General features: G+C 48.1%; 62 protein-coding genes, 1 other RNA gene and 1 pseudogene. 32 read left to right on the top strand and 32 right to left on the bottom strand.

Going from position 1 to position 45,873, the window contains the following annotated elements; all coding sequences use genetic code 11:
- Positions 1–64: 64 nt before the first annotated feature.
- The 3 genes from FQZ95_RS03160 to pnuC all read left to right on the top strand — a co-directional run bounded on the left by FQZ95_RS03160 (position 65) and on the right by pnuC (position 2,265).
- Positions 65–187: non-coding RNA, RtT sRNA (locus FQZ95_RS03160), on the top strand.
- A gap of 277 nt (positions 188–464) precedes the next feature.
- Positions 465–1,508 carry a quinolinate synthase NadA gene (nadA, locus tag FQZ95_RS03155; RefSeq protein WP_160529874.1) on the top strand — a complete coding sequence of 348 codons (1,044 nt, stop codon included), beginning with the start codon at positions 465–467 and terminating at the stop codon, positions 1,506–1,508.
- 37 nt (positions 1,509–1,545) lie between these two features.
- Positions 1,546–2,265 (top strand): nicotinamide riboside transporter PnuC, encoded by a 720-nt coding sequence (pnuC, locus tag FQZ95_RS03150; protein ID WP_160529873.1) that lies wholly within the window; start codon positions 1,546–1,548, stop codon positions 2,263–2,265.
- Here the strand turns inward: pnuC and zitB are convergent.
- Both zitB and FQZ95_RS03140 read right to left on the bottom strand, forming a co-directional pair.
- Entirely contained in the window at positions 2,262–3,203 is a 942-nt protein-coding gene (gene zitB / locus FQZ95_RS03145) for a CDF family zinc transporter ZitB (RefSeq protein WP_160529872.1), read from the bottom strand. The two genes, pnuC and zitB, sit on opposite strands and share 4 nt — an antisense overlap.
- A gap of 113 nt (positions 3,204–3,316) precedes the next feature.
- Complete coding sequence (locus tag FQZ95_RS03140; protein WP_000784342.1) at positions 3,317–3,697, bottom strand: YbgS-like family protein; 381 nt, start codon at positions 3,695–3,697, stop codon at positions 3,317–3,319.
- Between the two features lie 315 nt (positions 3,698–4,012).
- Here FQZ95_RS03140 and aroG point away from each other — a divergent pair, with 315 nt between their 5' ends.
- Positions 4,013–5,065 carry a 3-deoxy-7-phosphoheptulonate synthase AroG gene (gene aroG / locus FQZ95_RS03135; protein WP_089575663.1) on the top strand — a complete coding sequence of 351 codons (1,053 nt, stop codon included), beginning with the start codon at positions 4,013–4,015 and terminating at the stop codon, positions 5,063–5,065.
- 157 nt (positions 5,066–5,222) lie between these two features.
- Here aroG and gpmA read toward each other — a convergent pair whose 3' ends face one another.
- The 7 genes from gpmA to modE all read right to left on the bottom strand — a co-directional run bounded on the left by gpmA (position 5,223) and on the right by modE (position 13,027).
- Positions 5,223–5,975, bottom strand: coding sequence for a 2,3-diphosphoglycerate-dependent phosphoglycerate mutase (gpmA, locus tag FQZ95_RS03130; RefSeq protein WP_001295305.1), 753 nt, complete (start codon positions 5,973–5,975; stop codon positions 5,223–5,225).
- A gap of 202 nt (positions 5,976–6,177) precedes the next feature.
- On the bottom strand, positions 6,178–7,218 hold the full coding sequence (gene galM, locus FQZ95_RS03125) for a galactose-1-epimerase (RefSeq protein ID WP_088541601.1): 1,041 nt from the start codon (positions 7,216–7,218) through the stop codon (positions 6,178–6,180).
- A complete protein-coding gene (gene galK / locus FQZ95_RS03120) occupies positions 7,212–8,360 on the bottom strand; it encodes a galactokinase (RefSeq protein WP_032183726.1) in 1,149 nt (382 codons plus the stop codon). Before galK ends, galM begins: the two co-directional genes overlap by 7 nt.
- A 3-nt stretch (positions 8,361–8,363) precedes the next feature.
- The gene (gene galT / locus FQZ95_RS03115) at positions 8,364–9,410 is read right to left on the bottom strand and encodes a galactose-1-phosphate uridylyltransferase (RefSeq protein WP_032183727.1); all 1,047 of its coding nucleotides are present in this window, start codon (positions 9,408–9,410) and stop codon (positions 8,364–8,366) included.
- Positions 9,411–9,419: 9 nt separating this feature from the next.
- Entirely contained in the window at positions 9,420–10,436 is a 1,017-nt protein-coding gene (gene galE, locus FQZ95_RS03110; protein WP_001265443.1) for a UDP-glucose 4-epimerase GalE, read from the bottom strand.
- Positions 10,437–10,698: 262 nt separating this feature from the next.
- Entirely contained in the window at positions 10,699–12,171 is a 1,473-nt protein-coding gene (modF, locus tag FQZ95_RS03105) for a molybdate ABC transporter ATP-binding protein ModF (protein WP_160529871.1), read from the bottom strand.
- 67 nt (positions 12,172–12,238) lie between these two features.
- Positions 12,239–13,027 carry a molybdenum-dependent transcriptional regulator gene (gene modE / locus FQZ95_RS03100; protein WP_032302721.1) on the bottom strand — a complete coding sequence of 263 codons (789 nt, stop codon included), beginning with the start codon at positions 13,025–13,027 and terminating at the stop codon, positions 12,239–12,241.
- Positions 13,028–13,155: 128 nt separating this feature from the next.
- Between modE and acrZ the strand changes: the two genes are divergently transcribed.
- The 4 genes from acrZ (at position 13,156) to modC (ending at position 15,994) form a co-directional block, all read left to right on the top strand.
- A complete protein-coding gene (gene acrZ, locus FQZ95_RS03095; protein WP_000891515.1) occupies positions 13,156–13,305 on the top strand; it encodes a multidrug efflux pump accessory protein AcrZ in 150 nt (49 codons plus the stop codon).
- Positions 13,306–13,470: 165 nt separating this feature from the next.
- Positions 13,471–14,244 (top strand): molybdate ABC transporter substrate-binding protein, encoded by a 774-nt coding sequence (modA, locus tag FQZ95_RS03090; RefSeq protein WP_000101978.1) that lies wholly within the window; start codon positions 13,471–13,473, stop codon positions 14,242–14,244.
- Positions 14,244–14,933: a molybdate ABC transporter permease subunit gene (gene modB / locus FQZ95_RS03085; RefSeq protein WP_000604034.1), complete on the top strand. Its 690-nt coding sequence runs from the start codon at positions 14,244–14,246 to the stop codon at positions 14,931–14,933. The genes modA and modB overlap by 1 nt, the downstream gene beginning before the upstream one ends.
- A 2-nt stretch (positions 14,934–14,935) precedes the next feature.
- Entirely contained in the window at positions 14,936–15,994 is a 1,059-nt protein-coding gene (modC, locus tag FQZ95_RS03080; protein ID WP_000891654.1) for a molybdenum ABC transporter ATP-binding protein ModC, read from the top strand.
- Here the strand turns inward: modC and ybhA are convergent, their stop codons facing one another.
- On the bottom strand, positions 15,995–16,813 hold the full coding sequence (ybhA, locus tag FQZ95_RS03075; RefSeq protein WP_032302725.1) for a bifunctional pyridoxal phosphate/fructose-1,6-bisphosphate phosphatase: 819 nt from the start codon (positions 16,811–16,813) through the stop codon (positions 15,995–15,997). It lies immediately after the preceding gene.
- A gap of 154 nt (positions 16,814–16,967) precedes the next feature.
- On the opposite strand from ybhA, the gene pgl reads away from it, so the two are divergent.
- Entirely contained in the window at positions 16,968–17,963 is a 996-nt protein-coding gene (gene pgl, locus FQZ95_RS03070; RefSeq protein WP_000815435.1) for a 6-phosphogluconolactonase, read from the top strand.
- Between the two features lie 40 nt (positions 17,964–18,003).
- Here pgl and FQZ95_RS03065 read toward each other — a convergent pair whose 3' ends face one another.
- Positions 18,004–18,957, bottom strand: a complete 954-nt coding sequence (locus FQZ95_RS03065; RefSeq protein WP_010361054.1) for a LysR family transcriptional regulator — start codon at positions 18,955–18,957, stop codon at positions 18,004–18,006.
- A gap of 183 nt (positions 18,958–19,140) precedes the next feature.
- Here FQZ95_RS03065 and FQZ95_RS03060 point away from each other — a divergent pair, with 183 nt between their 5' ends.
- The 3 genes from FQZ95_RS03060 (at position 19,141) to FQZ95_RS03050 (ending at position 24,146) form a co-directional block, all read left to right on the top strand.
- Complete coding sequence (locus FQZ95_RS03060) at positions 19,141–20,193, top strand: 4-oxalomesaconate tautomerase (RefSeq protein WP_160529870.1); 1,053 nt, start codon at positions 19,141–19,143, stop codon at positions 20,191–20,193.
- Positions 20,194–20,268: 75 nt separating this feature from the next.
- Positions 20,269–21,702 carry an anion permease gene (locus FQZ95_RS03055; RefSeq protein WP_001036488.1) on the top strand — a complete coding sequence of 478 codons (1,434 nt, stop codon included), beginning with the start codon at positions 20,269–20,271 and terminating at the stop codon, positions 21,700–21,702.
- Positions 21,703–21,884: 182 nt separating this feature from the next.
- A complete protein-coding gene (locus FQZ95_RS03050) occupies positions 21,885–24,146 on the top strand; it encodes a hydratase (protein ID WP_160529869.1) in 2,262 nt (753 codons plus the stop codon).
- A gap of 232 nt (positions 24,147–24,378) precedes the next feature.
- On the opposite strand, the gene FQZ95_RS03045 is transcribed toward FQZ95_RS03050, so the two are convergent.
- The 4 genes from FQZ95_RS03045 to FQZ95_RS03030 all read right to left on the bottom strand — a co-directional run bounded on the left by FQZ95_RS03045 (position 24,379) and on the right by FQZ95_RS03030 (position 27,270).
- Positions 24,379–25,662 (bottom strand): putative acyl-CoA thioester hydrolase, encoded by a 1,284-nt coding sequence (locus FQZ95_RS03045; RefSeq protein ID WP_160529868.1) that lies wholly within the window; start codon positions 25,660–25,662, stop codon positions 24,379–24,381.
- A 134-nt stretch (positions 25,663–25,796) separates the two neighbouring features.
- Positions 25,797–26,867: a tyrosine-type recombinase/integrase gene (locus FQZ95_RS03040; protein ID WP_000533646.1), complete on the bottom strand. Its 1,071-nt coding sequence runs from the start codon at positions 26,865–26,867 to the stop codon at positions 25,797–25,799.
- The gene (locus tag FQZ95_RS03035) at positions 26,845–27,063 is read right to left on the bottom strand and encodes an excisionase (RefSeq protein WP_001303849.1); all 219 of its coding nucleotides are present in this window, start codon (positions 27,061–27,063) and stop codon (positions 26,845–26,847) included. Before FQZ95_RS03035 ends, FQZ95_RS03040 begins: the two co-directional genes overlap by 23 nt.
- Positions 27,064–27,102: 39 nt before the next feature.
- Complete coding sequence (locus FQZ95_RS03030; protein ID WP_000545745.1) at positions 27,103–27,270, bottom strand: hypothetical protein; 168 nt, start codon at positions 27,268–27,270, stop codon at positions 27,103–27,105.
- A 242-nt stretch (positions 27,271–27,512) separates the two neighbouring features.
- On the opposite strand from FQZ95_RS03030, the gene FQZ95_RS03025 reads away from it, so the two are divergent.
- Positions 27,513–28,115, top strand: coding sequence for a hypothetical protein (locus tag FQZ95_RS03025; RefSeq protein WP_001348592.1), 603 nt, complete (start codon positions 27,513–27,515; stop codon positions 28,113–28,115).
- Between the two features lie 210 nt (positions 28,116–28,325).
- On the opposite strand, the gene FQZ95_RS03020 is transcribed toward FQZ95_RS03025, so the two are convergent.
- The 14 genes from FQZ95_RS03020 to FQZ95_RS02955 all read right to left on the bottom strand — a co-directional run bounded on the left by FQZ95_RS03020 (position 28,326) and on the right by FQZ95_RS02955 (position 34,615).
- The gene (locus FQZ95_RS03020; protein ID WP_000763367.1) at positions 28,326–28,547 is read right to left on the bottom strand and encodes a TraR/DksA family transcriptional regulator; all 222 of its coding nucleotides are present in this window, start codon (positions 28,545–28,547) and stop codon (positions 28,326–28,328) included.
- A 98-nt stretch (positions 28,548–28,645) separates the two neighbouring features.
- Positions 28,646–28,861: a hypothetical protein gene (locus FQZ95_RS03015; RefSeq protein ID WP_000188870.1), complete on the bottom strand. Its 216-nt coding sequence runs from the start codon at positions 28,859–28,861 to the stop codon at positions 28,646–28,648.
- 76 nt (positions 28,862–28,937) lie between these two features.
- The gene (locus tag FQZ95_RS03010; protein ID WP_000548531.1) at positions 28,938–29,129 is read right to left on the bottom strand and encodes a DUF1382 family protein; all 192 of its coding nucleotides are present in this window, start codon (positions 29,127–29,129) and stop codon (positions 28,938–28,940) included.
- Positions 29,102–29,284: a DUF1317 domain-containing protein gene (locus FQZ95_RS03005; protein ID WP_000682318.1), complete on the bottom strand. Its 183-nt coding sequence runs from the start codon at positions 29,282–29,284 to the stop codon at positions 29,102–29,104. Before FQZ95_RS03005 ends, FQZ95_RS03010 begins: the two co-directional genes overlap by 28 nt.
- Positions 29,281–29,961 carry a lambda exonuclease family protein gene (locus tag FQZ95_RS03000; protein ID WP_000186792.1) on the bottom strand — a complete coding sequence of 227 codons (681 nt, stop codon included), beginning with the start codon at positions 29,959–29,961 and terminating at the stop codon, positions 29,281–29,283. Before FQZ95_RS03000 ends, FQZ95_RS03005 begins: the two co-directional genes overlap by 4 nt.
- Complete coding sequence (gene bet / locus FQZ95_RS02995; protein WP_000100847.1) at positions 29,958–30,743, bottom strand: phage recombination protein Bet; 786 nt, start codon at positions 30,741–30,743, stop codon at positions 29,958–29,960. The genes FQZ95_RS03000 and bet overlap by 4 nt, the downstream gene beginning before the upstream one ends.
- A gap of 5 nt (positions 30,744–30,748) precedes the next feature.
- Complete coding sequence (locus FQZ95_RS02990) at positions 30,749–31,045, bottom strand: host-nuclease inhibitor Gam family protein (protein ID WP_000995439.1); 297 nt, start codon at positions 31,043–31,045, stop codon at positions 30,749–30,751.
- A 75-nt stretch (positions 31,046–31,120) separates the two neighbouring features.
- A complete protein-coding gene (kil, locus tag FQZ95_RS02985; RefSeq protein WP_000372923.1) occupies positions 31,121–31,264 on the bottom strand; it encodes a host cell division inhibitory peptide Kil in 144 nt (47 codons plus the stop codon).
- On the bottom strand, positions 31,233–31,397 hold the full coding sequence (locus FQZ95_RS02980) for a protease FtsH-inhibitory lysogeny factor CIII (RefSeq protein ID WP_001198860.1): 165 nt from the start codon (positions 31,395–31,397) through the stop codon (positions 31,233–31,235). Before FQZ95_RS02980 ends, kil begins: the two co-directional genes overlap by 32 nt.
- Positions 31,398–31,469: 72 nt before the next feature.
- Entirely contained in the window at positions 31,470–31,838 is a 369-nt protein-coding gene (locus FQZ95_RS02975; RefSeq protein WP_001542699.1) for a DUF2528 family protein, read from the bottom strand.
- 188 nt (positions 31,839–32,026) lie between these two features.
- Complete coding sequence (locus FQZ95_RS02970) at positions 32,027–32,896, bottom strand: hypothetical protein (RefSeq protein WP_001383906.1); 870 nt, start codon at positions 32,894–32,896, stop codon at positions 32,027–32,029.
- 8 nt (positions 32,897–32,904) lie between these two features.
- Complete coding sequence (locus FQZ95_RS26910; RefSeq protein WP_000340004.1) at positions 32,905–33,228, bottom strand: antitermination protein N; 324 nt, start codon at positions 33,226–33,228, stop codon at positions 32,905–32,907.
- Positions 33,229–33,581: 353 nt separating this feature from the next.
- On the bottom strand, positions 33,582–33,893 hold the full coding sequence (locus tag FQZ95_RS02960) for a hypothetical protein (protein ID WP_001383907.1): 312 nt from the start codon (positions 33,891–33,893) through the stop codon (positions 33,582–33,584).
- 89 nt (positions 33,894–33,982) lie between these two features.
- Positions 33,983–34,615, bottom strand: coding sequence for a LexA family protein (locus FQZ95_RS02955; RefSeq protein ID WP_000028392.1), 633 nt, complete (start codon positions 34,613–34,615; stop codon positions 33,983–33,985).
- Positions 34,616–34,719: 104 nt separating this feature from the next.
- Here FQZ95_RS02955 and FQZ95_RS02950 point away from each other — a divergent pair, with 104 nt between their 5' ends.
- The 13 genes and pseudogenes from FQZ95_RS02950 to FQZ95_RS02885 all read left to right on the top strand — a co-directional run bounded on the left by FQZ95_RS02950 (position 34,720) and on the right by FQZ95_RS02885 (position 39,989).
- Positions 34,720–34,935, top strand: a complete 216-nt coding sequence (locus FQZ95_RS02950; protein ID WP_001194218.1) for a helix-turn-helix domain-containing protein — start codon at positions 34,720–34,722, stop codon at positions 34,933–34,935.
- A 119-nt stretch (positions 34,936–35,054) separates the two neighbouring features.
- Positions 35,055–35,348 (top strand): lambda phage CII family protein, encoded by a 294-nt coding sequence (locus tag FQZ95_RS02945; RefSeq protein ID WP_000251069.1) that lies wholly within the window; start codon positions 35,055–35,057, stop codon positions 35,346–35,348.
- 32 nt (positions 35,349–35,380) lie between these two features.
- Positions 35,381–36,280, top strand: a complete 900-nt coding sequence (locus FQZ95_RS02940) for a replication protein (protein ID WP_088541608.1) — start codon at positions 35,381–35,383, stop codon at positions 36,278–36,280.
- The gene (locus tag FQZ95_RS02935; protein ID WP_000788869.1) at positions 36,277–36,978 is read left to right on the top strand and encodes a replication protein P; all 702 of its coding nucleotides are present in this window, start codon (positions 36,277–36,279) and stop codon (positions 36,976–36,978) included. Before FQZ95_RS02940 ends, FQZ95_RS02935 begins: the two co-directional genes overlap by 4 nt.
- Positions 36,975–37,265 (top strand): protein ren, encoded by a 291-nt coding sequence (locus FQZ95_RS02930; RefSeq protein WP_000145931.1) that lies wholly within the window; start codon positions 36,975–36,977, stop codon positions 37,263–37,265. The genes FQZ95_RS02935 and FQZ95_RS02930 overlap by 4 nt, the downstream gene beginning before the upstream one ends.
- 73 nt (positions 37,266–37,338) lie before the next feature.
- Complete coding sequence (locus tag FQZ95_RS02925; RefSeq protein WP_000736903.1) at positions 37,339–37,779, top strand: recombination protein NinB; 441 nt, start codon at positions 37,339–37,341, stop codon at positions 37,777–37,779.
- Entirely contained in the window at positions 37,776–38,303 is a 528-nt protein-coding gene (locus FQZ95_RS02920; protein ID WP_000153280.1) for a phage N-6-adenine-methyltransferase, read from the top strand. The genes FQZ95_RS02925 and FQZ95_RS02920 overlap by 4 nt, the downstream gene beginning before the upstream one ends.
- Positions 38,300–38,476 carry a NinE family protein gene (locus FQZ95_RS02915; protein WP_001254223.1) on the top strand — a complete coding sequence of 59 codons (177 nt, stop codon included), beginning with the start codon at positions 38,300–38,302 and terminating at the stop codon, positions 38,474–38,476. Before FQZ95_RS02920 ends, FQZ95_RS02915 begins: the two co-directional genes overlap by 4 nt.
- 2 nt (positions 38,477–38,478) lie before the next feature.
- Entirely contained in the window at positions 38,479–38,820 is a 342-nt protein-coding gene (locus FQZ95_RS02910; protein ID WP_000386643.1) for a phage protein NinX family protein, read from the top strand.
- A gap of 120 nt (positions 38,821–38,940) precedes the next feature.
- Positions 38,941–39,030, top strand: a pseudogene (locus tag FQZ95_RS02900) (DUF1364 domain-containing protein); the annotation flags it as partial.
- Complete coding sequence (gene rusA / locus FQZ95_RS02895; RefSeq protein WP_001540841.1) at positions 39,027–39,389, top strand: crossover junction endodeoxyribonuclease RusA; 363 nt, start codon at positions 39,027–39,029, stop codon at positions 39,387–39,389. The pseudogene FQZ95_RS02900 and the gene rusA, both read left to right, overlap by 4 nt.
- Positions 39,386–39,526: a YlcG family protein gene (locus FQZ95_RS02890; RefSeq protein ID WP_000971055.1), complete on the top strand. Its 141-nt coding sequence runs from the start codon at positions 39,386–39,388 to the stop codon at positions 39,524–39,526. The genes rusA and FQZ95_RS02890 overlap by 4 nt, the downstream gene beginning before the upstream one ends.
- Positions 39,527–39,611: 85 nt before the next feature.
- Positions 39,612–39,989 carry an antiterminator Q family protein gene (locus FQZ95_RS02885; protein WP_001204777.1) on the top strand — a complete coding sequence of 126 codons (378 nt, stop codon included), beginning with the start codon at positions 39,612–39,614 and terminating at the stop codon, positions 39,987–39,989.
- A gap of 155 nt (positions 39,990–40,144) precedes the next feature.
- On the opposite strand, the gene FQZ95_RS02880 is transcribed toward FQZ95_RS02885, so the two are convergent.
- Complete coding sequence (locus tag FQZ95_RS02880; protein WP_000780581.1) at positions 40,145–40,669, bottom strand: lipocalin family protein; 525 nt, start codon at positions 40,667–40,669, stop codon at positions 40,145–40,147.
- A gap of 192 nt (positions 40,670–40,861) precedes the next feature.
- Between FQZ95_RS02880 and FQZ95_RS02875 the strand changes: the two genes are divergently transcribed.
- The 6 genes from FQZ95_RS02875 to FQZ95_RS02850 all read left to right on the top strand — a co-directional run bounded on the left by FQZ95_RS02875 (position 40,862) and on the right by FQZ95_RS02850 (position 44,408).
- The gene (locus tag FQZ95_RS02875) at positions 40,862–41,821 is read left to right on the top strand and encodes a YbgA family protein (RefSeq protein WP_000592546.1); all 960 of its coding nucleotides are present in this window, start codon (positions 40,862–40,864) and stop codon (positions 41,819–41,821) included.
- A 351-nt stretch (positions 41,822–42,172) separates the two neighbouring features.
- Complete coding sequence (locus tag FQZ95_RS02870; RefSeq protein WP_123001219.1) at positions 42,173–42,904, top strand: helix-turn-helix domain-containing protein; 732 nt, start codon at positions 42,173–42,175, stop codon at positions 42,902–42,904.
- A gap of 187 nt (positions 42,905–43,091) precedes the next feature.
- A complete protein-coding gene (gene essD / locus FQZ95_RS02865) occupies positions 43,092–43,307 on the top strand; it encodes a phage lysis protein EssD (protein WP_000839582.1) in 216 nt (71 codons plus the stop codon).
- On the top strand, positions 43,307–43,804 hold the full coding sequence (gene rrrD / locus FQZ95_RS02860) for a lysozyme RrrD (RefSeq protein ID WP_001135255.1): 498 nt from the start codon (positions 43,307–43,309) through the stop codon (positions 43,802–43,804). The genes essD and rrrD overlap by 1 nt, the downstream gene beginning before the upstream one ends.
- Positions 43,801–44,268: a lysis protein gene (locus tag FQZ95_RS26065; RefSeq protein WP_000092273.1), complete on the top strand. Its 468-nt coding sequence runs from the start codon at positions 43,801–43,803 to the stop codon at positions 44,266–44,268. Before rrrD ends, FQZ95_RS26065 begins: the two co-directional genes overlap by 4 nt.
- The gene (locus tag FQZ95_RS02850) at positions 44,256–44,408 is read left to right on the top strand and encodes a hypothetical protein (RefSeq protein WP_001139678.1); all 153 of its coding nucleotides are present in this window, start codon (positions 44,256–44,258) and stop codon (positions 44,406–44,408) included. Before FQZ95_RS26065 ends, FQZ95_RS02850 begins: the two co-directional genes overlap by 13 nt.
- A 351-nt stretch (positions 44,409–44,759) precedes the next feature.
- On the opposite strand, the gene FQZ95_RS02845 is transcribed toward FQZ95_RS02850, so the two are convergent.
- Together FQZ95_RS02845 and FQZ95_RS02840 are read right to left on the bottom strand one after the other, a co-directional pair.
- A complete protein-coding gene (locus FQZ95_RS02845) occupies positions 44,760–45,170 on the bottom strand; it encodes a DUF1398 domain-containing protein (RefSeq protein ID WP_000079508.1) in 411 nt (136 codons plus the stop codon).
- A 56-nt stretch (positions 45,171–45,226) separates the two neighbouring features.
- Positions 45,227–45,460: a YlcI/YnfO family protein gene (locus FQZ95_RS02840; protein WP_000105084.1), complete on the bottom strand. Its 234-nt coding sequence runs from the start codon at positions 45,458–45,460 to the stop codon at positions 45,227–45,229.
- Positions 45,461–45,873: the final 413 nt, after the last annotated feature.

The raw sequence follows: 45,873 nt of genomic DNA, 5'->3' as shown, positions 1-45,873 counted from the left end.
GTCGCAGGTTCGAATCCTGCACGACCCACCAATGTAAAAAAGCGCCCTAAAGGCGCTTTTTTGCTATCTGCGATATTCAAAGATTCGAACCTGCTGCAGGTTCGAGTAGAGCGCAGCGAAACAACGGAGCCGCTTGCGGCGACGGCCCGAAGGGCGAGCGAAGTGAGTCATCCTGCACGACCCACCAATGTAAAAAAGCGCCCTAAAGGCGCTTTTTTGCTATTCAGGCATCTCTCAATTTCAATTCTTGACCCTGATGACATACTCCGCGCTTGCTGCGTAAACGACTCTACGTCGGAGGAATAAGACGCAAAGTGTGGCATTCGTCATCTCATACGTATTTCGAGTGACTTTTCCCCACCATTCGACTATCTTGTTTAGCATATAAAACAAATCATGCCGATAATAGCGAATATCACGCTTATGTCGGTTTTAATGTTAAGCCTGTAAAACGAGATGGTAAGATGAGCGTGATGTTTGATCCTGAAGCGGCGATTTATCCTTTCCCCCCGAAGCCGACGCCGTTAAGTATTGATGAAAAAGCGTATTACCGTGAGAAGATAAAACGTCTGCTAAAAGAACGTAATGCGGTGATGGTTGCCCACTACTATACCGATCCCGAAATTCAACAACTGGCAGAAGAAACGGGTGGCTGTATTTCTGATTCTCTGGAAATGGCGCGCTTCGGTGCAAAGCATCCCGCTTCTACGTTGTTAGTCGCTGGGGTGAGATTTATGGGAGAAACCGCCAAAATTCTCAGTCCGGAAAAAACAATTCTGATGCCGACACTTCAGGCTGAATGTTCACTGGATCTCGGCTGCCCTGTTGAAGAATTTAACGCATTTTGCGATGCCCATCCCGATCGTACTGTCGTCGTCTACGCCAACACTTCTGCTGCGGTAAAAGCGCGCGCAGATTGGGTGGTAACTTCAAGCATTGCCGTCGAACTTATTGATCATCTGGATAGTTTGGGTGAAAAAATCATCTGGGCACCCGACAAACATCTGGGGCGTTACGTGCAAAAACAGACGGGCGCAGACATTTTATGCTGGCAGGGTGCCTGCATTGTGCATGATGAGTTTAAGACTCAGGCGTTAACCCGCTTGCAAGAAGAATACCCGGATGCTGCCATACTGGTGCATCCAGAATCACCGCAAGCTATTGTAGATATGGCGGATGCGGTCGGTTCCACCAGTCAACTGATCACTGCTGCGAAAACATTGCCACATCAGCGGCTTATCGTAGCAACCGATCGGGGTATTTTCTACAAAATGCAGCAGGCAGTGCCAGATAAAGAGTTACTGGAAGCACCAACCGCAGGCGAGGGTGCTACCTGCCGCAGCTGCGCGCATTGTCCGTGGATGGCGATGAATGGCCTTCAGGCCATCGCAGAGGCATTAGAACAGGAAGAAAGCAATCACGAGGTTCATGTTGATGAAAGGCTGCGAGAGAGGGCGCTGGTGCCGCTTAATCGTATGCTGGATTTTGCGGCTACACTACGTGGATAACTGATAATAAGGCGTCAGGTTACGCTTTGGGGGAAAGATGGATTTTTTTAGTGTGCAGAATATCCTGGTACATATACCAATAGGAGCAGGCGGTTATGATCTCTCATGGATCGAAGCGGTAGGCACGATCGCCGGGTTGCTGTGTATTGGCCTTGCCAGTCTGGAGAAGATCAGCAACTACTTCTTTGGTCTGATCAACGTTACCTTGTTTGGCATTATTTTCTTTCAGATTCAGCTGTATGCCAGCCTGCTATTACAGGTGTTTTTCTTTGCCGCGAATATTTACGGTTGGTATGCGTGGTCGCGACAAACCAGTCAGAACGAGGCGGAGTTGAAAATTCGCTGGTTGCCATTGCCGAAGGCGCTCAGCTGGTTGGCGGTTTGCGTTGTTTCGATTGGTCTGATGACGGTATTTATCAATCCGGTGTTTGCATTTTTGACCCGCGTGGCAGTCATGATCATGCAAGCATTAGGATTACAGGTTGCGATGCCTGAACTGCAACCGGACGCTTTCCCGTTCTGGGATTCATGCATGATGGTGTTATCTATCGTGGCAATGATTCTGATGACGCGTAAGTATGTGGAAAACTGGCTATTGTGGGTGATTATTAACGTGATTAGCGTCGTTATTTTTGCACTTCAGGGCGTTTACGCCATGTCTCTGGAGTACATCATCCTGACCTTTATTGCCCTCAACGGCAGCCGGATGTGGATCAACAGCGCACGCAAAAGAGGTTCACGCGCGCTGTCCCATTAATGATGATGATGTGAATGGCCAGACACCCCTTCATTCAGGTGGCAGTCTGGCCCATGACAAGGTTGATATTCCATCTGGATGGTGGCGTGTGCAATCTGATAGTGATCCATCAGATAATGTTGGATCTGATCCAACAACGCGTCGTGATCGTGTGGCGGGATCACCTGTACATGCAGTGTCATCACTGGCTTTTCACCCACCATCCAAACATGCACATGGTGTACATTACGGACTTCCGGAATTTCCCGGCACATGCGGCGTTTCATTTCAGCAATATCCAGCGAAACGGGCGCACCTTCAAGTAATTCATTCACGCTATCTTTCAACAGTCGCCAGGCGCTACGCAGAACCAGAAGCGACACCAGTATCGAGAGAATGGGGTCTGCAGGTGTCCAGCCGGTCCAGATAATAATCAACGCGGCAATAATAGCCCCAACCGAACCCAGTAGGTCCCCGAGAACATGCAGTGCCGCTGCGCGCACGTTGAGGTTTTTCTCTTCGCTGCCGTGATGAAGTAACCAGAAAGAAAGTATATTGGCCAGCAACCCAGCCACGGCAATTGCCATCATCATGCCACCCTCGACCGGACGAGGCGTGCGGAAGCGTTCTATCGCCTCCCAGACAATCAAAATGGTAATCACCACCAGGGCGATGGCATTCACAAACGCCGCGAGCGTGGTCAATCTTAGCCAACCGAAAGTGTGGCGAATGGTGGGAGGACGACGGGAGAATTGCACTGCGAGTAGGGCGAAAAGCAGGGCGGCAGTATCGGTCAACATATGACCCGCATCGGCCAGCAATGCCAGAGAACCGGAAAGAAAACCACCAATGACTTCTACGAGCATAAACCCGGCAGTCACGCCGAAAGCATACAACAAGCGACGAGCATTATTATCTTCTGGCAGGTGTGAGGAAGTGTGTGAGTGTGAGTGCGCCATGACGAGTCATCCCTTAATTATTCTCACTTAACTTTATGACATCATACTGCTTTTAGAAGGGAAAAATTAAAAGGGAGAGACTCCGCTCTCCCATTATTGGCTATTTCGCAGGGTTACTGCGTGGTACCGTCGGTTTTGGTATCGACATCATTGTTGATGCCATCACCGGTTTGGACTTTTTTATTGATATCCGGGCAGCGACCATCTTTGCACATGGTGTTCTTGTGCTCTTCATCTTTGGTCATGCCGTCATTGTTCATTGAAGAACCATCCGGATGCAGCATTGTGCCGCCAGAACCGGTATTTACCCCGTTATTGTCGACGTTATTTGGCGCGACATTTTCACGGGCATCAGGGGCTACCTGGCCCGCATCAGCTGCGGCGTTTGCCTGGCCGTTATTGCTTTGCGCTCCGCTATCGGCAGCCAGTGCGGCTCCGCTGGCAAGGCTTAGAGTGGCAGTCAGAAATAGTGTGGCCAGTTTTGTCATTTTCATAGGATGCTCCTGTTATGGTCGTTATGTCGGATAACCTCTTCCAACAGTGCATTTGCAGGTGAATATAAGGCAATGGTTTAAGATTTCAGCCAGGTTATAAAACGCAGCAGAGAATCTTGAAATATTTAACAAACAAAGGAGTTACAGTTAGAAATTGTAGGAGAGATCTCGTTTTTCGCGACAATCTGGCGTTTTTCTTGCTAATTCCAGGATTAATCCGTTCATAGTGTAAAACCCCGTTTACACATTCTGACGGAAGATATAGATTGGAAGTATTGCATTCACTAAGATAAGTATGGCAACACTGGAACAGACATGAATTATCAGAACGACGATTTACGCATCAAAGAAATCAAAGAGTTACTTCCTCCTGTCGCATTGCTGGAAAAATTCCCTGCTACTGAAAATGCCGCGAATACGGTTGCCCATGCCCGAAAAGCGATCCATAAGATCCTGAAAGGTAATGATGATCGCCTGTTGGTGGTGATTGGTCCGTGTTCTATTCATGATCCCGTCGCGGCTAAAGAGTATGCCACTCGCTTGCTGGCGCTGCGTGAAGAGCTGCAAGATGAGCTGGAAATCGTGATGCGCGTCTATTTTGAAAAGCCGCGTACCACGGTGGGCTGGAAAGGGCTGATTAACGATCCGCATATGGATAACAGCTTCCAGATCAACGACGGTCTGCGTATTGCCCGTAAATTGCTGCTTGATATTAACGACAGCGGTTTGCCAGCAGCGGGTGAATTTCTCGATATGATCACCCCACAATATCTCGCGGACCTGATGAGTTGGGGGGCAATTGGCGCACGTACTACGGAATCGCAGGTGCACCGCGAACTGGCGTCTGGTCTTTCTTGTCCGGTCGGCTTCAAAAATGGCACCGACGGTACGATTAAAGTGGCTATCGATGCCATTAATGCCGCCGGTGCGCCGCACTGCTTCCTGTCCGTAACGAAATGGGGGCATTCGGCGATTGTGAATACCAGCGGTAACGGCGATTGCCATATCATTCTGCGCGGTGGTAAAGAGCCTAACTACAGCGCGAAGCACGTTGCTGAAGTGAAAGAAGGGCTGAACAAAGCAGGCCTGCCAGCACAGGTGATGATCGATTTCAGCCATGCTAACTCGTCGAAACAATTCAAAAAGCAGATGGATGTTTGTGCTGACGTTTGCCAGCAGATTGCCGGTGGCGAAAAGGCCATTATTGGCGTGATGGTGGAAAGCCATCTGGTGGAAGGCAATCAGAGCCTCGAGAGTGGGGAACCGCTGGCCTATGGCAAGAGCATCACCGATGCCTGCATTGGCTGGGAAGATACCGATGCTCTGTTACGTCAACTGGCGAATGCAGTAAAAGCGCGTCGCGGGTAAAGTTTAATTGTCGGATGCGCCGTCACAGTGGTTATCCGATGAATCACCGTAGGCCTGATAAGACGCGCAGCGTCGCATCAGGCAATGTGCTCCATTGTTAGCAACAAAAAAGCCGACTCACTTGCAGTCGGCTTTCTCATTTTTAAGCGAATGACGTTTACTTCGCTTTACCCTGGTTAGCAACGGCCGCTGCTTTCGCCGCGATCTCGTCAGCATTACCCAGATAATAGCGTTTCAGCGGTTTGAAATTCTCGTCGAATTCATAAACCAGTGGTACGCCAGTCGGGATATTCAGCTCAAGAATCTCTTCTTCGCTCATATTATCGAGATATTTCACCAGCGCACGTAACGAGTTACCGTGTGCGGCGATGATCACGCGCTCACCGCTCTTCATTCGCGGCAGAATAGTTTCATTCCAGTAAGGGATCACGCGGTCAATGGTCAGCGCCAGGCTTTCCGTCAGTGGCAGCTCTTTCTCGCTCAGCTTCGCGTAACGTGGATCGTGGCCCGGATAACGCTCATCATCTTTAGTCAGTTCCGGCGGAGTTACCGCAAAACCACGACGCCACTGTTTCACCTGCTCGTCGCCATACTTTTCAGCAGTTTCCGCTTTGTTCAGACCCTGCAACGCACCGTAGTGACGTTCGTTCAGTTTCCAGGATTTCTCAACGGGCAGCCATGCCTGATCCAGTTCGTCCAGCACATTCCACAGGGTATGGATAGCGCGTTTCAGCACAGAGGTGTAAGCAAAATCAAAGCTGTAACCTTCCTCTTTCAGCAGCTTACCAGCTGCTTTTGCTTCGCTTACGCCTTTCTCAGACAGATCCACGTCGTACCAACCGGTGAAACGGTTTTCTTTGTTCCACTGACTTTCGCCATGACGAACCAGAACCAGCTTAGTTACAGCCATATACTTACTCCTCAAATCATCTTTTAATGATAATAATTCTCATTATATTGCCGTGACGAAGCAACAGCAATGCTTACGCATAACCATAGCGAAAATAGTGTCGCAGTGTAAGGTTGTTGTGAATATTGAGTTGCAAATATGTCGGTGTTTGCTGGTGATTTGAACAATATGAGGATAAAGCCCTCATGACGAGGGCTTAACATTACTCAGCAATAAACTGATATTCCGTCAGGCTGGAATACTCTTCGCCAGGACGCAGGAAACAGTCCGGTTGCGGCCATTCAGGGTGGTTCGGGCTGTCCGGCAGAAACTCGCTTTCCAACGCCAGCCCTTGCCAGTCGGCGTAAGGTTCGGTTCCCCGCGACGGTGTGCCGCCGAGGAAGTTGCCGGAGTAGAATTGCAGAGCCGGAGCGGTGGTGTAGACCTTCAGCTGCAATTTTTCATCTGCTGACCAGACATGCGCCGCCACTTTCTTGCCATCGCCTTTGGCCTGTAACAAGAACGCATGATCGTAACCTTTCACTTTGCGCTGTTCGTCGTCGGCAAGAAACTCACTGGCGATGATTTTGGCGCTGCGGAAATCAAAAGATGTTCCGGCGACAGATTTCAGACCGTCGTGCGGAATACCGGCTTCATCAACCGGCAGATATTCGTCCGCCAGAATCTGCAACTTGTGATTGCGCACGTCAGACTGCTCGCCGTCGAGGTTGAAATAGACGTGATTAGTCATATTCACCGGGCAAGGTTTATCAACTGTGGCGCGATAAGTAATGGAGATACGGTTATCGTCGGTCAGACGATACTGCACTGTCGCGCCGAGATTCCCCGGAAAGCCTTGATCGCCGTCTTCTGAACTCAGGGCAAATAGCACCTGACGATCGTTCTGATTTACAATCTGCCAGCGACGTTTGTCGAACCCTTCCGGGCCGCCGTGCAGCTGGTTAACGCCCTGACTTGGCGAAAGCGTCACGGTTTCACCGTCAAAGGTATAACGGCTATTGGCGATGCGGTTGGCATAACGACCAATAGAGGCCCCCAGAAACGCGGCCTGATCCTGATAGCATTCCGGGCTGGCGCAGCCAAGCAGCGCCTCGCGGACGCTGCCATCGGAAAGCGGAATACGGGCGGAAAGTAAAGTCGCACCCCAGTCCATCAGCGTGACTACCATCCCTGCGTTGTTCCGCAAAGTTAACAGTCGGTACGGCTGACCATCGGGTGCCAGTGCGGGAGTTTCGTTCAGCACTGTCCTGCTCCTTGTGATGGTTTACAAACGTAAAAAGTCTCTTTAATACCTGTTTTTGCTTCATATTGTTCAGCGACAGCCTGCTGTACGGCAGGCACCAGCTCTTCCGGGATCAGTGCGACGATACAGCCGCCAAATCCGCCGCCGGTCATGCGTACGCCACCTTTGTCGCCAATCACAGCTTTGACGATTTCTACCAGAGTGTCAATTTGCGGCACGGTGATTTCGAAATCATCGCGCATAGAAGCATGAGACTCCGCCATCAACTCGCCCATACGTTTCAGGTCGCCTTGCTCCAGTGCGCTGGCTGCTTCAACGGTACGGGCGTTTTCAGTCAGGATATGACGCACGCGTTTCGCCACGATCGGGTCCAGTTCATGTGCAACAGCGTTGAACTCCTCAATAGTGACATCGCGCAGGGCTGGCTGCTGGAAGAAACGCGCGCCGGTTTCGCACTGTTCACGACGGGTGTTGTATTCGCTGCCAACCAGGGTACGTTTGAAGTTACTGTTGATGATGACGACAGCCACACCTTTCGGCATGGAAACCGCTTTGGTGCCCAGTGAGCGGCAATCGATCAGCAAGGCATGATCTTTTTTGCCGAGCGCGGAAATCAGCTGATCCATGATCCCACAGTTACAGCCAACAAACTGGTTTTCTGCTTCCTGGCCGTTAAGTGCGATTTGTGCGCCGTCCAGCGGCAGATGATAAAGTTGCTGCAATACGGTTCCGACCGCGACTTCCAGTGAAGCGGAAGAACTTAACCCTGCACCCTGCGGCACATTGCCGCTGATCACCATGTCCACGCCGCCAAAGTTGTTGTTACGCAGTTGCAGATGTTTCACTACGCCACGGACGTAGTTAGCCCATTGATAGTTTTCATGTGCGACAATAGGCGCATCAAGGGAAAACTCGTCAAGCTGATTTTCATAATCGGCTGCCATCACGCGAACGTTACGGTCATCACGTGGCGCACAGCTAATGACGGTTTGATAATCAATTGCGCAGGGCAGAACGAAACCGTCGTTGTAGTCGGTGTGTTCGCCAATAAGATTCACGCGGCCAGGCGCCTGAATGGTATGAGTGGCAGGGTAGCCAAATGCATTGGCAAACAGAGATTGTGTTTTTTCTTTCAGACTCATTTCTTACACTCCGGATTCGCGAAAATGGATATCGCTGACTGCGCGCAAACGCTCTGCTGCCTGTTCTGCCGTCAGATCACGCTGGGTTTCTGCCAGCATTTCATAACCAACCATAAATTTACGTACGGTGGCGGAGCGCAATAGAGGTGGATAAAAGTGCGCGTGTAGCTGCCAGTGTTTATTCTCTTCGCCATTAAACGGTGCGCCGTGCCAGCCCATAGAGTAGGGGAAGGAGCACTGGAAGAGGTTGTCATAACGACTGGTCAGCTTTTTCAACGCCAGCGCCAAATCGCTGCGCTGGGCGTCGGTCAAATCGGTGATCCGCAAAACGTGGGCTTTGGGCAGCAGTAGCGTTTCGAACGGCCAGGCAGCCCAGTAAGGCACAACGGCTAACCAGTGTTCGGTTTCGACAACGGTACGGCTACCGTCTGCCAGCTCGCGCTGAACATAATCCACCAGCATTGGCGATTTTTGCCCGGCGAAATATTCTTTTTGCAGGCGATCTTCGCGCTCAGCTTCGTTAGGCAGGAAGCTATTTGCCCAAATCTGTCCGTGCGGATGCGGGTTAGAGCAGCCCATCGCCGCACCTTTGTTTTCAAATACCTGCACCCACGGATACGTTTTGCCCAGCTCTGCGGTTTGCTCCTGCCAGGTTCTGACGATTTCCGTCAATGCCGCAACGCTGAGTTCTGGCAGCGTTTTACTGTGATCCGGTGAAAAACAGATCACCCGGCTGGTACCGCGCGCGCTCTGACAACGCATCAAAGGATCGTTGCTTTCTGGCGCATCTGGCGTGTCAGACATCAAGGCCGCAAAGTCATTAGTGAAAACGTAAGTCCCGGTGTAATCGGGGTTTTTATCGCCTGTCACCCGCACATTACCTGCGCAGAGGAAGCAATCTGGATCGTGCGCAGGTAACACCTGTTTGGCTGGCGTTTCCTGCGCCCCCTGCCAGGGGCGCTTAGCGCGGTGCGGTGAAACCAGAATCCATTGCCCGGTGAGCGGGTTGTAGCGGCGATGTGGATGATCAACGGGATTAAATTGCGTCATGGTCGTTCCTTAATCGGGATATCCCTGTGGATGGCGTGACTGCCAGTGCCAGGTGTCCTGCGCCATTTCATCGAGTGTGCGCGTTACGCGCCAGTTCAGTTCACGGTCGGCTTTGCTGGCGTCCGCCCAGTAGGCCGGAAGGTCGCCCTCGCGACGCGGTGCAAAATGATAATTAACCGGTTTGCCGCAGGCTTTGCTGAAGGCATTAACCACGTCCAGCACGCTGCTGCCCACGCCAGCGCCGAGGTTGTAGATGTGTACGCCTGGCTTGTTCGCCAGTTTTTCCATCGCCACGACGTGACCGTCCGCCAGATCCATTACGTGGATGTAATCGCGCACGCCAGTACCGTCTTCGGTCGGATAATCGTTACCAAAAATCGCCAGCGAGTCGCGACGGCCTACAGCAACCTGGGCGATGTATGGCATCAGGTTATTCGGAATGCCTTGCGGATCTTCGCCCATATCGCCCGACGGATGCGCGCCAACTGGGTTGAAGTAGCGCAGCAGGGCAATGCTCCAGTCCGGCTGGGCTTTTTGCAGATCGGTGAGGATCTGTTCCACCATCAGCTTGCTTTTGCCGTAAGGGCTTTGCGGTGTGCCGGTCGGGAAGCTTTCAACATATGGAATTTTGGGCTGATCGCCATAAACGGTGGCGGAGGAGCTAAAGATAAAGTTTTTGACGTTAGCGGCGCGCATGGCGCTAATCAGGCGCAGAGTACCGTTGACATTGTTGTCGTAATATTCCAGCGGTTTTTGTACCGATTCGCCAACGGCTTTCAGCCCGGCGAAGTGGATCACGGTGTCGATAGCGTGATCGTGCAGGATCTCGGTCATCAACGCTTCGTTACGGATATCGCCTTCAACAAACGTTGGATGTTTGCCGCCTAAACGCTCGATAACAGGCAGTACGCTGCGCTTACTGTTACAGAGGTTATCAAGAATGATGACATCATGACCGTTTTGCAGTAATTGCACACAGGTATGACTTCCAATGTAACCGCTACCACCGGTAACCAGAACTCTCATAATTCGCTCCATTAGGCTTATGGTATGAAATAACCATAGCATAACAAAGATGCGAAAAGTGTGACATGGAATAAATTAGTGGAATCGTTTACACAGGAATTTAGCCGTTTTTTATGCGCGATTAAGTGATTATAAAACAGCGGCTTTATGAATGATTGCGCTTTTTATCTGAAAAAAAAGACGCGGTTTCATGCCTGGATGCGTCGAACTGTAGGCCGGAGAGGGCGCTTAGGCCGCCTCCGGTACAGTCAGCATTACCGACTCAGTTTATTTTTGTCAGCACATAGCGATAGAGTTCACCGTCCGGCACGAACTCAAGACGATGGGTAATACAGGCAGGCGCATCTTCAGCGTGGTGCGAAACAAACAACAATTGCGTTTCACCTTCGCTAATCAGCACATCAACAAAACGGCGGATAAGCTGGCGATTGAGCGGATCAAGCCCCTGTAGTGGTTCATCGAGAATAAGCAACGTCGGATGTTTCACCAGTGCGCGGACAATCAGCGCCAGACGCTGCTGTCCCCAAGAAAGACTATGGAAAGGAGCGTCAGCCGTGCGTTTATCAATGCCGAGAATATCCAGCCACTGCTGTACCAGTTTTTGCTGGCGATCCGAAACGGCCTGATAAATGCCAATCGAATCAAAATAGCCAGAAAGAATCACATTACGCACAGTAGTGCTGACCCGGTAATCCAGATGCAAACTACTGCTGACGTAACCGATATGTTTTTTGATATCCCAGATGGTTTCGCCGCTGCCGCGACGTCGTCCGAAAAGCGTCAAATCGTTGCTGTAACCTTGCGGATGATCGCCAGTAATCAGGCTTAATAACGTCGATTTTCCCGCGCCATTTGGCCCGACAATTTGCCAGTGTTCGCCTGGATTCACCTGCCAGCTAAGGTTATTAAGAATGGGGCGATCGTTATAAGAAACCACGCCGTTGTTCAGCACAATGCGCGGTTCGTTGGCGGGTAAGGCGTGACGTGCTGAAGGTTCATCTGGCTCCGGCAGTTGTACACCTTCAAGCTGTTCGCTATGCGCCAGTTGCGCGACGAGTGCTTGTTGGAGCAGTTCCTCTTTAGCGCCAGTTTCCGCTAACGTGCAATCCGCCAGCACGCCAGCAAACTGGACAAATTCCGGGATCTCATCGAAGCGATTGAGCACCAGTACCAGGGTAATACCGGACTGATGTAACGAGGCGAGCAGCTCAGCCAGCTGCTGACGTGAGGCAACATCCAGGCCATCGAACGGCTCATCAAGAATCAACAAGTCTGGCTCCGACATCAGCGCCTGACACAGCAGGGTTTTTCGCGTCTCGCCAGTGGAAAGGTATTTAAAGCGTCGGTCGAGAAGGGCGGTAATGCCGAACTGCTGCGCCAACTGCGCACAACGCTGTGCATCCTTAATTTCATCCTGAATGATTTCAGCCGTAGTGCGTCCGGTGTCATCTTCGCCAGGGCCGAGCATATCGGTGTTATTCCGTTGCCATTCGTCGCTGACGAGCTTTTGCAATTGCTCGAAGGAGAGACGAGTGATGTGGGAAAACTGACTTTGTCGTTCACCTTTCAAAAGCGGAAGTTCCCCCGCCAGCGCGCGGGCCAGCGCCGACTTCCCGCTTCCATTCGAACCGACAAACGCCCAACTATCACCCGCGTTTAACGTTAGCTGAGACAATTGCAGCGTTTTTGTGTCGCTAAGACGAAACGTGCCTTGCAAAATTTGCAACGATGACATTTTATATCCCATTTTTTGCAGCGATTACTGACAGGGATACGTGTTTCATAACAAATTGTCAACACGCTTAGCAAAGCGTAGCGATAATCACGCTGTCGGCGTTAAAGTAAGCCGTGGCATTCTGCCCTTGTTCAAGAGAAGCTGCTTCATTTACCGGCACCGTGGCGCACAGAGTTTGCCCGTCAGGTAACGCCATTAATACTTCGCACTGTTCTGCACCGCGCTCTATATGACGAATAATGCCCGGCAATTGGTTGTCGGCCCCCTGGGCGACAGTGTCATCCTGAGTAATGTTCACCCACGGCGCTTTCAGCAGAATCAACACTTCTTTGCCTTCATCCAGTCCCAGACGTGCGCCACTTTGTGCGGTAATCGCGACTTTAAGGCGTGTTTTGCCATCGGCCAGTAAGACATCAACATGTTGTTGAATGTCATCATGATCGCGGGCGGTGATGGTGCCAAACCACTGGTTACGGGCACTGGTCTGCAGTGAAAAACGTGAGATCGCGGCCAGCAGGCTGTTCAGCGGCAAGGCGTCATCGTCACTTAACACATCAAAGGCTTTTTGCTGGATTTGCGCCAGTAAATCATAGAGCTGAATCAGTCGCTGACCATAGCGGGTCAGTACTGCGCCGCCGCCACCTTTACCGCCTGTTGCGCGCTCAACCAGAATATGCTCACTTAACTGATTCATCTCGTTAATGGCATCCCAGGCGCTTTTATAGCTGATACCGGCATCTTTCGCTCCCTGGCTAATGGAACCGGAAAGCGCAATGTGTTTTAGTAACGAAATGCGGCGCGGGTCGGCGAATAATTTTTGTTGGAGCTTAAGGGTGAGAAGGATTTCGGCCTGCATAACAATGTCCTGGCAAAAGTCTTATTGTGACGGAAAACGAACGCCACGCAAAGCTGACCGCACAAAAGGGGAGTGCTTTTCTGTGCTTAGCGGTTAGAATAGTCTCATGACTATATCTGGAGTTGACCATGTTAGAGTTATTAAAAAGTCTGGTATTCGCCGTAATCATGGTACCTGTCGTGATGGCCATCATCCTGGGTCTGATTTACGGTCTTGGTGAAGTATTCAACATCTTTTCTGGTGTTGGTAAAAAAGACCAGCCCGGACAAAATCATTGATTCTCTGAATGCCCGCTTAGCCGGGCATTTTCTTTTTCTCAACTTCCTGCTTTTCCTGCCGATATTTTTTTCATCAACCTCACAAAGGTTAGCAATAACTGCTGGGAAAATTCTGAACTTGCCGTTATATTGTCGCCTACATAACGTCACATTAAGGGGTTACCAATGGCTCGTAAATGGTTGAACTTGTTTGCCGGGGCGGCATTCTCTTTCGCTGTTGCTGGCAATGCACTGGCAGATGAAGGAAAAATCACGGTGTTCGCCGCCGCATCACTGACTAACGCAATGCAGGACATCGCTACGCAGTATAAAAAAGAGAAAGGCGTAGATGTCGTCTCTTCTTTCGCCTCGTCTTCTACCTTGGCCCGTCAGATTGAAGCGGGTGCGCCTGCGGATCTGTTTATTTCTGCCGATCAGAAATGGATGGATTATGCGGTTGATAAAAAAGCGATCGATACGGCCTCGCGTCAGACTCTACTCGGTAATAGCCTGGTTGTTGTAGCACCGAAAGCCAGCGAGCAGAAAGATTTCTCCATTGACAGCAAAACCAACTGGACTTCGCTGCTGAATGGCGGTCGCCTGGCGGTTGGTGATCCGGAACATGTTCCCGCTGGCATTTATGCAAAAGAAGCACTGCAAAAACTGGGCGCATGGGATACGCTCTCCCCGAAACTGGCTCCGGCGGAAGATGTTCGTGGCGCGCTGGCGTTGGTCGAACGCAATGAAGCGCCGCTGGGCATTGTTTACGGTTCTGACGCAGTTGCCAGCAAAGGGGTAAAAGTGGTTGCCACCTTCCCGGAAGATTCACATAAAAAAGTGGAATATCCGGTTGCTGTTGTGGAAGGACATAACAATGCGACAGTAAAAGCATTTTATGATTATCTGAAGGGACCGCAGGCTGCGGAAATTTTTAAACGCTACGGATTTACAACCAAGTAATGATACTGACCGATCCAGAATGGCAGGCGGTTTTATTAAGCCTGAAAGTTTCTTCCCTGGCTGTGCTGTTTAGCCTGCCGTTTGGGATCTTTTTTGCCTGGTTACTGGTGCGTTGCACATTTCCGGGCAAAGCTCTGCTCGACAGCGTACTGCATCTACCGCTGGTGTTACCGCCCGTGGTCGTCGGTTACTTGTTATTAGTTTCGATGGGACGGCGCGGATTTATCGGTGAACGTCTGTATGACTGGTTTGGCATTACCTTCGCCTTTAGCTGGCGTGGCGCGGTTCTCGCTGCCGCCGTGATGTCGTTTCCGTTGATGGTGCGGGCAATTCGTCTGGCGCTGGAAGGGGTTGATGTCAAACTGGAACAGGCCGCAAGAACATTGGGGGCGGGGCGCTGGCGCGTGTTCTTTACTATCACGTTACCGCTGACCTTACCGGGAATTATCGTCGGTACGGTACTGGCATTCGCTCGTTCGCTTGGTGAGTTTGGGGCAACGATCACCTTTGTTTCTAACATTCCTGGCGAAACGCGAACCATTCCTTCAGCCATGTATACCCTGATCCAGACCCCCGGCGGGGAAAGTGGTGCGGCGAGACTGTGCATTATCTCTATTGCGCTGGCGATGATCTCCCTGTTGATTTCTGAATGGCTGGCCAGAATCAGCCGTGAACGGGCGGGGCGCTAATCATGCTGGAACTGAATTTTTCCCAGACGTTGGGCAATCATTGCTTGGCCATTAATGAAACGCTGCCTGCCAATGGTATCACCGCTATCTTTGGTGTCTCCGGAGCTGGAAAAACCTCGCTGATTAATGCCATCAGTGGGCTGACACGTCCGCAAAAAGGGCGGATTGTCCTCAATGGTCGGGTACTAAATGACGCCGAAAAAGGGATCTGCCTTTCGCCAGAAAAGCGTCGCGTTGGTTATGTGTTTCAGGATGCGCGGCTGTTTCCGCATTACAAAGTACGTGGAAATCTGCGCTACGGCATGGCGAAAAGCATGGTCGATCAGTTCGATAAGCTGGTGGCGCTTTTAGGCATTGAACCGTTGCTTGACCGTTTACCGGGCAGCCTGTCCGGAGGCGAAAAACAGCGTGTGGCAATTGGCCGGGCATTGCTGACGGCACCGGAATTATTATTGCTGGATGAACCACTGGCCTCGCTGGATCTTCCGCGAAAACGCGAGCTATTGCCTTATCTGCAACGGTTGACGCGGGAAATCAACATTCCGATGCTCTATGTCAGCCATTCGCTGGATGAGATCCTCCATCTGGCAGACCGAGTGATGGTACTGGAAAACGGCCAGGTGAAAGCGTTCGGTGCGCTGGAAGAAGTCTGGGGCAGCAGCGTGATGAATCCATGGCTGCCGAAAGAGCAACAAAGCAGCATTCTGAAAGTAACGGTACTGGAACATCATCCGCGTTACGCGATGACCGCACTGGCGCTGGGCGATCAGCATTTGTGGGTCAATAAGCTGGACGAACCGCTGCAAGCTGCGCTACGCATCCGCATTCAGGCTTCCGATGTCTCGCTGGTTTTACAACCGCCGCAGCAAACCAGCATTCGTAACGTATTGCGGGCAAAAGTTGTTAATAGTTATGACGACAACGGCCAGGTGGAAGTGGAACTGGAAGTCGGCGGTAAAACGCTGTGGGCGCGAATAAGCCCGTGGGCCAGGGATGAACTGGCGATCAAACCTGGCCTGTGGCTATACGCGCAAATTAAAAGTGTCTCGATAACCGCCTGATTAAATCAGGTGGTTATAAATGAACTGGGCAATGCTGTCGGTGGTGTTATCACCAATCACAATGTTGGCGCGCGCTTTTACTGCGTCATCAGCGTTGCCCATCGCCACGCCTGTACCAGCGGCTTCCAGCATACTGATATCATTAAAATTATCGCCGAATGCGACAACGTTTTCCATCGACCAGCCTTGCGCCTCAACCCATTTCGTCAGGCGTTTACCTTTGCTGTTACCACCGCGGGCAATATCAACCTGATCGTGCCAGGACCATTCACACTCCAGTCCCAATTCATGTTCAACATGCTTACCAAAATGCTGCAATTGCGGCAGGTCATCGTGTGTCAGGGCGAACTTCCATACTGCGTTAACTTCCTGCGCTGTCTCGGCCAGTGAAGCAACCTGGGTAAAGGTCGGACGCTGTTCCGGCGGCAGGGTTTGCGCCCAGTTAGACGTGCGAATGACATGCCCGGTCGGGTGCTCATAGACCATTGCATCATCCACATACATCAGACCGTGAATGTGGTGTTCATTCAGCATCTCAATGAGTTGCAGGGCTTTATTAACGGGCATTGGATCGGCTTCAAGCACTGTTTTTGCATGATAATCATACAAATAGGTGCCATTACAGCAAATAGCAGGTGTATCCAGCGCCAGCGCCTGATAAAAAGGATGAATAGCGACGTGATGGCGGCCCGTGACGATGATTAATTGATAACCTGCTTCGCGAGCGCGGGCCAGGGCTTCTATCGATGAAGGAAGCAAGGTTTTTTTCGGGGTCAATAAGGTGCCGTCTAAGTCGAGTGCAATCACGCGTGTGGTCATGGCGTATTCCAGATTAAGGTTAAGAATTTTCGTCTGCGCGAATGGTACACCGATACCACTATCGGACAAAATTCTGCGTTTTAATTCAGCATTCACCGCCAAAAGCGACTAATTTTAGCTGTTACAGTCAGTTGCTAAATGCAAAGGAGCATTCATGAAGCAAACAGTTTATATCGCCAGCCCTGAGAGCCAGCAAATTCACGTCTGGAACCTGAATCATGAAGGCGCACTGACGCTGACACAGGTTGTCGATGTGCCGGGGCAGGTGCAGCCGATGGTGGTCAGCCCGGACAAACGTTATCTCTATGTTGGTGTTCGCCCTGAGTTTCGCGTCCTGGCGTATCGTATCGCCCCGGACGATGGCGCACTGACCTTTGCCGCAGAGTCTGCGCTGCCGGGTAGCCCGACGCATATTTCCACCGATCACCAGGGGCAGTTTGTCTTTGTAGGTTCTTACAATGCGGGTAACGTGAGCGTAACGCGTCTGGAAGATGGCCTGCCAGTGGGCGTCGTCGATGTGGTCGAGGGGCTGGACGGTTGCCATTCCGCCAATATCTCACCGGACAACCGTACGTTGTGGGTTCCGGCATTAAAGCAGGATCGCATTTGCCTGTTTACGGTCAGCGATGATGGTCATCTGGTGGCGCAGGACCCTGCGGAAGTGACTACCGTTGAAGGGGCCGGCCCGCGTCATATGGTATTCCATCCAAACGAACAATATGCGTATTGCGTCAATGAGTTAAACAGCTCAGTGGATGTCTGGGAACTGAAAGATCCGCACGGCAATATCGAATGTGTCCAGACGCTGGATATGATGCCGGAAAACTTCTCCGATACCCGTTGGGCGGCTGATATTCATATCACCCCGGATGGTCGTCATTTATACGCCTGCGACCGTACCGCCAGCCTGATTACCGTTTTCAGCGTTTCGGAAGATGGCAGCGTGTTGAGTAAAGAAGGCTTCCAGCCAACGGAAACCCAGCCGCGCGGCTTCAATGTTGATCACAGCGGCAAGTATCTGATTGCCGCCGGGCAAAAATCTCACCACATCTCAGTTTACGAAATTGTCGGCGAGCAGGGTCTACTGCATGAAAAAGGCCGTTATGCGGTCGGGCAGGGGCCAATGTGGGTGGTGGTTAACGCACACTAACCGCTGATTCACCCGGCGCAGTATCTCCTGCGCCGGAGTATTACCCCATTTCCTGTAACGCATGTCTTTGGCGTTCGACGATATTGGTCCACAAGTTGTCTTTATCGTCAGTCCACAAATTAATCAGCAAGGCAAAAAAGCGTTCTGCTGCCGGAGAAAGTACGGCATCTTTGCGGCGAATAATCCCCAATGTCCGACGTATAACGGGTTCCACCAGCGGGATACCAATAATGGAAGAATAGGGCGCATGGGGCATTGCAAGACCAGGAAGCGCTGAAATCCCCAGTCCCGCCTCTACCAGTCCTAACGACGTCGAAAGATGACGCACTTCGTAAAACCAATCCAGCTTCCAGGGCTTGTCGGCCAGTTGCTGTTCTATCAGCAGTCGGTTGCCGCTGGAGGAGCGTACGCCAATCATTTTGTAACCTACTAACTCCTGCCATTCTACAAGCTGCTTTTTGGCTAATGGGTGGTCACGCCGACAGGCCAGCACAAACGGCTCGTTGACCAGTGGGGTAAAATCAATGGATGAATTTGTGACGTTGTTCATGTTTATGCCAAAGTCTGATTCGTTACACAGCACCGATTCCATGCAATTATTCGTGCCTTGTTCCAGAATCCGCACTTTAATATTGGGATACAGCTCATTAAATTTACCGATTGCCAGTGGTAAAAAATAAAATACTGCGGTCGGAATACACGCTAACGTCACCATACCACGATGATAAGCATTCATATCACGAATATTAAAAAGCGTTTCATCGAATTTCTTTATTAATTCCCGCGCCTCCGGGAGCAACCTTTTTCCTGCTTTTGTTAACGTAACCTTGCGAGTTGTACGCTCAAATAGTTGAATATGTAAATCCTCTTCCATCTTTTTTATTCTTCGCGTTAATGCAGGTTGTGTAATATTGAGTAATTTAGCGGCATTGTTAAATGAACTGGACTCTGCCAGTATGACAAATGCCTTCATACTTGATAATTCATGCTTCATTATTACTCCAGAAAATGGAAGCGACGATTTTGGGTGACTGGCCGTTAAAAATTTTAACTGCATTTAGCCAACTTAAATTAATGAAAAAATGTTATTAATCGTTGAGCTAAAGTCATTAGAGATGCTTTGCCCTTAATGTAACCATATCGCAATAAGTTATGTTTTTAAATTGAGGGCATTATTATGAAAAAAATACCCTGCGTGATGATGCGAGGTGGAACCTCGAGGGGCGCGTTCCTGTTAGCGGAACATCTACCCGAAGATCAAACGCAGCGCGATAAAATATTGATGGCAATTATGGGTTCCGGTAACGATCTGGAAATTGACGGTATTGGCGGCGGTAATCCACTGACCAGTAAAGTCGCCATTATTAGCCGTTCCAGCGATCCGCGTGCTGACGTCGATTATCTGTTTGCTCAGGTTATCGTCCATGAGCAACGTGTCGACACTACACCTAACTGCGGCAATATGCTGTCTGGCGTTGGGGCATTCGCCATTGAAAATGGTTTGATTACAGCGACTTCGCCAGTTACCCGCGTACGTATCCGCAACGTTAATACTGGTACGTTCATCGAAGCTGATGTGCAAACGCCAAATGGTGTTGTCGAATATGAAGGTAGTGCCAGGATTGACGGCGTACCGGGTACTGCCGCACCAGTTGCGCTCACTTTCCTGAATGCCGCCGGAACAAAAACCGGAAAAGTTTTCCCGACTGATAATCAGATTGATTATTTTGACGATGTTCCAGTGACTTGTATCGATATGGCGATGCCAGTCGTCATTATTCCGGCTGATTATTTGGGAAAAACAGGCTATGAATTACCGGCGGAACTGGATGCCGACAAAACATTATTAGCCCGCATTGAATCTATCCGCCTACAAGCGGGTAAAGCAATGGGCTTAGGTGATGTCAGTAATATGGTTATCCCTAAGCCTGTGCTTATTTCTCCAGCACAGAAAGGCGGGGCAATTAATGTGCGTTATTTTATGCCGCACTCCTGCCATCGTGCGCTGGCGATAACCGGTGCTATTGCCATTTCCAGTAGCTGTGCATTGGAAGGCACCGTCACCCGACAAATCGTCCCTTCTGTAGGATACGGCAATATCAATATTGAACACCCCAGTGGTGCACTCGACGTTCATTTAAGTAATGAAGGTCAGGATGCCACGACGTTACGCGCATCTGTTATTCGGACAACCAGAAAAATATTTTCCGGTGAAGTTTATCTTCCCTGAAAAATTTTGTTGTCGTGATAAGGACAATCAATAAAGGACTTCTGTATGAGTCATACAGAAATAACAGGATTTTAAATGAATAAAAAATCGTTATGGAAGCTAATTCTGATATTAGCGATCCCATGTATTATTGGCTTTATGCCAGCTCCGGCAGGATTAAGCGAACTGGCGTGGGTGCTTTTTGGTATTTACCTGGCAGCAATCGTCGGGCTGGTTATCAAGCCTTTCCCGGAACCTGTCGTACTGTTAATTGCCGTTGCTGCCTCAATGGTGGTGGTCGGTAATTTATCCGATGGTGCATTTAAGACCACCGCCGTATTAAGCGGTTACTCTTCAGGTACCACCTGGCTGGTGTTCTCGGCGTTTACCTTAAGCGCCGCATTTGTGACCACAGGGTTAGGTAAACGTATTGCCTATTTATTGATTGGCAAAATTGGTAGCACTACCCTGGGGCTGGGTTACGTTACGGTATTCCTCGATCTGGTACTGGCTCCGGCAACACCGTCTAACACCGCGCGTGCGGGCGGCATTGTGTTACCGATCATCAACAGCGTGGCGGTGGCTTTGGGGTCAGAACCTGAAAAAAGCCCACGTCGTGTTGGACATTACCTGATGATGTCCATTTACATGGTCACTAAAACCACCAGCTATATGTTCTTTACTGCAATGGCGGGGAACATTCTGGCGCTGAAAATGATCAATGATATTCTGCACCTACAAATTAGTTGGGGTGGATGGGCGCTGGCTGCTGGATTGCCGGGCATCATTATGCTGCTGGTCACTCCGCTGGTGATTTACACCATGTATCCGCCAGAAATTAAGAAAGTGGATAACAAAACCATCGCCAAAGCGGGCCTTGCTGAGCTGGGGCCGATGAAAATCCGCGAAAAAATGCTGCTCGGTGTCTTCGTGCTGGCGCTGCTGGGCTGGATTTTCAGTAAAACGCTCGGGGTAGATGAATCCACTGTGGCAATCGTTGTTATGGCGACCATGCTGCTGCTGGGGATCGTTACCTGGGAAGACGTGGTGAAAAATAAAGGCGGCTGGAATACCTTAATCTGGTACGGCGGTATTATCGGCTTAAGCTCCTTATTATCGAAAGTTAAATTCTTCGAATGGTTAGCTGAAGTCTTTAAAAATAACCTGGCATTTGACGGCCATGGTAACGTAGCTTTCTTCGTTATTATTTTCCTTAGCATCATCGTGCGTTATTTCTTTGCTTCCGGTAGTGCCTATATCGTTGCCATGTTACCGGTATTTGCCATGCTGGCGAACGTCTCCGGCGCACCGTTAATGTTAACTGCGCTGGCGCTGCTTTTCTCCAACTCCTATGGCGGCATGGTTACTCACTATGGCGGTGCGGCAGGTCCGGTCATCTTCGGCGTAGGCTATAACGATATTAAATCCTGGTGGTTGGTCGGTGCGGTACTGACGATATTAACCTTCCTGGTACATATCACCCTCGGCGTGTGGTGGTGGAATATGCTGATCGGCTGGAACATGCTGTAAATATACTCGTCATACTTCAAGTTGCATGTGCTGCGTCTGCGTTCGCTCACCCCAGTCACTTACTTATGTAAGCTCCTGGGGATTCACTCGCTTGCCGCCTTCCTGCAACTCGAATTATTTAGAGTATATCCATTTATTATCTTTCTGCGCACTTAACGGTGCGCAGATATCTGGAGCATTTGATGATCAAGTTATCTGAAAAAGGCGTGTTTCTCGCCAGTAATAACGAAATAATTACCGAAGAACATTTCAGCGGCGAAATTAAAAAAGAAGAAGCCAAAAAAGGCACTATTGCCTGGTCTATTCTCTCTTCTCATAATACGTCCGGAAATATGGATAAACTTAAAATTAAGTTTGATTCATTAGCCTCTCACGATATTACCTTTGTTGGTATTGTACAGACCGCTAAAGCGTCCGGTATGGAACGTTTCCCGCTGCCGTATGTGCTGACCAACTGCCATAACTCACTCTGCGCCGTCGGCGGCACCATTAACGGTGATGACCATGTTTTTGGTTTATCGGCAGCGCAGCGTTATGGCGGTATTTTTGTGCCTCCACATATTGCGGTCATCCATCAATATATGCGTGAGATGATGGCAGGAGGCGGCAAAATGATCCTCGGGTCAGACAGCCACACCCGTTACGGTGCATTAGGGACAATGGCAGTCGGTGAGGGTGGCGGTGAGTTGGTAAAACAGCTGCTTAATGACACCTGGGATATCGACTATCCGGGAGTTGTTGCGGTGCATTTGACCGGAAAACCTGCGCCGTATGTGGGGCCGCAGGATGTGGCGCTGGCTATCATTGGTGCCGTGTTCAAAAACGGCTACGTCAAAAACAAAGTGATGGAATTCGTAGGTCCCGGTGTTGCTGCGCTCTCTACCGATTTCCGTAACAGCGTTGACGTTATGACCACTGAAACGACCTGTTTAAGTTCTGTCTGGCAAACTGATGAAGAAGTCCATAACTGGCTGGCGCTGCACGGTCGCGGCCAGGATTACTGCCAGCTTAACCCTCAACCGATGGCGTACTACGATGGCTGCATCAGCGTTGATTTAAGCGCCATCAACCCAATGATTGCGCTGCCGTTCCACCCAAGCAACGTGTATGAAATCGACACGCTGAACCAGAACCTGACCGACATTCTGCGTGAGATTGAAATTGAGTCCGAACGCGTGGCGCACGGTAAAGCCAAACTCTCGCTGCTGGATAAAGTGGAAAATGGTCGCCTGAAAGTGCAGCAGGGGATTATCGCGGGCTGTTCTGGCGGTAACTACGAAAACGTCATCGCGGCGGCGAATGCACTGCGCGGTCAATCCTGTGGCAATGACACCTTCTCGCTGGCGGTTTATCCGTCATCACAGCCGGTGTTTATGGATTTAGCCAAAAAAGGCGTGGTAGCAGATTTGATTGGCACAGGCGCAATCATCAGAACCGCGTTCTGCGGCCCATGCTTTGGCGCGGGCGACACGCCAATCAACAACGGTTTGAGTATTCGCCACACCACGCGTAACTTCCCGAATCGCGAAGGCTCTAAGCCAGCCAACGGTCAGATGTCAGCGGTGGCGTTGATGGATGCCCGTTCTATCGCTGCAACAGCCGCAAACGGTGGTTATTTAACCTCTGCAAGTGAATTGGACTGCTGGGACATCGTGCCGGAGTATGCCTTCGATGTCACGCCGTATAAAAATCGCGTCTATCAGGGCTTTGTGAAAGGGGCGACCCAGCAATCGCTGATCTACGGACCGAACATCAAAGACTGGCCGGAATTGGGGGCGCTGACTGACAATATCGTCCTCAAAGTGTGCTCGAAGATCCTCGACGAAGTGACCACCACCGACGAATTGATTCCTTCCGGTGAAACCTCTTCTTATCGTTCAAATCCGATTGGTTTGGCGGAGTTTACCCTGTCACGCCGTGATCCGGGCTATGTTGGCAGAAGTAAAGCGACTGCCGAGCTGGAAAATCAGCGTCTGGCGGGCAATGTCAGCGAGCTGACAGAGGTGTTTGCGCGCATTAAGCAGATTGCTGGTCAGGAGCATATTGATCCGCTGCAAACTGAAATTGGCAGCATGGTCTATGCGGTGAAACCAGGCGATGGGTCTGCGCGTGAGCAGGCGGCGAGCTGCCAGCGTGTGATTGGCGGTCTGGCGAATATTGCCGAGGAATACGCGACTAAACGCTACCGTTCTAACGTCATCAACTGGGGGATGTTACCGCTGCAAATGGCGGAAGCACCAACGTTTGAAGTGGGGGATTACATTTACATCCCTAGCATTAAAGCGGCGCTGGATAATCCGGGGACGACGTTTAAAGGTTATGTGATCCATGAAGATGCGCCGGTAACAGAGATTACGCTCTATATGGAAAGTCTGACTGCTGAAGAGCGCGAGATTATCAAGGCGGGTAGTTTGATTAACTTCAATAAAAACCGTCAGATGTAAAAAGCGCCATGTGAATGTAGGTCGCATCCGGCACTTATTGTCGGATGCGATGCTGACGCATCTTATCCGACCTACAAATCGCATCGAACTGTAGGCCGGATAAGGCGTTTACGCCGCATCCGGCACTTATTGTCGGATGCGATGCTGACGTATCTTATCTGACCTACGAATCGCTTCGAACTGTAGGCCGGATAAGGCGTTTACGCCGCATCCGGCAAAAAGTTAATCGCTTTTACTTCTTCGCCTCTGCAACCACTTTGCTACCCACGCCGCGGTTATTGTATTCCCACATGCGGTTGTAGTTAGTGTCATTCAGATTACGCTGTACTTCGTCGTTATCATCAACGTTGCCAGTATTACCCGCAAACGGACGATTGGAAATCACCGCATCGGCCCACGGTTTAGCCGTGTTAAAACCTTCGTTGATGGCGCTATCACGGATCACCACCTGACCGTTGGTATTGGCATCAACATCCAGCGAGCGGCCCAGTTGCGCCACGCCATCACCGGAAGCATTGAAGCGGCTGTTTACGGCGAGGAAACCGTAATAGATGTTAGACAGCGTAGCCGGTGCAAACACATACGCTTCTTGCTGAGTACGTGAGTTCACCACGCGGAATTCGGTATTATCGAACACCACTGCGCCGCGACCAGAAACGATATCCACATCCCCTTCAATGTAACTGTTGGTCACCAGAGTACGCGGCTGACGGTTGGTTTCCAGACGGTTTTGCACACCACTGTTGGTGACAAAGAATGTATTCTGACGACCGAGAATGTTGACGTTATTGATCTGCACTTTGTCGCCATCAGTACGCAGTGCCACCGCCGGATGGTTACCCGCATCTACGCTATCACCCAGCGTGTTTTCGATGGTCAGGTTTTGCAGTTGCAGGCCATTGTTTTGTGACCAGAAGACCGCAGAGCAGAGAACGCCGATACTGTCGCTGCGTTTGCTCTGGCAGCTATCGTACATATACCACGCTGGTTTACCAGGCATATATTTGCCGCGCGGGTTGACGTCGTGACGCCAGTCGGCAGGGCTCATGCCCCCATCAAGGGAAAGCCCAATCTTCACATCAATCGGTTTTTCACCTGTACCGTACAGAGTAATTCCACCCGGAGCGGCAGGGACATACACCGTTCCCTGATATTCACCAGGCATCACGGCAATATACTGGCGCTTGTTGGTGCGCTTGATAATTGCCGCATCTACCGCCGCCTGAATCGTGGTATGCGTTACACCCGGAGTACCCGCCGGGCCGACAACAAAGTCAGGTTGCGCAGCCAGGGTAATCGGGGAAGGATTCCACGCTGCCGCACCTGGTGTCAGGGATGCAAAATAGTGTTGAGCATCGAAATTCTGCGCTTCTTTTGCCGACAGAATCGGGCGAGAAGAGGTACCAGGCGCGGTTTGATCAGAAGGACGTTGATCGGGCGGTGTTGAGCTACAGGCGGTCAGCGTCACGCCAAAAGCCAATGCCAGCGCCAGACGGGAAACTGAAAATGTGTTCACAGGTTGCTCCGGGCTATGAAATAGAAAAATGAATCCGTTGAAGCCTGCTTTTTTATACTAAGTTGGCATTATAAAAAAGCATTGCTTATCAATTTGTTGCAACGAACAGGTCACTATCAGTCAAAATAAAATCATTATTTGATTTCAATTTTGTCCCACTCCCTGCCTCTGTCATCACGATACTGTGATGCCATGGTGTCCGACTTATGCCCGAGAAGATGTTGAGCAAACTTATCGCTTATCTGCTTCTCATAGAGTCTTGCAGACAAACTGCGCAACTCGTGAAAGGTAGGCGGATCCCCTTCGAAGGAAAGACCTGATGCTTTTCGTGCGCGCATAAAATACCTTGATACTGTGCCGGATGAAAGCGGTTCGCGACGAGTAGATGCAATTATGGTTTCTCCGCCAAGAATCTCTTTGCATTTATCAAGTGTTTCCTTCATTGATATTCCGAGAGCATCAACATGCAATACTGTTGGGATGGCAATTTTTACGCCTGTTTTGCTTTGCTCGACATAAAGATATCCATCTACGATATCAGACCACTTCATTTCGCATAAATCACCAACTCGTTGCCCGGTAACAACAGCCAGTTCCATTGCAAGTCTGAGCCAACATGGTGATGATTCTGCTGCTTGATAAATTTTCAGGTATTCGTCAGCCGTAAGTCTTGATCTCCTTACCTCTGATTTTGCTGCGCGAGTGGCAGCGACAGGGTTTGTTGTTATATGGCCTTCAGCTATTGCCTCTCGGAATGCATCGCTCAGTGTTGATCTGATTAACTTGGCTGACGCCGCCTTGCCCTCGTCTATGTATCCATTGAGCATTGCCGCAATTTCTTTTGTGGTGATGTCTTCAAGTGGAGCATCAGGCAGACCCCTCCTTATTGCTTTAATTTTGCTCATGTAATTTATGAGTGTCTTCTGCTTGATTCCTCTGCTGGCCAGGATTTTTTCGTAGCGATCAAGCCATGAATGTAACGTAACGGAATTATCACTGTTGATTCTCGCTGTCAGAGGCTTGTGTTTGTGTCCTGAAAATAACTCAATGTTGGCCTGTATGGCTTCAGTGATTGCGATTCGCCTGTCTCTGCCTAATCCAAACTCTTTACCCGTCCTTGGGTCCCTGTAGCAGTAATATCCATTGTTTCTTATATAAAGGTTAGGGGGTAAATCCCGGCGCTCATGACTTCGCCTTCTTCCCATTTCTGATCCTCTTCAAAAGGCTACCTGTTACTGGTCGATTTAAGTCAACCTTTACCGCTGATTCGTGGAACAGATACTCTCTTCCATCCTTAACCGGAGGAGGGAATATCCTGCACTCGCGTACCCATCGACGAACTGTTTCAAGGCTTCTTGGGCGTCGCTGGCGTGCGTTCCACTCCTGAAGTGTCAAGTACATCGCAAAGTCTCCGCAATTACACGCAAGAAAAAACCGCCATCAGGCGGCTTGGTGTTCTTTCAGTTCTTCAATTCGAATATTGGTTACGTCTGCATGTGCTATCTGCGCCCACAGCATCCAGTGGTCATAGCAGTCGCTGATGTTCTCGGCTTCGATAACTCTGTTGAATGGTTCTCCATTCCATTCACCTGTGACTCGGAAGTGCATTTATCATCTCCATAAAACAAAACCCGCCGTAGCGAGTTCAGATAAAAGAAATCCTCGTCAGTGCGAGGATGCTGTTCATTGCTGCTATACACTTTTTTGCTCTCAACGTAAGCGGTAGCCCATTCTGTTGGGTTGGTGCAGTTGCTTTTAGGAAATGCTATTTACCCCTTAAATGTCGGCTGAAAGAGCTAAAATCCATGCAAAAAATTTACGCAATTTTGTGTATTATTGTGCAGTAAGTAATGAGCTATTTTCTGCGCAAAAAATGGATGGTAAATTTGTCCGGGTCAGGAAAAATTTTATGGGCGCTAAACATGAAAAAAGATTCGTATCCTTATTTGATTTGCATGACAGTTTCAGGGCTGATCTTTATTTTCCTTTTCTTCTGGTGGCGGGCAGATATCTACAGGGTCACGTTTCTTAATCAGAGTATATCCCACTATTACATTCTGTTTAGCATGGGAATAGCTTTTCTGTTATCTCTGTTTTGGGTTAAGAAGGGGATAGTAAAACAAAGAGGCTGGAAGAGTCTGTCAGCATACCTTAAGGTTTATGCAGGGATGTGCATATTTGCAGGATTTTTTCTGATTATACCCCTTACGACACTAACTTATTTTTTGCCTGGAGAGACATCGTCTTATGTTGCACCGTATCGGTATACTTCCGGTAGTTCAAAAAGTTGTTCTGGAGCTGAGGTGGATGACCCCGATCTACATGAGAATATTCGCATTTGCTATCCGTATGGCAATTATGAGTACGATAATATTATCTATGTTGAAAAGAAAATTAATATATTAGGTGCGGTAGTGACATATGCACAGACCGCGCGTGATGATACTGAATGATATAGTATATAGCGGGCAAGTTTTAGTTAATTTATCGAGGTAATATAATTTACCTCGACTCGTTTGTTCTGGTATTAATATTTCGCTTTACGACCGATTTTTATCTGATGATATCATGCGGTTTTCATATACTGACTTACTGTCTTTTCTCCGTTAGCGATTTTCTCCTGCTCAGCGATGATTTTATCTTTGGCTTCTAGTTAATTTCGCTCACTTCGAACCTCTCTGTTTACTGATAAGCTCCAGATCCTCCTGGCAACTTGCACAAGTCCGACAACCCTGAACGACCAGGCGTCTTCGTTCATCTATCGGATCGCCACACTCACAACAATGAGTGGCAGATATAGCCTGGTGGTTCAGGCGGCGCATTTTTATTGCTGTGTTGCGCTGTAATTCTTCAATTTCTGATGCTGAATCAATGATGTCTGCCATCTTCCATTAATCCCTGAATTGTTGGTTAATACGCTTGAGGGTGAATGCGAATAATAAAAAAGGAGCCTGTAGCTCCCTGATGATTTTGCTTTTCATGTTCATCGTTCCTTAAAGACGCCGTTTAACATGCCGATTGCCAGGCTTAAATGAGTCGGTGTGAATCCCATCAGCGTTACCGTTTCGCGGTGCTTCTTCAGTACGCTACGGCAAATGTCATCGACGTTTTTATCCGGAAACTGCTGTCTGGCTTTTTTGATTTCAGAATTAGCCTGACGGGCAATGCTGCGAAGGGCGTTTTCCTGCTGAGGTGTCATTGAACAAGTCCCATGTCGGCAAGCATAAGCACACAGAATATGAAGCCCGCTGCCAGAAAAATGCATTCCGTGGTTGTCATACCTGGTCTCTCTCATCTGCTTCTGCTTTCGCCACCATCATTTCCAGCTTTTGTGAAAGGGATGCGGCTAACGTATGAAATTCTTCGTCTGTTTCTACTGGTATTGGCACAAACCTGACTCCAATTTGAGCGAGGCTATGTGCCATCTCGATACTCGTTCTTAACTCAACGGGAGATGCTTTGTGCATACAGCTCCCCGTTTATTATTTATCTCCTCAGCCAGCCGCTGTGCTTTCAGGGGATTTCGGATAACAGAAAGGCCGGGAAATACCCAGCCTCGCTTCGTAACGGAGTAGACGAAAGTGATCGTGCCTACGCGGATATTATCGTGAGGATGTTTCATCGCCATTGCTCCCCAAATACAAAACCAATTTCAGCCAGTGCCTCGTCCATTTTTTCGATGAACTCCGGCACCATCTCGTCAAAACTCGCCATGTAATTTTCATCCCGCTCAACCACGACATAATGCAGGCCTTCACGCTTCATTCGTGGGTCATAGTTGGCAAAGTACCAGGCATCTTTTCGCGTCACCCACATGCTGTACTGCACCTGGGCCATGTAAGCTGACTTTATGGCCTCGAAACCACCGAGCCGGAATTTCATGAAATCCCGGGAGGTAAACGGGCATTTCAGTTCAAGGCCGTTGCCGTCACTGCATAAACCATCGGGAGAGCAGGCGGTGCGCATACTTTCGTCGCGATAGATGATCGGGGATTCAGTAACATTCACGCCGGAAGTAAACTCAAACAGGGCTCTGGCGTCGTTCTCGTACTGTTTTCCCCAGGCCAGCGCCTTAGCATTAACTTCCGGAGCCACACCGGTGCAAACCTCAGCCAGCAGGGTGTGGAAGTAGGACATTTTCATGTCAGGCCACTTCTTTCCTGAGCGGGGCTTTGCTATCACGTTGTGAACTTCTGAAGCGGTGATGACGCCGAGCCGTAATTTGTGCCATGCATCATCCCCCTGTTCGACAGCTCTCACGTCGATCCCGGTACGCTGCAGGATAATGTCCGGTGTCATGCTGCCACCTTCTGCTCAGTGGCTTTCTGTTTCAGGAATCCAAGAGCTTTCACTGCTTCGGCCTGTGTCAGTTCTGACGATGCGCGAATGTCGCGGCGAAATATCTGGGAACAGAGCGGCAATAAGTCGTCATCCCATGTTTTATCCAGGGCGATCAGCAGAGTGTTAATCTCCTGCATGGTTTCATCGTTAACCGGAGTGATGTCGCGTTCCGGCTGACGTTCTGCAGTGTATGCAGTATTTTCGACAATGCGCTCGGCTTCATCCTTGTCATAGATACCAGCAAATCCGAAGGCCAGACGGGCACACTGAATCATGGCTTTATGCCGTAACATCCGTTTGGGATGCGACTGCCACGGCCCCGTAATTTCTCTGCCTTCGCGAGTTTTGAATGGTTCGCGGCGGCATTCATCCATCCATTCGGTAACGCAGATCGGATGATTACGGTCCTTGCGGTAAATCCGGCATGTACAGGATTCATTGTCCTGCTCAAAGTCCATGCCATCAAACTGCTGGTTTTCATTGATGATGCGGGACCAGCCATCAACGCCCACCACCGGAACGATGCCGTTCTGCTTATCAGGGAAGGCGTAAATTTCTTTCGTCCACGGATTAAGGCCGTACTGGTTGGCGACGATCAACAATGCGATGAACTGCGCATCGCTGGCATCGCCTTTAAATGCTGTCTGGCGAAGAGTGGTGATCAGTTCCTGTGGGTCGACAGAATCCATGCCGACACGTTCAGCCAGCTTCCCGGCCAGCGTTGCGAGTGCTGTACTCATCCGTTTTATACCTCTGAATCAATATCAACCTGGTGGTGAGCAATGGTTTCAACCATGTACCGGATGTGTTCTGCCATGCGCTCCTGAAACTCAACATCGTCATCAAACGCACGGGTAATGGCTTTTTTGCTGGCCCCGTGGCGTTGCAAATGATCGATGCATAGCGATTCAAACAGGTGCTGGGGCAGGCCTTTTTCCATGTCGTCTGCCAGTTCTGCCTCTTTCTCTTCACGGGCGATCTGCTGGTAGTGACGCGCCCAGCTCTGAGCCTCAAGACGATCCTGAATGTAATAAGCGTTCATGGCTGAACTCCTGAAAATGGCTGTGAAAATATCGCCCGCGAAATGCCAGGCTGATTAGGAAAACAGGAAAGAGGATTAGTGAATGCTTTTGCTTGATCTCAGTTTCAGTATTAATATCCATTTTTTATAAGCGTCGACGGCCTCACGAAACATCTTTTCATCGCCAATAAAAGTGGCGATAGTGAATTTAGTCTGGATAGCCATAATTGTTTGATCCATTTTTTGGGACTCCTGGCTGATTAAGTATGTCGATAAGGCGTTTCCATCCGTCACGTAATTTACGGGTGATTCGTTCAAGTAAAGATTCGGAAGGGCAGCCAGCAACAGGCCACCCTGCAATGGCATATTGCATGGTGTGCTCCTTATTTATACATAACGAAAAACGCCTCGAGTGAAGCGTAATTGGTATGCGGTAACGCCGCGCTCAGGCGGCTTTGACAGTCATATCATCTGGATCAAATATTCCTGATGTATCGATATCGGTAATTCTTATTCCTTCGCTACCATCCATTGGAGGCCATCCTTCCTGACCACTTCCATCATTCCAGTCGAACTCACACACAACACCATATGCATTTAAGTCGCTTGAAATTGCTATAAGCAGAGCATGTTGCGCCAGCATGATTAATACAGCATTTAATACAGAGCCGTGTTTATTGAGTCGGTATTCAGAGTCTGACCAGAAATTATTAATCTGGTGAAGTTTTTCCTCTGTCATTACGTCATGGTCGATTTCAATTTCTATTGATGCTTTCCAGTCGTAATCAATGATGTATTTTTTGATGTTTGACATCTATTCATATCCTCATAGATAAAAAATCTCCCTCACACTGGAGGGCAAAGAAGATTTCCAATAATCAGAACAAGTCGGCTCCTGTTTAGTTACGAGCGACATTGCTCCGTGTATTCACTCGTTGGAATGAATACACAGTGCAGTGTTTATTCTGTTGTTTGCGTGAAAATGAAACCCGCCTGAGCGGGTTATGACCACTTTTTGTTTGGATTTCGTTGGTGAGCGTGGTTTACAGGATTATTTGATATACCCCATAACTCTGACTCGCTTATCTCTACACGAGAGAAAGACCTGCTTTCTTTCAGTTCTTTTATAAACCTAGAACCTACGATGACATCTATTGTCCCAGAAAGTTCTTGTAAAAGATCTTTGTTTTTTCTGAGGAAGAAAACATCTTCTTTATATTTAATTTTTACATAGAATTTATTCTGTATTTTTAATATATCAAAGCATGGCAGATATCTATATCCCTCATGCTTTCGCCACTGCTTAACAATTATAACATCTCTTTCATTTACTGCATTAATCAGCCCAAGACCAAGTATAGGTATGAATATTCTATTGTCTGCCGAAAGCGTACAATTATTACCACCAGGCAAATATGTATAAATCATGTCGGAATTTTTATACGCATCAACGAATGCACGTAAGAATCGTACATATTTTTGCCATCCGTTTATACCAAATTTACCATATAAGTATTCTTTATTTGTTAGAAGAAAACTATTTGTATCAGGAGCCTTATCTACAGACCTGTCGATAAGATCTCCAACTACGTTTACAAAGTCAAAGACAGAGTTTAATAAGAACAATTGTCTTTCAGTCGGGCGAATTTCAATTATGTAGCCTGGATGAAGACGATATTGCATCTGCTTACGAAGTATGCTGAACGCTTGGGTCCGGGCATCTGAAAGCAACTTCCTGTCGCCATCGCCGTGAGCATTGTTTCTAATAAAACTGATATAATTTGCTAATTTTTCAGCCTCTTTTTTGTGTTTTTTTCGCTCTGATGCTGAGTCTATTGGTTTTGGTATGGACTTGTAATCAATTTTCTTCATTACGTACCTCATGCCAATGGAATGGATTTCCCTTTAACCTTTTGTCTTCCTTGACAAGTTATACCGAACTCACTTGGCTTGCTATACCAAACTCGATGATTCTTGCGCTCAATACGTTGCAGGTTGCTTTCAATCTGTTCGTGGTATTCAGCCAGCACCGTAAGGTCTATCGGATTCAGTGCGCTTTCTACTCGTGATTTCGGTTTGCGATTCAGCGAGAGAATAGGGCGGTTAACTGGTTTTGCGCTTACCCCAACCAACAGGGGATTTGCTGCTTTCCATTGAGCCTGTTTCTCTGCGCGACGTTCGCGGCGGCGTGTTTGTGCATCCATCTGGATTCTCTTGTCAGTTAGCTTTGGTGGTGTGTGTGAGTCGTAGTCCTGAACGAAAACACCCCACGATTGGCTCATTTGCAGCTAATCCGGATTCGCACTTCCGGCCAATGCTTCGTTTCGTATCACACACCCCAAAGCCTTCTGCTTTGAACGCTGCCCTTCTTCAGGGCTTAATTTTTAAGAGCATCACCTTCAATGGTGGTCAGTGCGTCCTGCTGATGGCTTAAAATTACAAGAAAGATTGTATGTTGTAAGCAAGAAATATTGTAAAAAAGGGGCATGAAAAACAAACTCCATTGTTTTTAAACGGAAAATAGTTTGTTTTTTGGTTATCGAGATTGAGGTGGGGATTACTGGTTGCAGGTTCCGACTACATCACCAACAAAGGATTTGGTTGATGTAAGTTGTTGCATACCTGGGATGTTCATTACTTTGGAGTAAAGAGCTTTTTTGTTTGTAGTGATTGACCAGGTTTCAACGGTTATTCCTCCTCCAGACTGGTATTCTCCTACCATAGTGTTCGATGACAAAGCAGTGTATTTCATCTCTGGATAGACGCCAGAAACTGATTCATAAACTGATGATTTATCGCCATTTATTGTTACGTGGAAAACGGAATCTTCCGTGCTGTCTTTTGTAAACTCGTAACGATCGCCATTCATTGCCCCGTACCCGTGCAGGTTTGTGACAATCCAGCATTCAGAATTGGCGCTGGTAGTTAAGAGTATTGAGAGTAGCGCCGCAATCCTGATCATACGAATTTTACCCTCGCTTCCACGACAACACCGATAATCTTGCAGTTCCCGTTGATAGGAGTCATAGGCCATGAAGGATTCAGGCCTTTCAGGTACTTCTGCCCGCCATCTATAACCAGTTTCTTGAATGTTGCTTCGTTCGCGTCAGTCAGTTTGGCTACAACAAGGCTTCCATTCACTGGCTCGCGTCCAGTATCTACTAACACCATATGACCTTCAGGGATGCTTTGACCTACAGGTGAGGTCATGGAATCACCTTCAACCTTCAGCCAGAATCCATCGCCTAATAAGTTAACGTCACTGTCATACCATTCATCAATGTCCTTGATATCGTAGGGTTCACAAGCTTCACACCACGAACCAGCTCTAACCATGCTAATCAATGGATATTTCCCTTTGGGCTCAACGTGCCCAACAAATCTAACATTCGAATCAGAGGTGCCATTGAGCAGCCAGTCAACACTTACGCCAAGAGCTGACGCAAGTTCTGGTAAAAAGCGTGGTCGCTTAGTTTTACCGTTTTCGAGCTGCTCTATAGACTGCTGGGTAGTCCCCACCTTTTGAGCAAGTTCAGCTTGGTTAAGTCCAAGCTGAATTCTTTTGCTTTTTACCCTGGAAGAAATACTCATAAGCCACCTCTGTTATTTACCCCCCAATCTTCACAAGAAAAACTGTATTTGACAAACAAGATACATTGTATGAAAATACAAGAAAGTTTGTTGATGGAGGCGATATGCAAACTCTTTCTGAACGCCTCAAGAAGAGGCGAATTGCGTTAAAAATGACGCAAACCGAACTGGCAACCAAAGCCGGTGTTAAACAGCAATCAATTCAACTGATTGAAGCTGGAGTAACCAAGCGACCGCGCTTCTTGTTTGAGATTGCTATGGCGCTTAACTGTGATCCGGTTTGGTTACAGTACGGAACTAAACGCGGTAAAGCCGCTTAAGACATTCCCGCTCTTACACATCCCAGCCCTGAAAAAGGGCATCAAATTAAACCACACCTATGGTGTATGCATTTATTTGCATACATTCAATCAATTGTTATCTAAGGAAATACTTACATATGGTTCGTGCAAACAAACGCAACGAGGCTCTACGAATCGAGAGTGCGTTGCTTAACAAAATCGCAATGCTTGGAACTGAGAAGACAGCGGAAGCTGTGGGCGTTGATAAGTCGCAGATCAGCAGGTGGAAGAGGGACTGGATTCCAAAGTTCTCAATGCTGCTTGCTGTTCTTGAATGGGGGGTCGTTGACGACGACATGGCTCGATTGGCGCGACAAGTTGCTGCGATTCTCACCAATAAAAAACGCCCGGCGGCAACCGAGCGTTCTGAACAAATCCAGATGGAGTTCTGAGGTCATTACTGGATCTATCAACAGGAGTCATTATGACAAATACAGCAAAAATACTCAACTTCGGCAGAGGTAACTTTGCCGGACAGGAGCGTAATGTGGCAGATCTCGATGATGGTTACGCCAGACTATCAAATATGCTGCTTGAGGCTTATTCGGGCGCAGATCTGACCAAGCGACAGTTTAAAGTGCTGCTTGCCATTCTGCGTAAAACCTATGGGTGGAATAAACCAATGGACAGAATCACCGATTCTCAACTTAGCGAGATTACAAAGTTACCTGTCAAACGGTGCAATGAAGCCAAGTTAGAACTCGTCAGAATGAATATTATCAAGCAGCAAGGCGGCATGTTTGGACCAAACAAAAACATCTCAGAATGGTGCATCCCTCAAAACGAGGGAAAATCCCCTAAAACGAGGGATAAAACATCCCTCAAATTGGGGGATTGCTATCCCTCAAAACAGGGGGACACAAAAGACACTATTACAAAAGAAAAAAGAAAAGATTATTCGTCCGAGAATTCTGGCGAATCCTCTGACCAGCCAGAAAACGATCTTTCTGTGGTTAAACCGGATGCTGCAATTCAGAGCGGCTGTAAGTGGGGAACAGCAGAAGACCTGACCGCCGCAGAGTGGATGTTTGACATGGTGAAGACCATCGCGCCATCAGCCAGAAAACCGAATTTTGCTGGGTGGGCTAACGATATCCGCCTGATGCGTGAACGTGACGGACGTAACCACCGCGATATGTGTGTGCTTTTCCGCTGGGCCTGCCAGGACAACTTCTGGTCCGGTAACGTGCTGAGTCCGGCCAAACTCCGCGACAAGTGGACCCAGCTCGAAATCAACCGTAACAAGCAACAGGCTGGCGTGACAGCCGGAAAACCAAAACTCGACCTGACAAACACTGACTGGATTTACGGGGTGGATCTATGAAAAACATCGCCGCACAGATGGTTAACTTTGACCGTGAGCAGATGCGTCGGATCGCCAACAACATGCCGGAACAGTACGACGAAAAGCCACAGGTACAGCAGGTAGCGCAGATCATCAACGGTGTGTTCAGCCAGTTACTGGCAACTTTCCCGGCGAGTCTGGCTAACCGTGACCAGAACGAACTGAACGAAATCCGCCGCCAGTGGGTTCTGGCTTTCCGGGAAAACGGGATCACCACAATGGAACAGGTTAACGCAGGAATGCGCGTAGCCCGTCGGCAGAATCGACCATTTCTGCCATCACCCGGGCAGTTTGTTGCATGGTGCCGGGAAGAAGCATCCGTTATCGCCGGACTGCCAAACGTCAGCGAGCTGGTTGATATGGTTTACGAGTATTGCCGGAAGCGAGGCCTGTATCCGGATGCGGAGTCTTATCCGTGGAAATCAAACGCGCACTACTGGCTGGTTACCAACCTGTATCAGAACATGCGGGCCAATGCGCTTACTGATGCGGAATTACGGCGCAAGGCTGCCGATGAACTGACCTGTATGACAGCGCGAATTAACCGTGGTGAGACGATACCTGAACCAGTAAAACAACTTCCTGTTATGGGCGGTAGACCTCTAAATCGTGCACAGGCTCTGGCGAAGATCGCAGAAATTAAAGCTAAGTTCGGACTGAAAGGAGCAAGTGTATGACGGGCAAAGAGGCAATTATTCATTACCTGGGGACGCATAATAGCTTCTGTGCGCCGGACGTTGCCGCGCTAACAGGCGCAACAGTAACCAGCATAAATCAGGCCGCGGCTAAAATGGCACGGGCAGGTCTTCTGGTTATCGAAGGTAAGGTCTGGCGAACGGTGTATTACCGGTTTGCTACCAGGGAAGAACGGGAAGGAAAGATGAGCACGAACCTGATTTTTAAGGAGTGTCGCCAGAGTGCCGCGATGAAACGGGTATTGGCGGTATATGGAGTTAAAAGATGACCATCTACATTACTGAGCTAATAACAGGCCTGCTGGTAATCGCAGGCCTTTTTATTTGGGGGAGAGGGAAGTCATGAAAAAACTAACCTTTGAAATTCGATCTCCAGCACATCAGCAAAACGCTATTCACGCAGTACAGCAAATCCTTCCAGACCCAACCAAACCAATCGTAGTAACCATTCAGGAACGCAACCGCAGCTTAGACCAAAACAGGAAGCTATGGGCCTGCTTAGGTGACGTCTCTCGTCAGGTTGAATGGCATGGTCGCTGGCTGGATGCAGAAAGCTGGAAGTGTGTGTTTACCGCAGCATTAAAGCAGCAGGATGTTGTTCCTAACCTTGCCGGGAATGGCTTTGTGGTAATAGGCCAGTCAACCAGCAGGATGCGTGTAGGCGAATTTGCGGAGCTATTAGAGCTTATACAGGCATTCGGCACAGAGCGTGGCGTTAAGTGGTCAGACGAAGCGAGACTGGCTCTGGAGTGGAAAGCGAGATGGGGAGATCGGGCTGCATGACTATCAAATCAAATACGCCAGCACACGACAAGGACTGCTGGCAAACGCCGCTTTGGCTTTTTGATGCACTGGATATTGAGTTTGGATTCTGGCTGGATTCGGCAGCGAGCGACAAAAATGCTCTGTGTGCTCACTGGCTAACTGAGGCCGACGACGCGCTCAATTCTGAGTGGGTAAGCCACGGTGCAATCTGGAATAACCCACCGTACAGCAATATCAGGCCGTGGGTGGAAAAAGCTGCTGAGCAGTGCATACAACAGCGACAGACGGTAGTTATGCTTGTGCCAGAGGATATGTCAGTCGGATGGTTCAGCAAGGCTCTGGAGAGTGTCGACGAAGTTCGCATTATCACTGATGGACGGATTAATTTTATCGAACCATCGACAGGGCTGGAGAAGAAGGGAAACAGCAAAGGCTCCATGCTGCTGATTTGGCGACCGTTCATCAGTCCTCGACGGATGTTTACTACCGTATCCAAAGCGGCATTGATGGCGATCGGGCAGGGTGTCAGGAGGGCGGCATGAGGCGACAGCGACGAAGTTTCACCGACATCATCTGCGAAAACTGCAAATACCTTCCAACGAAACGCTCCAGAAATAAACGCAAGCCAATCCCAAAAGAATCTGACGTAAAAACCTTCAATTACACAGCTCACCTGTGGGATATCCGGTGGCTAAGATATCGTGCGAGGAAATGACAATGGATTATTCACAGTTAAGTGATTTTGAAATTAACAGAATGGTAGGAGACATAATTTTTAAAGGCCTTTGGGCAAGTAAACCGGAAACATCAGGGAATAACACCAACAAATGGTATTACGGAAATGCTGATACAACTTTTGAGCCATTAAATCATTTGCCTGACTACTGCAATGATCCGAGCGCTTCATGGCCGATTATTGAGAAATACAGGATTTCTATCTTAGACCAGTTAACTGAATGGTGTGTGGATGCAAAAGGCGTAAGCCCAATATTTGATACCAGACCTCTCCGCGCCGCCATGATTGTCTTTCTCCTGATGCAGGAGGCCAATAATGCTTAGCCCATCTCAATCCCTTCAATACCTGAAAGGAAGCATAGAGCGGGCTTCAATGTGCACAGAGTGGATTCTATCTAGGTTTAGCGCATACAGAAGATTGCCGGTAAAGGGCATGCCAAGCAAGTCGATGCTGCATATGCAAAAGAATGCGCGCTGGAAGGTATGGCGAGAACACAGGTTATCTGGCTGAAAGAGGGGGTTATTAAGGCGTGAATACCTACAGCATCACATTACCCTGGCCTCCGAGCAATAATCGCTATTACCGCCATAATCGCGGGCGCACGCACGTCAGCGCAGAGGGGCAGGCATACCGCGATAACGTCGCCCGAATCATTAAAAACGCAATGCTGGATATCGGCCTGACTATGCCTGTGAAAATCCGCATTGAGTGCCACATGCCGGATCGCCGTCGCCGTGACCTGGATAATCTGCAAAAAGCCGCTTTTGACGCACTCACTAAAGCAGGTTTCTGGCTGGATGATGCTCAGGTCGTTGATTACCGCGTTGTGAAGATGCCTGTTACCAAAGGTGGGAGGCTGGAACTGACCATCACCGAAATGGGGAATGAATGATGTTTGAGTTTAATATGGCAGAACTTCTTCGCCACCGCTGGGGGCGTCTGCGCTTATATCGTTTCCCCGGTTCTGTTTTGACCGATTACCGAATACTGAAGAATTACGCCAAAACACTGACAGGAGCAGGAGTATGAAGTCAGAGATAACAATCAACTAATACTGTTTTGTTGATTTTTGCTTGTAATTGGCGTTCTGGTCTGAGTTTTGTGGAGTAAGTTGATGCGTGATATTCAGATGGTTCTTGAGCGTTGGGGAGCGTGGGCGGCTAATAATCATGAAGATGTGACCTGGTCGTCCATTGCCGCCGGTTTTAAGGGATTAATTCCTTCAAAAGTAAAATCTCGCCCACAATGTTGTGACGATGACGCGATGATCATTTGCGGGTGCATGGCCCGTCTGAAAAAGAACAACAGCGATTTGCATGATTTATTGGTGGACTATTATGTCGGCGGCATGACTTTTATGGCGCTTGCACGTAAGCATGGGCGATCTGATTGTTGGGTTGGCAGGATGCTTCAGAAAGCTGAGGGCGTAGTGGAGGGTATGCTGATGGTGTTGGATCTCCGATTGGAGATGGATGCTGATTGTTCGAAATAATTAAAGGAAAAGTTGCTGTCTGATTGTCATTAGTCTAACATTTTAAATGTTGGAATCGCAACGTAGTTATTATCATATAACAGCTTGTTTCCTGATTTAGCCAGCCTCCCCAAAGGCTGGTTTTTTTCTAATAAGTATTATTTCGGGTAGGGATTTTATTGTTTAACCCATAATAATTCATTGACATTGAATCCCAACTTTTGAGCGGTTCGCACATAGTCTGCTTTTACTTTATCTGGAATAGTTGGGGTCCTTGCCAGAATCCATAGGTATTCTCTGTTCGGACCACTGACAAGAGCATACTTATACTCATCATCCAGTTTGATTACATTATAGCCACCATAGAAGGGGCCAAAAAACGAAACCTTCAATGCTGCAGTTTTAGTATCTCCAGTAAAGTATGCTTTACCTTCGCTCTCGCTCCATTTATTTTTCGTTGGATCGTATCCACGGTTAAGTACACGAATCCCTCCGTCGTTCCGTTTTCCATAAGTAGCGCTGACCTGTTCCAGACCACGTTCGAACCGGTTCTCGAGGCGAGCTATTTCATACCATTTTCCGAGGTAGCGGTTGGCGTCAAAATTTGTAATCGGCTGCACACCTTTAGGTGGTGTCGGGGCCTTACATGCTATAAGAGTGAAAGAGAGTGCAATGCCAGTCAACACAGGCCATAACTTCATAATAAATCCTGTACTTTTGATAGTTGAGAGTAAGTATGAAAAATAGATGATTACGACCGATCACTTAAAGAACTTTCATACTATATTAGGAATAGTCCATAACAGAAAAATTGTCAGTGATGACGCCAGAAAGGCAATTTATTCCGTGCACTACACAGTTTATGTGTTAATGAATTAGTCAAGGGGGAGAATATGATAAAAAAACCTGTGATTGGAATCAGCGGTTGTTTGGCCGGTTCTGCTGTTCGTTTTGATGGTGGTCACAAAAGAGCTGACTTTTTAATGGACAAATTAGTGGAATGGGTAACATTCAGACCAGTATGTCCGGAAATGGCTATAGGGCTGCCAGTTCCGCGTCCTGCTCTACGTCTTGTGCGCTCGACGCAAGGAAATATACGGATGTGTTTCAGCCACGACCAGAATGAGGATGTGACAGAGAGAATGACAGAGTTTAGTCGTTCTTATATGGACAAATTAAAGGATGTATCGGGGTTTGTGGTTTGTGCTAAATCTCCCAGCTGTGGCATGGAGCGCGTGCGTGTCTATGATGAAAATGGTAATCGAGGTCGTAAAGATGGAGTGGGACTATTTACGAGCACTTTGATGGAAAAGTTTTCCTGGCTACCGGTTGAAGAGGATGGGCGATTACATGATCCAGTGCTTCGTGAGAATTTTGTTGAAAGAGTTTTTGCTTTGCATGAGCTCAATCACCTTTACAAGGAGAAATTATCAAGAAGAGAGTTATTAGCTTTTCATAGTCGTTATAAGCTTCAGTTGTTGGCGCATAGTCAGGCAGGCTATAAAGATATGGGACCATTTGTGGCTGCAATACACGAGTGGGCGGACCTTGAATCATACTTTGAGGTGTATCGTGATAAGCTGATGGCGATTCTCAGAAAACCTGCATCACGTAAAAATCACACGAATGTGCTGATGCATATACAGGGGTATTTTAGTAACTACTTAAGTACACGCCAGCGTAAAGAGTTGAGCGAGGTTATACTTAACTATCGTTCTGGCACATTACCTCTTCTTGCGCCGTTGACTCTGCTGAAGCATTATCTGGGTGAGTATCCTAATGATTACTTGCTTACACAGAATTACTTCGATCCCTATCCGGACGAACTGGCTCTAAGACTGATGGTAAATTAATTGTATGCGATATCATCCAAAAGGATGAGTTCCTGCATGCAGGATATTTACAATCGTAAAAACTACACTATGATACCCAGAGTGTCAGTTTGTATAAAAACTCTGTTTACGCTGAAGAAACAATTGAGATGCAACTTAAAGTTGGTAAACATGCCAGTCAAAATATATAATATTATGATTCCACGCAGCTATATATAATATAACGGATTGGTTTAATAATTTGTCTTTGTGAGTTAAATACATAATTTTATACTTGTGATGCAATGAAATTTTCCTTATTGTTGAACTGGCGAATATTGATTTTCCACCTATACTTACCTGGTGTAACCCCAATGATATCAGGTGGATAATATGCCATACATATGTTCTATCATTTTGGTGTTGAACTCGTTTGATGTCCGAATTGGTAAAGAAGATATTTTGTTTAAAAAAGGAAGTGCTGTTCTCATTGATTACAATTTAAAAGATTTTTTTTCATCAAATATAGATCATGTAATGATCGTAGATGTTGAAGAGAAAACAGTTAATGATTTCTTTAAAAGCAACACACTTTCACCTTTTTCTGTAAGAAGGTTTTATCCGGCATACTTGATGGTGGAATGTGAAGATTTTTCATTGTTAAAGAACTTGATTGCATGCTTGAATTGTGATGGCAGAACTGTGGATTTTGTTAGAAATCAAATATCACTTGCATGTCTTGCTATCTTATCTTCAGAGAAAATAGTGCAAAGTTTTTTATTTGGATGTCTTAATAGTTTAGGAAGTAAAGTTAAGGCTATTGTTCACACGGATATATCTGCAGCATGGAGACTTTGTGATATATCTTCAAGACTGTATCTGAGTGAAAGTCTGTTAAAAAGAAAATTAAAGCACGAAGGCTTATCATTTAGTAAGTTAATTCTTGAAGAGCGAATGGTGATGGCGGAAAGGTTATTAAGCTACAATTTATATTCTGTTGGAAAAGTTGCTGAGATATGCGGTTATGAAAACACGTCATATTTTGTAAGTGTTTTCAGAAGGTATTTTGGTGTTCCTCCCCATCAATATTCATCAAGATTTTTTTTAGAAAAAGACATGATGTAACGTGATGCGTTTTAATGATTTTGTAATTTTCGTATTTGATAATTGTATGATGCTTTCAGCTACGCCAGAATAATCGCGGCGTTTTTCTTTTTGAATAGATGTTCAAGCCTTACGCTAATGTAACTTCTATACCTTTCCTCTTCGTTCCGAACCGTGTACACCATCCGTTATTTGCGGAGGTGAGGCTATGAAATCCATGGATAAGTTAACAACGGGCATTGCCTACGGCACCTCCGCAGGCAGTGCTGGCTACTGGTTTTTACAGCTGCTCGATAAAGTCACGCCCTCACAGTGGGCAGCAATAGGTGTGCTGGGTAGCTTGGTATTTGGCCTGCTGACGTACCTGACAAACCTTTATTTCAAGATTAAAGAAGATAAGCGCAAGGCTGCGAGAGGTGAATAATGCCTCCATCATTACGAAAAGCCGTTGCTGCTGCTATTGGTGGCGGAGCAATTGCTATAGCATCAGTGTTAATCACTGGCCCAAGTGGTAACGATGGTCTGGAAGGTGTGAGACATAATCCTTACAAAGACATAGTTGGTGTATGGACTGTATGTTACGGGCATACAGGAAAAGACATCATTCCCGGTAAAACGTATACCGAAGCAGAGTGCAAAGCCCTCCTGAATAAAGACCTTGCCACTGTCGCCAGACAAATTAACCGGTACATCAAAGTCGATATACCGGAAACAACGCGCGGCGCTCTTTACTCGTTCGTCTACAACGTGGGTGCTGGCAATTTCAGAACATCGACGCTTCTTCGCAAAATAAACCAGGGCGATATCAAGGGCGCATGTGACCAGCTACGTCGCTGGGCATACGCTGGCGGTAAGCAATGGAAAGGCCTGATGACTCGTCGTGAGATTGAGCGTGAGGTCTGTTTGTGGGGGCAACAATGAGCAGGGTAACCGCGATTATCTCCGCTCTGGTTATCTGCATCATCGTCTGCCTGTCATGGGCTGTTAATCATTACCGTGATAATGCAATCGCCTACAAAGAACAGCGCGATAACAAGGCCAGTGAACTGGAGAAGGCGAACGCCACCATTACTGACATGCAGCAGCGCCAGCGTGATGCTGATGCACTCGATGATAAATACACGAAGGAGTTAGCTGATGCGAAAGCTGAAAATGATGCTCTTCGGCGCAAGCTTGATAATGGTGGTCGGGTGCTCGTCAAAGGAAAATGCCCTGTGCCATCCTCAGCCGAAACCTCCAGCGCCTCCGGCATGGGCAATGATGCCACCGTCGAACTCTCTCCAGTTGCTGGACGAAACGTTCTCGGTATCCGGGACGGAATTATCCGCGACCAAACAGCACTGAGAACGCTTCAGGAATACATCAGGACGCAATGCCTTCGATGATAGCGATAATTTTACTCATCATCCTTCACATCTGGCTCTGTAGACAGGGTGGTGCTCACTTCTGGAGTGAATCCAGATTAAACATCTCATTGCTGATGCTTGATATTGAGCATTTTGCGCGCGGTAAGGGGCTGCGTTGAGATAAGAGCCAGTCATTACAAATACCAGGATTTAGCCTCGCATTCGCGGGGCTTTTTATTGCCATTACAAAAGCCACTTCCTACAGAGTGGCTTTGATAATGGTTTATACCCTACACGGGATAACTTAACTGATATCCCTTTTAAAGGATAAAGGTATTCAAGCCTGACACATCATGCGCTGTATCGTCGCCGTATTCCCGTATTAACAGAGACCGTAGCCCGACGGGGAACTCCTTCTGCGCGAGTGTGCGGGAATAATCAAAAACGATGCACACCGGGGTTACCGGGTACACATATTTCATCATGCCAGCGAGTCCGGTTCTGGCACGGAAGAAACCGGACGTTATGATTTAGTGCGGAAATATTTGTGTAGTGTTCTGAATGTTCTCAGTAAAGAGTAATGAATTATCAAAGGTATAGTAATACCTTTTGTTTTCGTGGATATTTGTAATCCATCTGAAAACCCCTGCTGTAGCAAGATTTTTCCTGTATTCGTAAAATGATAACTCTCCTGATTTGAATCCTTTTAAGGTGGCTTCTATAAGGCATTTATTTTTTGAAAATCTTACATTTACAACCTTACCCTGTCCTTTTATTAAAACCGTATTATCGTTTTCAAGAACAAGATGAATATTCTCTGTAGCTAAATAGTAAATGTAATGTGAGACATTGTGACGTTTTAGTTCAGAATAAAACCAGTGATAGTTTAAATTATTTCGCACTTTATCGAATATTTGTTTAAAAATGGCAACCTGAGCCATTGTAGTACCTTCCATGTGATATGAGGGGCGTAGTCTGCACGATTATCTAAATTGCTTCAATCTGGTCTGATCTGTTTTCTGAGCAATTCAGTAATGTCACTCTTTTCTTTGTTTGCTTCAGGAGAAACTCTTTTTTCTGAGCACAGTCTCCGGCGGCAGGCTTCAATGACCCAGGCTGAGAAATTCCCGGACCCTTTTTGATCAAGAGCGATGTTAATTTGTTCAATCATTTGGTTAGGAAAGCGGATGTTGCGGATTGTTGTTCTGCGGGTTCTGTTCTTCGTTGACATGAGGTTGTCCCGTATTTAGTGTCGCTGATTTGTATTGTCTGAAGTTGTTTTTACGTTAAGTTGATGCAGATCAATTAATATGATACCTGCGTCATAATTGATTATTTGACGTGGTTTGATGGCGTAGATGCACGTTGTGACATGCAGATGATAATTATTATCATTTTGCGGGTCCTTTCCGGCGATCCGACAGGTTACGGGGCGGCGACCTCGCGGGTTTTCGCTATTTATGAAAATTTTCCGGTTTAAGGCGTTTCCGTTCTTCTTCGTCATAACTTAATGTTTTTATTTAAAATACCCTCTGAAAAGAAAGGAAGCGACAGGTGCTGAAAGCGAGCTTTTTGGCCTCTGTCGTTTCCTTTCTCTGTTTTTGTCCGTGGAATGAACAATGGAAGTCAACAAAAAGCAGCTGG

The sequence above is a fragment of the Escherichia sp. HH41S genome, from assembly GCF_009820115.1.
Taxonomy (GTDB): domain Bacteria; phylum Pseudomonadota; class Gammaproteobacteria; order Enterobacterales; family Enterobacteriaceae; genus Escherichia; species Escherichia coli_F.
Note: the sequence above shows the minus strand (reverse complement) of the source record. Positions and strands in the feature narration are given on the sequence as shown.

Coding starts and splice junctions, on each gene's coding strand:
- nadA (WP_160529874.1), top strand. CDS start 465: ATGAGCGTGATGTTTGATCCTGAAGCGGCGATTTATCCTTTCCCCCCG.
- pnuC (WP_160529873.1), top strand. CDS start 1,546: ATGGATTTTTTTAGTGTGCAGAATATCCTGGTACATATACCAATAGGA.
- zitB (WP_160529872.1), bottom strand. CDS start 3,203: ATGGCGCACTCACACTCACACACTTCCTCACACCTGCCAGAAGATAAT.
- FQZ95_RS03140 (WP_000784342.1), bottom strand. CDS start 3,697: ATGAAAATGACAAAACTGGCCACACTATTTCTGACTGCCACTCTAAGC.
- aroG (WP_089575663.1), top strand. CDS start 4,013: ATGAATTATCAGAACGACGATTTACGCATCAAAGAAATCAAAGAGTTA.
- gpmA (WP_001295305.1), bottom strand. CDS start 5,975: ATGGCTGTAACTAAGCTGGTTCTGGTTCGTCATGGCGAAAGTCAGTGG.
- galK (WP_032183726.1), bottom strand. CDS start 8,360: ATGAGTCTGAAAGAAAAAACACAATCTCTGTTTGCCAATGCATTTGGC.
- galT (WP_032183727.1), bottom strand. CDS start 9,410: ATGACGCAATTTAATCCCGTTGATCATCCACATCGCCGCTACAACCCG.
- galE (WP_001265443.1), bottom strand. CDS start 10,436: ATGAGAGTTCTGGTTACCGGTGGTAGCGGTTACATTGGAAGTCATACC.
- modF (WP_160529871.1), bottom strand. CDS start 12,171: ATGTCATCGTTGCAAATTTTGCAAGGCACGTTTCGTCTTAGCGACACA.
- modE (WP_032302721.1), bottom strand. CDS start 13,027: ATGCAGGCCGAAATCCTTCTCACCCTTAAGCTCCAACAAAAATTATTC.
- acrZ (WP_000891515.1), top strand. CDS start 13,156: ATGTTAGAGTTATTAAAAAGTCTGGTATTCGCCGTAATCATGGTACCT.
- modA (WP_000101978.1), top strand. CDS start 13,471: ATGGCTCGTAAATGGTTGAACTTGTTTGCCGGGGCGGCATTCTCTTTC.
- modB (WP_000604034.1), top strand. CDS start 14,244: ATGATACTGACCGATCCAGAATGGCAGGCGGTTTTATTAAGCCTGAAA.
- modC (WP_000891654.1), top strand. CDS start 14,936: ATGCTGGAACTGAATTTTTCCCAGACGTTGGGCAATCATTGCTTGGCC.
- ybhA (WP_032302725.1), bottom strand. CDS start 16,813: ATGACCACACGCGTGATTGCACTCGACTTAGACGGCACCTTATTGACC.
- pgl (WP_000815435.1), top strand. CDS start 16,968: ATGAAGCAAACAGTTTATATCGCCAGCCCTGAGAGCCAGCAAATTCAC.
- FQZ95_RS03065 (WP_010361054.1), bottom strand. CDS start 18,957: ATGAAGCATGAATTATCAAGTATGAAGGCATTTGTCATACTGGCAGAG.
- FQZ95_RS03060 (WP_160529870.1), top strand. CDS start 19,141: ATGAAAAAAATACCCTGCGTGATGATGCGAGGTGGAACCTCGAGGGGC.
- FQZ95_RS03055 (WP_001036488.1), top strand. CDS start 20,269: ATGAATAAAAAATCGTTATGGAAGCTAATTCTGATATTAGCGATCCCA.
- FQZ95_RS03050 (WP_160529869.1), top strand. CDS start 21,885: ATGATCAAGTTATCTGAAAAAGGCGTGTTTCTCGCCAGTAATAACGAA.
- FQZ95_RS03040 (WP_000533646.1), bottom strand. CDS start 26,867: ATGGGAAGAAGGCGAAGTCATGAGCGCCGGGATTTACCCCCTAACCTT.
- FQZ95_RS03035 (WP_001303849.1), bottom strand. CDS start 27,063: ATGTACTTGACACTTCAGGAGTGGAACGCACGCCAGCGACGCCCAAGA.
- FQZ95_RS03030 (WP_000545745.1), bottom strand. CDS start 27,270: ATGCACTTCCGAGTCACAGGTGAATGGAATGGAGAACCATTCAACAGA.
- FQZ95_RS03025 (WP_001348592.1), top strand. CDS start 27,513: ATGAGCTATTTTCTGCGCAAAAAATGGATGGTAAATTTGTCCGGGTCA.
- FQZ95_RS03020 (WP_000763367.1), bottom strand. CDS start 28,547: ATGGCAGACATCATTGATTCAGCATCAGAAATTGAAGAATTACAGCGC.
- FQZ95_RS03015 (WP_000188870.1), bottom strand. CDS start 28,861: ATGACACCTCAGCAGGAAAACGCCCTTCGCAGCATTGCCCGTCAGGCT.
- FQZ95_RS03010 (WP_000548531.1), bottom strand. CDS start 29,129: ATGCACAAAGCATCTCCCGTTGAGTTAAGAACGAGTATCGAGATGGCA.
- FQZ95_RS03005 (WP_000682318.1), bottom strand. CDS start 29,284: ATGAAACATCCTCACGATAATATCCGCGTAGGCACGATCACTTTCGTC.
- FQZ95_RS03000 (WP_000186792.1), bottom strand. CDS start 29,961: ATGACACCGGACATTATCCTGCAGCGTACCGGGATCGACGTGAGAGCT.
- bet (WP_000100847.1), bottom strand. CDS start 30,743: ATGAGTACAGCACTCGCAACGCTGGCCGGGAAGCTGGCTGAACGTGTC.
- FQZ95_RS02990 (WP_000995439.1), bottom strand. CDS start 31,045: ATGAACGCTTATTACATTCAGGATCGTCTTGAGGCTCAGAGCTGGGCG.
- kil (WP_000372923.1), bottom strand. CDS start 31,264: ATGGATCAAACAATTATGGCTATCCAGACTAAATTCACTATCGCCACT.
- FQZ95_RS02980 (WP_001198860.1), bottom strand. CDS start 31,397: ATGCAATATGCCATTGCAGGGTGGCCTGTTGCTGGCTGCCCTTCCGAA.
- FQZ95_RS02975 (WP_001542699.1), bottom strand. CDS start 31,838: ATGTCAAACATCAAAAAATACATCATTGATTACGACTGGAAAGCATCA.
- FQZ95_RS02970 (WP_001383906.1), bottom strand. CDS start 32,896: ATGAAGAAAATTGATTACAAGTCCATACCAAAACCAATAGACTCAGCA.
- FQZ95_RS26910 (WP_000340004.1), bottom strand. CDS start 33,228: ATGGATGCACAAACACGCCGCCGCGAACGTCGCGCAGAGAAACAGGCT.
- FQZ95_RS02960 (WP_001383907.1), bottom strand. CDS start 33,893: ATGAATGGCGATCGTTACGAGTTTACAAAAGACAGCACGGAAGATTCC.
- FQZ95_RS02955 (WP_000028392.1), bottom strand. CDS start 34,615: ATGAGTATTTCTTCCAGGGTAAAAAGCAAAAGAATTCAGCTTGGACTT.
- FQZ95_RS02950 (WP_001194218.1), top strand. CDS start 34,720: ATGCAAACTCTTTCTGAACGCCTCAAGAAGAGGCGAATTGCGTTAAAA.
- FQZ95_RS02945 (WP_000251069.1), top strand. CDS start 35,055: ATGGTTCGTGCAAACAAACGCAACGAGGCTCTACGAATCGAGAGTGCG.
- FQZ95_RS02940 (WP_088541608.1), top strand. CDS start 35,381: ATGACAAATACAGCAAAAATACTCAACTTCGGCAGAGGTAACTTTGCC.
- FQZ95_RS02935 (WP_000788869.1), top strand. CDS start 36,277: ATGAAAAACATCGCCGCACAGATGGTTAACTTTGACCGTGAGCAGATG.
- FQZ95_RS02930 (WP_000145931.1), top strand. CDS start 36,975: ATGACGGGCAAAGAGGCAATTATTCATTACCTGGGGACGCATAATAGC.
- FQZ95_RS02925 (WP_000736903.1), top strand. CDS start 37,339: ATGAAAAAACTAACCTTTGAAATTCGATCTCCAGCACATCAGCAAAAC.
- FQZ95_RS02920 (WP_000153280.1), top strand. CDS start 37,776: ATGACTATCAAATCAAATACGCCAGCACACGACAAGGACTGCTGGCAA.
- FQZ95_RS02915 (WP_001254223.1), top strand. CDS start 38,300: ATGAGGCGACAGCGACGAAGTTTCACCGACATCATCTGCGAAAACTGC.
- FQZ95_RS02910 (WP_000386643.1), top strand. CDS start 38,479: ATGGATTATTCACAGTTAAGTGATTTTGAAATTAACAGAATGGTAGGA.
- FQZ95_RS02890 (WP_000971055.1), top strand. CDS start 39,386: ATGATGTTTGAGTTTAATATGGCAGAACTTCTTCGCCACCGCTGGGGG.
- FQZ95_RS02885 (WP_001204777.1), top strand. CDS start 39,612: ATGCGTGATATTCAGATGGTTCTTGAGCGTTGGGGAGCGTGGGCGGCT.
- FQZ95_RS02880 (WP_000780581.1), bottom strand. CDS start 40,669: ATGAAGTTATGGCCTGTGTTGACTGGCATTGCACTCTCTTTCACTCTT.
- FQZ95_RS02875 (WP_000592546.1), top strand. CDS start 40,862: ATGATAAAAAAACCTGTGATTGGAATCAGCGGTTGTTTGGCCGGTTCT.
- FQZ95_RS02870 (WP_123001219.1), top strand. CDS start 42,173: ATGCCATACATATGTTCTATCATTTTGGTGTTGAACTCGTTTGATGTC.
- essD (WP_000839582.1), top strand. CDS start 43,092: ATGAAATCCATGGATAAGTTAACAACGGGCATTGCCTACGGCACCTCC.
- rrrD (WP_001135255.1), top strand. CDS start 43,307: ATGCCTCCATCATTACGAAAAGCCGTTGCTGCTGCTATTGGTGGCGGA.
- FQZ95_RS26065 (WP_000092273.1), top strand. CDS start 43,801: ATGAGCAGGGTAACCGCGATTATCTCCGCTCTGGTTATCTGCATCATC.
- FQZ95_RS02850 (WP_001139678.1), top strand. CDS start 44,256: ATGCCTTCGATGATAGCGATAATTTTACTCATCATCCTTCACATCTGG.
- FQZ95_RS02845 (WP_000079508.1), bottom strand. CDS start 45,170: ATGGCTCAGGTTGCCATTTTTAAACAAATATTCGATAAAGTGCGAAAT.
- FQZ95_RS02840 (WP_000105084.1), bottom strand. CDS start 45,460: ATGTCAACGAAGAACAGAACCCGCAGAACAACAATCCGCAACATCCGC.